Raw genomic sequence first — 57,671 nt, 5'->3', positions numbered from 1 at the left:
CGCTCCACCTCGGCCGGCGGCGGTCGTAGTCGCTGGTACCGATGGTGACGCGTCCCGAAGACGCGCTCCACCCTCCAGGGTCCGGCCACCGCGGTGGCCGGGCCCTGCGCTCGCGCGCGGGATGCCGGAACACCGCGTCCGGCGGATGAGGCCGGCCGGGGCTCCCGTCGTGTCATGAGCCGGCCACGTACCCGGCGCGGCGCCCCGTCCGGCGCTGCGCGCGGAGCACGGCGCAGGCCGCCGCGCGGATCCCCCCGCCGGTCTCCGTCCCGGAGGCCGGCCCGTCGTTCCCGGGCGGCTCCCGCGGCCCGTCCGGCCGCCGCGTCATGTGGTGAGCACCACCGCCGCGATGAACCCCGCGATCACGACGAGCAGGACGCACGCGCCCACGGTCACACAGCCCGGCTTGTTGATCAGGTCGGTGAGTCGGGCCACGGCGGTCGGCGGGTCCGGTGCGGGGGCCGGCGGCGGAGGCTCCGCGGTGCGGCGCGGCGCCGGAGGGACGGAGGGCGCTCTGTCGTTCCTGTTCATCGCGTCCCGCACGATCTGGCTCCACAGGACCGGCGGCAGGTCCGGGGGCCGGCCGTTCGCCGGTTCGACGATGCTCCGCCGGAGCCAGTTGCCCGTGAGGGGGTCGGGGTCCCGGCTCATCCGGTACAGCAGTTCCTGGAGATCGCGCAGGTGGCGTCCGTCCCGGGCCAGTGGGGCGACGGCCCAGGTGAAGAGCTCGGCCGCCCTGTCGACCAGGGCCTTCCTCGACGCGTGCTCCGTGCCCGGTCCCCGCGGCGTGAGGTACAGGCCGTTGCGGAGCACCTCGGCGCACAGCCTGTGCCGCGTCTCCGGGTCACGCGCCTCGACGCGGTCGGCTCTGCCCAGCTCGTCCAGCACCAGGTCCACCGAGTCCGGAGGCAGTTCGCCGGAGCACAGCTCGCGCAGGAGCAGTTCGTCGGACCGTGTGCGCAGGTCGGCCGTCAGGATGCCGCGCCGGCCGCCGTCGTCCTCCCTGTGCCGGTACGCGCGCAGTTCGCGGTGAAGGACGTCATACACGTCGTGCGCGTCGTGCGCGTCGTGATCGTTCGAGGTGGCCGGCACGGGCGTCGGGAAGCCGTCGTCGGACGCGGGGCCGTTCGGTTCACCGGGGCCGTGGACGCCGGACCGAAGGGCCTGGAGGGGGCGTGGTGGGGCGGCCGGGGAACGGCCCGCCGATGTCGAGTGCGGATGCGGCCGCCGGGACGCTTCCGGATACGCCTCATGGTGGGGATCCGGCTCCTGATACGGCTCACGGCGCGACTCCGGATGCGCCTCATGGTGGGGACCCGGCTCCGGGTACGCCTCACGGCCCGGCGCCGGATACGGCTCACGGTCCGGGCCCTGCCCCGGATACGCCTCACGGCGCGGCTCCGGCTCCGGATACGGCTCACGGGGCGGCTCCGGGGCGGTCGTGGTGCGGGCCTCCTCCTCCACCCGGCGGTCCACCCGGTGGTCCGGTTCCCGGTCCCGGTTCCGGTCCTCGTCCTGGTACCACTCCCGGTCCCCCCGGTCCTGTCTCACCTCCCGGCCCGGGTCCGCCGCGCGCGGTGCGGGCGCGGCGGACCTCGCGCCGGAGGGGCGGCTCGTGTCGAGGATCTCCTGGAGCCGGGCGCGGCGCCGCTCCCAGCTCCACGACGCCCCGTCGGCGAGTCCGTCGGCCAGCTGCGGCACGCCGGGCGGCGCCTGCCGATGGGCGAGGAGGTGTCCCACCAGCCGGGCCGCCGCCCGGTGTTCGAACCGGACCCGGTCCGGCACACGGCCCACGACCCGGGCCAGCGGGCCAAAGCCGCCGGAGTCCGGCTCCCAGCGCGGGACGGACATCAGCCGCAGGGGGTGCGTGTCCACCGCGTCGCAGGTGGCGAACGTCCACGGCCGGCCCAGCCAGGAGCCGAACAGCAGGAACAGGCCCAGGTAGACCAACGGCACCTCGTCCCGGCGCGGCCAACCGCGCGGCGCCTGTTCCTCCAGGAGCAGCGACACGCGCTGCGCCGGGTCGCGCAGCAACTCCGCGGTGGCGAGGATCAGCGCGCGCTCGACCCCGGGCAACAGCTCCAGCATGCCCGGCCGCCGGCCCTCCGCCAGCGCGTCGAGCTTCGCGCAGTCGATCCGGGGCCGGCGCCCGGACGCCTGCTCGACCGTCGCCTGCTCGCGCCAGCCGCCGTACGCGAGACCGAGGCACCGGCCGGGTCCCAGGGCCTGGCGGTCACCGATCAGGACGTGGCTGACCGTGCTGGGCCGGCCGCCGCGATCGGTGGTGGGCCAGCGCTGGACCAGCAGGACGTCGCCGTCGCGGGAGAGCGTGCGCACGACGCTCGGCCGGGCGGCCGCCGCGCCGGACACCCACAGCAACGGGCCCAGCTCCCGGCCCAGTTCCCCGGCGCGCCCGGGGTCGCAGGAGTGGGCCACGGCGTTCATGCCGGTGCCCTGGCGACCGTGGTTGCCGTCCCACCGGAAGACGACCTGGTGCACCGAGCCGCCGGTGGCGCCACCACCGCCCTCCGGTCCGCGCGGGCCCGCCGGGTCGTCGGGGAACGGGTTCCGGTCCTGGAAGTCGCTCACTGGGTCTCCCCTCTCTCGGCCGCGCCGGGCGCCCCGGCCCCACCGGACCGTCCGGCCCCTTCGGGGGCTCCGGTCCCCTCCGCCGGCGTCCACTCGAACGCGGGCGCCTCCCCCACGGCGGACGCCTCGGCACCGCCCGGGACCTGGATCAGTCCGTGCATCGCCAGCAGCGCCAGCAGCGGCTCCACCACCCGCCGGGGCCCCGCCCCCGCCGGGTAGCGGCCCCGGTCCTCCTGACCGCCGGTGGCGGACGCGACGTGCAGGGTGCACCGGCGGATCGCGTCGAAGGGACGCAGCCACGCCGGGCCGGCGTACCGGCGCAGCAGCGCGTACACGTCCCGGCTCTCCTCGCGCACCAGCCCGGGGTCCAGCGAGGTGGCCGGCGGCCGGTCCAGCCACCGGTCGACGGGCGGCTGGAACCTGAGGAGGTCCGCCTTGCCGAGCACCATCGCGGCCGGCACGTCCAGGTACCCGCCGTTCTTCGGGAGCCGGTCCAGGACCGTGCCGAAGGCGAGGTCGCCGTCCGGGTTCACCTCCACGCCCCAGCGCTCCCTGACGTGGTCCAGCTGCGGCAGCGGGAGGGCCAGCGCCGGGTCGACGACGAAGACCAGGGCGTCGACGCCGAGCAGGAACCGCAGCGCCGCGTCGGTCCGTACGAGGTCCTCGCCGCCGAGGTCGAAGAAGGCGACCGGGCGCACCCGCCCGCGGGCGTCGGTGATCAGGAGGGACTCCACGAAACGGGCGAAGTCCTCCAGGCCGAGTGCGGCGGTGTGGTCCAGGACCTCGCCGTTGCGCAGGGGCTGCACCCGGTCCCGTACGAACTTCGCGTGCTGTTCCGGATTGACGGACTGCCACTTCAGCCCGAACGGCTCCAGGCCGCCGTCGGTGATCGCCGCGATCATCTGGGTCAGCAGGTGGCTCTTGCCGGTGGAGGACTGGCCGACCATCGCGACGGTCAGCGGGCGGCCGTACATCAGGTAGGGCACCGGGATGAAGTGCTCGGGGAAGTCCGGGTCCGCCGTGCACTTCTGGACGGCGCCGCGCATGACGTCGTGCTGCCGCACGGGGTTGTTGACGCCCTTGAGGTCCAGCGGCTTGTACTGCATGCGGCTGTCGGTGACGAACAGTTTCGTCAGGTCGAGCCGGATGGCCTCCAGGCAGTACGGGCAGAGCACCTCGCCGTCTCCGAGTCCGTCCTCCGCCGCGGACTCCCGCCGGGGCCGGGTGACGGACGCGTGCTGCCGCTTGCGCCGCAGCGCCTCGTCGAAGGCCTCGTGGTCGGTGGCCGTCCCGTCGGCCGGCACCGTGAGCCGGGCGCGCCGGGCGGCGCCCGGCGCCACCACGTCGAGCACCTGGGCGGGCGTCGGCCGGTCGGCCGCCCGCGGGGCGAAGGCGTCGCGCAGCGTCTGGTCGAGCCTGCGGTGTTCGCCGAGGTCGGCGGGGGCCCGGTCGGCGGGTCCGGGCCGTCCGGTCACCAGCTGGTAGAGCACCTGGGCCGTGCTCCACACCGCGTCCCGGGAGTCGGCGAGCCCTTCGCCCCGGCGCTGTTCGGGCGGGCAGAAGGGCGACCGGCCCCACGGACGCCTCGGCTGCCCGGTCCGGGCCACCGACTCCAGCCCCCAGAGCTGGATCCCGGCGCCGTCCCAGCGCACGGTGGCGGGCGAGACGCCGCGCGGCACCAGGCCCTGGCCCTCCATCAGGTACACGGCCAGCAGCAGGTCCCGGGTGAAGTGCTCCTGGTCGGTCGCGGACATCACGTGGAGCCGCTCGACGGACGTGCCCCGCGGCGGGTCGTACAGCAGGAACGGCTCCGCCGTGTCCAGCTCGTAGCCGATGATCCGCGGGAAGAGCGCCGCGTACTCCGTGTCGCCGAGCGCCCGGTGCAGCCGCAGGGCGGCGCCCGCCTCGGTGTCCAGCAGGGCGCGCGCCGCCGGGTTCGCGGCGTCCTTGGCGTTCAGCCGCACCTGCACGCACTGCTGTCCCTCGTCGTCGAGCACGGCCTTGCGGATCAGCTGGGGCAGCAGCCGGTCGCGGCGGAACTCCGGGCCGACCCGGACCGGGGTGGTGCGCCGTCCTCCCGGGGGGACGGTGAACGTGAGCTCGTCCGGAGGCGTACCGCCCGGTCCCTCCGGCCGGGGAGGCGGGATGCTGGTCACCGGCGGTCCTTTCGTTCGTCCGTGGGCACCGGCCCGGCCATGGGCGCCGGGCCGGGATGCGGGGCAGGGCTCACCAGAGGTCGCCGTCCCCCCGGCGGTCGCCGCCCGGCCCGTCGTACGGGTCCGTCCGGTCGTAGGCATCCGTCCGGTCGTACGGGTCCGTCCGGTCGTAGGGGTTCCTCGGCCTGCCCGGGCGCCTCCGGTCGTACGGGTCCGGGGCGCCGTACGGGTCCGAGGTGCCGTACGGGTCCGAGGTGCCGTAAGGGTCCGGGGCGCCGTACGGGTCCGGCCCGTCGTCCGCGTCCGGCCCGTCGGGTGCGGAGCCGTGCCGGGAGCGGACGGTCTCCACCACGCCCATCCGCAGCGGCGTGAGGCGCACCAGGCCCGCGTACCGTCCCGACGACGTCCACAAAACGTCCTCGAGGCGGACCGAGCCGCTCGGCACCCAGGCCTTCTCGACCTCGTCGCGTACCGCCGCGGGGGCGAACCTGAGCCACACCGCGGCCGCCGGGTCGCGGCTGAGCAGCGTGCCCTGCTCGGGCGTGGACAGCTGCACCACGGTCTGCCGGTCGGCCTCCGCGCCCACCAGTTCGGCCAGCCCGTACGGGTCGGTGCCGAGCAGGTGCGCCGAGCCGGCGCGGACGCGGCGGGCGGCGGCGAACGGGGGCGGGGTCAGGACTCCGTTGTGGCGCAGGTGGCGGCGGGCCGTCGACAGCAGCTCGCGGACCCGTTCCTCGGTGCGCCGGACGGCGAGGGTGCCGGCCCGGCCGCGTTCGACGGCGCCCCAGTAGTGCTTCATCGCCTCCAGGGCGGCGTCCGTCAGGTCGGCGGAGAGGGTGGCGACCAGCTCGGGCCCGCCCTCGCCGTTCTCCCGTTGCAGCCAGCGCGGAGCCCCCTGGACGCGGTGCTCCCGGAGATCCCCGGCGCTCGTGTCCCGGCCCGGCTCCTCGGCGGGTTCGTCCCACGACGGCCCGTCCTCCCAGGTGTACACGCTCGCCCAGTCGCCGTCCCCGTCGTCGGGTCCGGCGGGGGCGTCGTCCGGCTCCAGGTCCGCGTAGTCGACGAGCCAGGGGTCGTCGGCCGGACCCCCGGCCCCGGCCGGACCGAAGCCGCCGGACGCCCCGGCGGGCGCGGGCCGCTCCGCGTCGGGCGCCGCCTCGGCCTCCGCGGCGGCCGCCGTCGCCCGCAGCATGCCGGCGACGGAAAGGGCGGCGTCGGCGCAGTACAGGCGCTCCTCGACGGCCCAGTGCTCCCGGACCGCCTCGGCCAGCAGGGCGTCGAGCTCGTCCAGGGTCAGACGCAGTACCGCGGTGGCGCGCCCCGGCGCCCAGGCCGCGGCCGCCGCCCGCCAGAGCCGGCGCACCGTCTCCACCGCGACGCCCAGACCGGCCAGCAGACCGGCGGCGCCCAGCCAGACCGGGGGCTCGGTCGCGTACGCCACCGCCGCCCCGAGCACGGCGCCGCCGAACGCCGCGGCCCCGGGGGCCACGGCCCGGCGGCCGGGACGTCCCGCGTCCCGGAGCCGGGCCGCCCCGAGCACCGCCGTGCCGGCGAACAGCAGCGGCACGACGACCGCCAGCGCCAGGAACGCCCCCCACCACAGCGCCCCGAGCAGTCCCGCCCCGGCCGCCGCCAGGGGGCCGGCCGCCGCGGCGCCCGCCGGCCGGGCCGTGCGCGCGGACCCGGCTCCGGGGACGTCCCCGTGCGCGTCGGTCCGGGCGTGGGGGAGCGCGGCGAGCCTCGGCAGCAGTGCCGAACCCGGCAGCGGCTCCACCCGCCCGGCCAGACCGGTGAAGCGCTGGGCCACCGACCGCAGGGCGATCCCCTGACCCAGCAGTTTCCAGGCGAACTCCTTCAGCCCTTCGCCGATCCGCTCCCCCAGCCCCTCGGCCGACGGCACCCGCAGCCCGAGCGCCGCGAGCCGGGCCGCCGACTCCGCGGCGGACCGTGCCTCACCGCCGCCGCGCAGGGCCGTGGCGACGAGGTCCCGGTAGTCGTCGACCGCCCGGCGCGCCCGGTCGACGTCCGCCTCGAACGCCTCCCGGCGCGAGGACCGGACCAGACCGGGCAGGGCCCGCAGCCCGGCCAGCGCGTCCTCGGCGTGGTCGAGGGCGTCCGCGCAGGCGCGGTGGGCGTCGTCCGCGACGCCGCCGGGCTCCCGGTGTCCCGGGTCCCGGCCGCCCCGGCCCTCCACCAGGCCGCGCAGCGGCTCCGGCAGGTCGGCCCCCGACGAGGCGGCCGACAGCACGTCCGGCGCGAGTTCGGCGTCCTCGCCGGCGAACCGCTTGAGCGCGTCGCGCCAGGCCCGGTCGCGCACCTCCGGCGGCAGGTCCTGCTCCAGCAGCCGTACTCCGGGCGCGGCGACGGCCTCGGGCAGCGACCGGACACCGTGCAGCACGCCGAGGTAGACGTCCGGGACCGACAGCACGTCCACCAGGACGGCCAGCGCGTCCGCGTCGTCGGGTGCGGGCTGTTCCCGCGCGGTGCGGGCGGAGCGCAGGTCGCCGGCCCACAGCAGCGCGGCGCCCGAGGAACGCAGCACCGCGGGGCGCAGCAGCCGCCGGTCGGGCTGGAACCCCCCTTCCTCACCGGCGAACGCGCCCGGCGCGCTGCCGACCAGCAGCACCAGGAGCCTGACCTCGCCCACCGCCCGGTAGCCGGCGAGCAGTTCGTACTGCGGCTGGTGGTCGGTGAGCCCGGCCGGGGTGTCGACCACCAGGAAGAGCGGGTCGTCCGGTTCCGGCAGCCCGGCCCGGCCCAGCTCCCGGGCGACCCGGTCCCGCACGGCGGACGGGCTGTGCAGCGCCGCCGCCCCGGCACGCAGGTCCAGGTGGACGACGGCGCTGGAGTCCTGGGACACGCTCACCGGTCGTCACCGCCCCAGGGGCCGCGCGGGTCGGTGTCGTCGTCCCAGGGCGCCCGGGGCAGGTCGTCGGGGTCCCCGGAGGGGAACCGGCGCCCTCCCCCGTCCTCCGTCCCGTACTCCTCGTCGCGCTCTCCCCGGCTCCCCGCTTCACCCGGACGGGGGAAGTCCCCTCCCCGGCCGTCCCGACGGTGGTCGCCGGGCTCCCCGTAGTCGTCGTAGTCGTCGTAGGCGTCATGGACGTCCCGGGCGGCACGAAGACGGCCGTCCTCCGCCCCGTCGCGGTCGCCGGTGCGGTCCCGGCCGTGCCGGTCGTCGCGGGCCTCCCAGCCTCCCCGGCCGCCCCGGTCCTGCCCGTTCCGACGGCTGTCGCCGGGCTCGCCGTAGCCGTCGTAGCCGTCGTGGGCGTCCCGGGCGGCACGGCGACGGCCGCCGTCGTCCCCGTCGCGGTCGCCGCGGTCGCCGGCGCGGGAGCCGCTCCCGTCGTCCCGGCCGGCGCCCCGTACGTCCCGTCCCTCCCTTTCCCCCGCGCCGCGCTCGTCGCCGTACGGCCGCTCGAAGGAGCCGAACGGCGCGGTGCCCCAGTCGTCGTCGGCCTCGGGGCGGCGCCGGGGTTCCGGGAGGTCGTCGCGGGTCCGCGGGCGGGCCGGTGCGCCGCCGCGGACGTGCTCCAGCAGGGTGCGCAGGGTCGGCTGGACGGCGCGCTGGTTGCCGAACTCCACGTCCAGGGCGGCCGGGAGGGTCTCCGCCCAGAACTCCCACAGCGGCCGCACCCAGCCCTCGACCCGCTCGCCGCCCCGCTCCCGGCGCTCGGCCAGCAGTTCCAGCTGGCGTGGGGCGACCTTCTCGACCAGGTCGGTGAAGAGGGGGTGGGGTTCGCTGCCGGCCCGGGAGAGGCCCAGTGGCTGGGCCTTCATCAGCTCACGGCAGTGGTCCTCGACGGCCCGGCTGTCGTCGAGGACCGTCCAGCGCTCGTACGACCGCAGCAGCTCCGCCCAGCTCGACACCCCGCCGGGGAAGTCGTCCAGCCTCAGCCGGACGCCGGGGACGTTCGCCCCCCGCTCGGGGAACAGCCTCAGCCGGATCCGCTCCGGCGACGACGGGTCGCCGTCCAGCACGTCCACCTGGCCGTTCCACATGCAGCACAGCAGCCGGTGCAGGATGACGCGCCGGTCCTCCTCGCTGCTCACCATCCAGCTGTCCCGGAATCCGGTCCGCTGCCGCCACCGCAGCACGTCCCGGGGCTCCTCGAACTTCTTCGCGCGGGCCCACTGGCGCAGCACCTTGCGGGCCTCGGGCACCTGGATGAGGCTCATCTCGCTGCGGAAGAGGACGACGGTGATCGAGTCGCTCTCCACCCCCCGGTACTCCACGGAGTTGTTCGCGTCCGTGGGCAGCCGCAGCGTCTTGCCGAGGTACTCCCGCACCTCCTCCACGGCCTGCACCCGCGGATGCGTGACCAGGATCCGCAGCGGCCCGGTGCCCTCCGGGGTGAAGCCGACCGGCAGCAGCACGGCCAGCTTGCGGACGAACAGGTCGAGGGTCTCCTTGCTGGTCTGTTCCCTGGCGTCCGCGTCACCCGCCGCGGCGGCCAGCAGCGTGCCCATGGCCGGCAGCAGCGGATGCTGCTCCAGACGCGCGCCCCGCTCGGCGAACAGTCGTGTGATCCGGGCCTCCAGCAGCCCCTTCGCCCGCGCCACGGAGCCCTCCGGGTCGCGGCGGCTGAGCGCGAGGACCTGGCGCCAGGTGTCCCCGTCGACCAGTTTGAGCAGGAGCGCGGACTCGTCGTCGGTCTCGCGCAGCCCTTCCCGGTAGACCAGCCGGCGGACCACGTCCTCGTAGAAGTAGTTGAGGCTGCGCTGCGGCGGCAGCAGGTACGAGATGCCGGTGCGGTCCTCGTACAGCTCGTGGGCCTTCTGCTCGGAGGTCCTGGGCTCCTGGTCGCAGTGCCGGCGGAAGGCGTTCACCAGGCGCACGACGTCGTCCCCGGCCGCGTCCGCCTGGGGCTGCCAGTGCTGGTGCTGCTCCCGCCAGGCCTCGTGCCAGATCGACCGGCAGCGCCACTGGTACCAGAGGTCCTGCTCCTGGATGGCCGCCTGCACCTCCTCGTCGCCCCAGCGGGCCGGCGCCAGACCGGCCAGCTGGCCCTTGATCCGGGGGATCTTGGGCGGTTGTTCGGTCACCCCGGGCGGGCGCTGCGGCGCGCGGGAGCGGTTGTCCAGCATGCCGAGGAAGCCGCGCCTGACGATCGGGTCCTCGTGGCCCGGCACGCCCCGGACGACCCGTTCGGCGAGGAAGGGGTCCACGCTCCGCAGCAGCTTGTCGACGGCGGGGCGCGGGGCGAACCGGTCGGCCATCGTGACGGCCGACCGGCCGACCTCGCTCCGCAGGTCGGCCAGCAGCCGCTGCATGTCCGCGATCCGCTCGCCCAGCGCCTGCTCGATGTTCTTGCCGCCGCGCGGCAGCGGATCGGGCTCCGGCACCGGCAACTGCCTGCGCTCCCACAGGTCTTCGAGGTGGGAGTCGGCGAACAGCTGCCGGATCATCGGCACCGCGTCGTCCTTGAACCCGGCGCGCGGCCGCTCCACGAGGTCGGTGACCGCCTCCCGCAGCAGCCGTCCGGCCACCAGGTCGGCCAACTGGTCCATCGGCGCGGTCATGGAGGCGACCAGACTGGTGGAGACGCCCTGCCGGCCGATCCCGGTGGGCGAGGGGGCGCTGCGGGCCACCCCCCGGTTGATGAAGCTCGCGGCGAAGGTCTGGTAGTCGTCGTCGGCCGCCGTCCTCCGGCCCCGGGCGCGGCCGTCGCCCAGCTCGGTGCCGATCAGCGACATCACCAGGGAGACGATGGAACGGCGCAGGTCGTCCGCGCGGATGCCGGCGGTCGGGCTGAACAGGAACGCCGTGGGCAGGACGCCGGTGCGCAGCCGGACCGGGGGCGTGCCCGGGTAGCGGACGGCGAAGCCGGCGTCGTGGTCGAGGTCGCCGATCTCCGCGCCCTCCCGCGGCGCGTTCTGCCGGTCCACCAGCCGGAACAGGTCGACCAGCGCGCGGGCGGCGTTGAGTTCCGCCTCCCAGCCGCCGCCGGTGGCGGCGGAGAACGACGACGGCATCACCACCAGCGGATAGATCCTCACCCCGTCGAAGCGGCGCAGCTGGAAGGCATGGCTGATGAGGTGCAGGTAGTCCAGGAAGATCCCGGCGCCGGTGCCGCCGGCCACCGAGAAGGAGACGAACACGTCACAGCCGTTGACCTTGCCGCCGCCGAACTCGCTCAGTTCGCCCGCCGCCTTGGCGATCGCGTCGATGGCCTGCAGCAGCGGCTCCAGGACCGGGGAGAGGCCGTGCCGGAGCGTGGCGAACAGGGCGGCGCGCCCGACGGTGGGCAGCTGGCCGGCGCCGCTGCGGAGCGGGGTGACCTCCGGCTCGCCGACCACCGGCGGCAGCCAGTCGGCCACCTCGCCGCGCATGCTCGCGCGGAGCATCTTGGTCACCGCCGGCGAACTGTCGAAGTTCGGCAGCAGGTTGTGGGTGGCCCGGGAGGTGCGGGCGTACGCGGGCCGCAGCGACGGGTCCACGGTGAACTGCGGCAGCCTCCTGAGGTCGCTCTCGCTGTAGTCCGCGTACACGAACTGGAGGCAGTCGGGCAGCTGGAAGGGGGCGCGGCCGCTCTGTCGGCTGAGCGCCATGCCGTCCGGGCCGCACAGCTCGGCGCGCAGCCTGCGTTCCAGCTCGGCGCCGACCAGGCCTCCGGTGCCGCCCAGGCCGACGAAGAGCATCGGCTGGAAGATCTTCATGTTTTCCTCCCCGCTTGACGGCCGGCGCGGCCGCCGGTTCGTGCTCGGTACGTCCGTGGTTGCGCGCGGTGTGCGGTCCGCGCCGCGGTGCGGTGCGCGTGGGGGCGGGCGGGTCGGTGGCGTGTCCGGCCCGCTCCCCTCGCGTCACAGGTACGGGTTGTCGTCGTATCCGCCCCTGGTCCCGCCTCCGGCCCCGCCGGTGGGGGAGCCGGATCCGGAGCCGGATCCGGCGGTGGCCGTCTGCGGCCGGCGCCTCGTGGTGCGGGTCTCCTCGCCGAGGGCGAGGCTCAGCGTGTCGGTCAGGGGGACCTGGCCGTGGGTGGGCACCGGGGTCCGGCTGCCGCCCTGCTTGCGGAGCACCGCTCCGCCCTCGCGGCGGCGCTGGACCGCGTAGGGACCGTGGGCGCGCCGCTCGATGCGCGGGCTGCGGTGGGCCTCGGCGACGGCGAACTCGTACCACTGCTTGCCGTTCCCGCGTCCCGCCGTGTGCTCGTTGAGGACGGTGCCGTCCTCCGAGACCAGCCGCAGCACCAGGCCGGACGGGTCCCGCCGGCGCCGGCGCAGCCGCCGCCGGGCGGCCACCGCCGCCGCGGCCAGCGCGATCAGGACGGCACCGGACGCGAACGCCCACCAGTACCTCTCCCCGATCCCGGGCTCGGGCGTGACGTGCACCGAGAGCGGGGAGCGGACCAGCGTCCGGTCGTCGTCGGTGGTGTCGACGACGGTGACGGTGCCGGCGAGCCTCAGCCCGTCGCCGAGGCGGTCCCCGAAGGCGCCCGCCGGGGCGACCGCGACCGTCACCTTCCGGGTGCCGCTCTCGCCGGGCCCGAGGGTGATCTCGGCGGGCTCGACGGAGAGCAGCCCGTCCTTCACGTCGGCGACGGACAGCCGCAGGGTGTGCGGGACGTCGGTGGTGTTGCTCACGTCCAGGTTCCCGGCGACCTCCGTGCCGGGGTGGGCGTTCGCGGCGCGCAGGTCGAGCACGGCCCTGACGGGCAGCTGGCCCGGTGCGACCTCGCCGCTCTCGCTGCGGGTGTCGGCGCTCAGCCCCGAGGCGGTGAGGGTCGCGCTCACCTTCAGCTCCCCGTCGGCGTCCCGCGGGATCGTCGCGGTGCCGGTGAAGGACCCGTCGCTCGCCCCGGGATCGGCCCCCTCGCCGTCGTCGGCGAGGTCCAGGGCCAGCGGGTCGAAGCCGTCCCCGGTCAGCTCGCTGCGGACGCGCAGCCCCGCGTAGTCGCGCGGGTCCTTGATCTCGTAGCCCTCGCGCGTCTGCAGCCGCATGGTCACCGTGACCTTCTCCCCGGCCTGCGGGGAGGGCGGGTCCATGGTGATGGCGCCGCGCAGCTCGCCCTGCCACAGCACGCTGACGGCGACCGGCAGCGAGCGGTGCCCCTCGGGGGCCTCGGCCCTCACCTTCCAGGTGCCGGGCAGCGGGTCGACGATCTTCAGCGCCTCGACGGCGCCGTTGCCGCCCGCCAGCTCGAAGCGGGACTTCTTGTACGTCCCGGACGTCGGGACCTCGTCACCGGACGGGTCGACGTAGGTGATCTCGACCGCGGGGTCGCCCTTGTCGACGACGATGCTGCCCACGGTCGCCAGCGGCGAGATCCCGATCTCCAGGGTGGCCGGCGGCCGCTTGGGGGCGGGCCCCTCCTCGTGGCGCAGGCAGTGGGCGGCGGCGAAGATCTTCTCCAGCGTGGTGCCGATGTCCTTCGCGCCGGAGACCTTGTGGGCCTTCGGGGTGGCGGAGGGCAGTTCGACGCAGCCCTTCCGATACCCGCCGGCGGCTATCCGGTCGAGCTGCTCTTGGTCCGGGTCGGCTCCGAAACCCAGCGGCCAGATCTGGACGTTCTGCGCGGCGGCGTCCTTCAGCGCCTCCGTCAACTGCCGTTCGCCCTCGGCCTCGCGGTGTGCGGGGTCGCCGTACTTGGGGCTGTCGGCGACGTCCATCCTCCCGTCGGTCAGCAGGAACAGCACCCGCGGCTCCGACGCGTCGGTGCCGCGGGTCAGGTCGTGCACGCCCTGCCGGATCGCGCTCGGGAAGTCGGTGCCGGTGCCCTCGCCCTCCTCGCGGCCGCGCAGCTTCCCGACGCAGTCGCCGATCGTCTCGCGGCCCGCGGCGTCCAGCGGGGTGCGCGGGCACACCGGGTCCACCGCGCGCTGGTCGTCGGACTCGGCGGCGGCGAAGCCGAAGACCGTGACGTGGGAGGACGAGGAGACGTCACCCAGCGCGATCCGTGCGGCGGCGGCCTTCTCGGCCCGCAGGTCCGCGGGCGTGAGGCTGGCCGACTCGTCCACGGCCACGGCGTAGTTGACGGACGGGAACGCCGGCGCGGAGTCCGCCGCCGGCACCGGGTCCCGGCCGGCCGGCGCCACCAGGGACACGAACACCGCGGTGCCGCCCACCAGCGAGACCGCGGCACGGCGCACCCGGCTCCTTCCCGACTGCCGTCCTCCCGTGACTCTTCCCACGGCGTCCCCCGCTCCTCGGTTCGTCTCTGTTCTGCGTTCGGATGTTCTGCGTTCGGGTGCTCCGCGTTCGGGTGCTCCGCCCCGGCTCGTGCGGTGGGGCCGGCCGCGCGTCAGCGCGCGGTCAGGCCCCAGAGCACGGCCAGCGCCGTCGACGGGGCGAGCGAGCCCACCCCCCAGCGGATGGCCCGGTACTTGGCGGACAGGATCGAGCTGACGTCCACGGCCTGGACGAGCAGCCACCCGGTGGGATCACGCCCGGCCTCGGCGATCCGGGCGGCCAGCCCCACGGGGTCCAGGGGCCCCACCAGATCGCCGAAGTACGTCACCCCGTCCCGCCCGCGGACCGTGCCGGTGCGCGGCATCAGCGCCCCGACCAGCGCGCTCACCGCGACGGCCCAGAGCACCCCGGCGAGGACCAGCGTCACGTCGGCGAACCCGTCCCAGCGGGGGCTGCCGTGCCACCCGACCAGGAACGCGGGCAGCGCCAGCGTGCCCGACAGCAGCACGGCCGCCTTGGAGTCCGCCCGGCCGACGTCCTCCCGGGCCGTGTCCAGCAGCCGCTCGGCGATGCGCTCCCCCGACCCGTCGTGGCAGTGCCGACCCCCGTCCGGCACAGGCCCGACCGGGCCGGGGGAGGTCCCACCCCCGCTTCCGGCGGTCATCGGTCCTCTTCCGTCCAGGGCCATCCCTCGCCCCCGGAACGTCCACGGCGACGCGGCGGCTCCTGATCGCGGTCCTCGTCCGGGTAGTACGGCTCGGGCCGGTGGGCATCGCGCCGGGCGGAGTGACGCGCCCCGTCGTACGCGGCGTCGTCACCCGGACCGTACGGCTCCGGCCGGAAGGTCCCGCGCCCGGTGCGGGAGCCCGACCCGCCGTACGCGTCGTCCGCTCCCGAGGAGAGCTCGGGCCGGTAGGGCCGCCGCCGGTCCCGGAAACCCGGCCCGCCGTCACCGGCGTCATCGCCCGGACCGTACGGCTCCGGCCGGTAGGTCCCGCGCCCGGTGCGAGGACGCGGCCCGCCGTCACCCGGATCGTACGGTTCAGGCCGGTAGGTCCCCCGCGCGGCGCGGGGACGCGGCCCGTCGTACGCGTCGTCCGCTCCCGAGGAGAGCTCGGGCCGGCGAGGCTGCCGCCGGTCCCGGAAGCGCGGCTCGTCGTCACCGGCGTCATCGCCCGGGTGAGGGCTCCTCCCGCCGGGCCCGCGCCGGTCGGGTTCCGTCCGGTGGGACGGCCGCCGGGGTGGTTCGTCCGACGCCCAGTCCGGGTTGAACGGACGGTCGGCGGACGGCTCCAGCTGCCGCGTTACCGGGCGGCGTACGGGCATCATGCCGATGGGCCCCACCACGGGCCGGCCGATGCCCTGGTTGAGGAGGTTCAGGACCTGTGCCTCCACGTCGGCGGTGGCGAGTTCACCACGGGCGGCCATGGCGAAGAGCCGGGCGACCCGGTCCTTCTCGTCCTGCCTGCCCTCCTGGCGGATCTTCTCCAGGAAGTCCTTGGCCTCGTCCGGATCGGCCGCCAGCATGAAGCTGAGCTGCTCCAGCTCACCGCCCTGCAGCATGCGCCGGAACTCGTCCTGCCGCAGCCGGGTCCACTTGGCCCGGGCGTGCACGTCCCGCTCCTCGTCGGCGTACTCGATGGTCCGGTCGTCCGCCCGGAGACGGACGTACAACCGCACCCGCAGGCCGAGTTCGGAGCCCAGGTCGGACCACCGTCCGCCGGCGCACTCCCGCGTGATGGCGCGGTTGGCCTGCTCGGCCTCGGTCACCCGGTAGGTCGTGGTGACCTCGCGCAGCCGCTCCAGGACCGGGGAGGTGAGCCGGCCGGCGACGTCGGTCACGACCTCGAGCGCGGCCAGATGGGGGTCGGTCACGGTCCACTGGATGTCCACCTCGGCCTTGAAGAAGGTGGTCCCGCCGGCGGCCGGCAACTCCATCTGCAGCGGCGTCACATAGGTGCCGAGCGCGATCTCGCAGATGCCGCGCGGCCTGGCCAGCGCCCTCTTGTCGACGTGCTCGACACCGGAGGCCCTGATCACGCTGTAGCCGCCGTTCCGGTAGAACCGCACCAGCGCCGACCGGGCGCTCACCCGGGGGACCCCGTCCGCCAGCGTGGCGTAGTCCTTCAGGTACGGACCCGCGGGGCCCGAGGAAGCGTATGCCGCCTCCTCCCCGGCCTCGTTCTCGTCGTCCCCCGCGCCCGCGGCCCGGTTCCCGTCCTCAGCCATGGATCCCCTCCTCGCGTGTCCTCTCCCGGCGCGCCCCCACCCGGCGCCGTCCCTCCTCCGGTGCGACGGCGAGCCACCACAGGTCTCGCGCCCTCGCGTCGGAAAGCGGCTTCTCCGGGTCGTTCATCATGCGGCGCAGCAGCCAGTCCAGCCGCCGGCGGTCGTGCTCCTCGGTCGTCAGCGCGGGCAGCAGCGCCGCCAGCCCCGGCCGGGTCCACTCGGCGCCGCTCTTGCGCACGGCCGAGCGCAACAATTGCTCCAGCGCGTCCATCGCCACGTCCTTCGACCGCGCCGTGTTCAGCGCGGTCCACAACAAGTCCGCCATGCGGGGGACCAGTTCGGGCCGGGTGGCGGCGAGGGCGAGCGCCATCGGCCAGTCACCGCGGTCCCCCAACGGGGAGTCGGGGTCGTCCATCAGCACCTCCTCCACCGTGTTCAGCGCGAGCCGGACGCTGGTCGCCAGGCCCAGCTCCTGGTACGGCTCGCGCTTGTGGTGGGTCCACTCCCCCACGCGCTCCAGCACCTCCGCGGCGTCCGGCAGCGTCAGCAGCCGGACGACGTTGAGGGAGGCGATGGCCGACTGCTCCCCGTCGTCCCGGACCCCGATCCGGGCCAGGGCGTCCAGCGTGTCGTCGGTCGTGGCCGCGGCGTTGCCGTAGCCCAGTGCCATCGCCGCGGTCCAGCGCAGCGGATCGCTGCCGTGCTTGCTCCAGTCGCCGACCAGCTTGTGCACCGTCCCGCGGTGCGAGTCGTGACCGGCGGCCTGGTCCATGGTGGTGGCCGCGAAGATCCGCCGGCGGAACGCGTCCGCCTCGGCGAGCGGCCGGACCAGCTCCGTGTAACCGTGGTCGAAGTCCCGTGCGCACAGTTCCCCGGCGGCCACCGCGGCGCGCATCCACACCTGTGGACGGGGATCGTCCGCCAGCAGCCGCAGCCAGCGGACCACCGGCGCCCGGACCGGGAAGTGCCGGTCCCACAGCTCGGTCAGCACCGCGGACGGCAGGGCGGAGCCCCGGTACCAGATCAGCCGGGCCGGGACGTCGTGCCCGTCCACCTCGACCTCGCCGTCGACCACCTCGGCGCGCGAGAGCGCCCGGTCCGCTTCCGGGTCGTCGCAGAACAGCGGGCGGGCCGGCGTGTGGTCCGGGTCGGACTGCACGGACAGTTCCCAGGTCAGCAGGTGGGCGGCGGTGGCCACGGCGCTGTACGAGGCCCCGCCCAGCACGGCCAGCGCGATGCGGAACGCCACCGGGTGGAACAGCGTCGCCGTGTCCGACCGTCCCGCCCCGCCGTCCGGCCGCTCCGTGCCGGCCGGGGACGCCGTCAGCGCCCGGTCCACCCCGGCGAACCACTCGTGGGCCTGCCCGGCGGCGAGGCTGCGGCAGCCGGAGAGCAGCTCCTCGTACGAGACGTCCCCCAGCACGTGCCCGGCCAGCAGCGACGCGAGCAACTCGGCCTCGGCGGGGCGCAGGTCCTTGAGCCCGACCGCGTCCCTGACCTCCTCCCGCTCCGCGAGCGCCTGTGCGCGGGCCGCCAGCTCGGCCGGCGTCGTCCCGTCCTCCCCGGCCCCTGCGGTGCGGTCCTCCAGCCGCTCGCGCAGCCGGGTGGCGAGCAGCTCCTCGGTGGGCACGGGCGGGCAGAGCATGCCGTACCGTCCGGCCAGCAACGGATTAGCCGCCGACCCCACCGCCACGACGATCACCGCGAAGGCCTCGCGGCGGTCCAGGGCCGCGGCGAGCTCGTCGAGGTCCATCTCGTCCGGGGGCAGCGCGCCGGGCCGGGCGAGGGACGGTTCCAGCAGGTATCCGGTACCGCGCCGGACCTCTTCCTCCCCGCCGTCCAGCGTCCGGGCCAGCTGCCTCGGTCCGCCCTCCGGATCGACCCGCAGCACCCGGGGGCCGACGGCGTCCGCTGCGTCCGCCGGGCGCTGGGTGACCTCGTCGAGGAGCGAGAGCGCCGTGCTCGTGCGTCCGGTGCCGGGCGCGGCGCCGAGCACCAGCAGGCGGCGGGCGCGGAGCGCGTTGCGCAGCCGCACGTACCCCTGCGGCTCCACGTGGACGCGGCGGAGCCTGCGCAGCTCCTCCTCGGGCACGGGGCCGCTGCGCATGCCCGCGCCGGGGTGCCGGGAGCCCAGCAGCAGGTTGATGTTGTCGCCGATGTGGGCGCTCTGGAGCCGCGAGTGGGCGAAACTGATCAGGTCCCGGCGGACGTCGAACAGCTGCCGGGTGGCGCGGCGCGTCCGCGCGGCGGCGGCGAGATCGGTGGACCCCTCCTCGCCCTGCTCGTCGGCGAGGGGGTCCCGGGTGCGCTCCTTGAACCGTCCGGCGGCGCGCTCCCGTTCCCTCTCCCGCTCCTTCTCCGCGGCCTCGTCGTCGTCCTCGTCCTCGGCGGACTTCTCGTCGTCGTCCTCGTCCCGGTCGTCGTCGCGGGACCGCTCGTCCCCGGTCCTCCTGTCGCCCCGGCCCCTCTTGCCGTCCCGGCCCTTCCCGTCTTCCCGGCCCCGCCCCCTGTCGTCCCCGGCCTTCTTGCCGTCGGAGTCGGACGACCGGCCCTCGTCCCGCCGCCCGGGGGCGTCGTCGGCCGCGCCGCCGGCCTGCTCGTCGTCGCTCACCCGGCTCAGCCCCTCCCCAGCTCCGCGTCGCGGCCGGTGTTCCGGCCGATGTGCACGGTCCCCCGGTACTCGTTGTGGTGGTGGTGGGACACGTCGCCGGCGACGTCGTAGCGCACGCCGGAGCGGTCGGGCCGGTCGCCGGGCGTGCCACCGCCGTCGTCCTCGGTCCCGCCGTCGTCCTCGGTCCCGCCGTCGTCCTCGGTCCCGTCGCCTTCGCCGGTCCCGTCGCCTTCGCCGTCGCCGTCGTCGGACCGGGCCGCGTCCGGCCCGGCGGCGGACGGGGGACCGGCGGCGGGGGCCGGCGACGGCGGTGCGGCCGGCACGGCGTCGGGCATCTCCGGAGCGGGCCGCCCGGGCAGGTGGAACCAGGCGGTGACCTCGCCCTCCTTGAGGGCCAGCCGGGCCGGGGAGTAGTGCGCGGGCTCGATGAACTTGCCGCCGCCGCCGACCACGTCCTCGTACAGGGAGGAGGAGACCACCAGCACGAGGTCGGCCTTCTCGGCGTCGAGCAGTCCACGGGCGACGGAGGAGTCCGCGAGCCGGCAGGCGAGGTCGACGGCGCGTCCGCTGATGCCCCGGCCGTCGTGCCGGACCGGGCCGACGTTCATGCCGATGCGCAGCCCGAGGGGGACGGCCAGACCGCGGTTCTCGTCCCGCAGCTTCTCGTGCGCCTCGACCAGCCACAGGCCGAGCAGCCGGCTCACCGCGATCCGGCTCGCGACCGACAGCAGGACGCCGTCACCGCGGTCCTCCATGTGCACGGCGTCCCGCGCCACCTTGGCGTGGGTGAACGCCGTCTCCACCACCCGGTAGACGCGTTCGCGCATCCGCGGCCTGTCGACGTCGTCGTACTCGCCGGAACGTCTGGCATCGACGCTGATCACCAACTCGTAGTGTGCTTCGGTGAGTTCCAGAGCGCCGTGGTTCACCCGTACCCCCCTGTGGGTCCTGTCCGCCTGCCGAAGAGATCGTTCGTCCTGCCGGAGTGGTGGTTCGTGAGGTGGTCCGCCCCTTCTCAGCATCGGGCCCGGGACGAGGGGGCGTCTGTAGCCGTTTACACACGGCGGGGCGGGGGTTACTCCTGATGCCCTTCCGCGAGGAGGGCGAGCAGGGCGGGGTCGAGGATCTCCACCATGCGGTTGCCGGTGCGCACGACGTTCTGGGTGCGCAGGAGCCGCAGCGCCTTGGCGACGGCTTCCCGGGTGGCCCCTATCGTGGCGGCCAGTTCGTCCTGGGCCAGCTGGACGACGACGGCCGGGGAGCCGTTCGAGAGGGTCGTCCCGGACGGGGTGTAGGGGCCGGCGGTCCGGGGGCCCGACAGTTCGGTGAGCCGGCCGGCCAGGCGTTGCAGCACGGTGAGCGAGGCGAGCGCGGAGCGTTCCTGGTCGGCGCTGCGGAGCCGGAAGGTGAGCTGACGCATCACCAGGCCGCTGACCCGGGGGTGCAGGGCGAGGAAACGACGGAACGCGTCCCCGGATATGACCTGGGCCTCCGTGACGCCCAGGGCGCGCACGGTGGCGCTCCGGGGATGCAGGTCCAACGCGGCCATCTCACCGAGGAGTTCACCCGGGCCGCGCAGCCCGAGTATCAGCCGGGTGGCCCCCCGGTCCGTCGCCACGGACACGGTCACCCACCCCCGGATCATGATCACGACATGACTGGACCGCTCGCCCTCCGTCAGGAGGTGGGCGTCGGCCGGGTAGCGCCTGCGGTTGCCGAGGGCCATCACGCTCTCGCGCTCCTGGGCGGTCAGCGCCTGCGCGAACGCCGTCTCGTTGCCGAGCAGCCCCATGGCCGGCCCCCCGCCGCAGTCCGGACGTCTCGATATCGGATCGGGTGTCGATGGTGACAGAACGCGGTTCCAGGCCGTACGGATTACGCCATATCGGCGATACCGGCCGGTAGTCGCGGAATGCCAGGCCGTACGCCCTTCCTCCCTCCGCCCCGTCACCCCTCGCGCACCGGCGCCCACCGCGGCCGGCGCCCTCCCCGCCCGCGTCCGGGAGGACGACCGCGAGGTCAGACGCGCCACTCGAACACAGGGCCGCCGCTACGCAGAGCACCGGCCCCCTGACGGGGAGTTGGCGCGAACTCGGGTTTGCGCTGTGGAAGTGGTGACACGGACGTGTGAGGACGAGGTGATGACGGGCCGGGGCGGCGCGTCGGCGCACGCGCGCCGGCCGACTCCCCCTCCACGGGAGCGGGTCCGGCTTCCGCCACCCGCTCCCCGGCGAACTCGCGGGCCGACGGCCCGGGGTTTTGCCGGTGCGCTCGTCGAGTTGTCCGCGAACTCCTCCGGCATTGTCCGCGATCGGTAACGGCCGCATCCCGGGGACACCGTCCCCCGTCCTGTCAGGTGGCCGGGGTGACCGGGGAACGACGGCGACTACGCGAGGGCGGGGCGGACATGGCACGGCACGGTGGCGGGCGCGGCTGGTACGGCAAGGTGGTCGGGGCGGCGCTCGGGGTGACGGTGCTGGCCGTCGGCGCCTCGGTGTGGACCGCGCAGGCCGGCGTGGTGGGCGACCCGTCGCCGAGGGCGACCGCGTCCGCCGCGCCGGGCGGTGCCGCCGAGCCGGTCGCGGCGACCATCGTGCACGCCTCGGACCAGGGGGCGCGCGGCGTCAACATCACCGTCGACGACGGCCCCGATCCCGCCTGGACCCCCCAAGTCCTCGACCTGCTGCGCGAGTACGGGGTGAAGGCCACGTTCTGCGTGACGGGGACGCAGGCGCAGGCCCACCCGGACCTCGTGAAGGAGGTGGTCGCGGCCGGGCACCGGCTGTGCGACCACACGGTCTCGCACGACACCACCATGGACAGGAAGTCCGAGGCCTACCAGAAGAAGGAGATCCTCGACGCCGAACGCATGATCACCGAGGCGTCCGGGGGCGTACGGCCGATGTACTACCGGGCGCCCGGCGGGGCCTTCACCCCCTACAGCCGCGAACTGGCCGCCTCCCGGGGCATGCGCCCGCTGGGCTGGAACGTGGACACCAAGGACTTCGAGCAGCCGGGCGCCGACGCCATCGTCGCCACCGTCGAACGGGAGATCGCCAACGGGCCGACCATCCTCTTCCACGACGCGGGAGGCGACCGCGCGCAGACCGTCGACGCCCTGCGCCGCGTCCTGCCCTGGCTCGAGGAACAGGGCTACTCCTTCGGCTTCCCGGTGCGCTGAGCCCTCCGGAACCGGTCCGTCACGGGCGGCCGGGCCGCGGTGCTCCCGCCCGGCGGTGAGCCGCCGGTCGGGAGCGAGGGCGTGGCGGCGGTGCGCGACGACGCCCCCGGCCCTCCTGCGGGGCGGTCCGGCGGAACCGGTCCCACCCGGTGAGCGGGACGGCGACGTCGGCTCCGGCGGCGGCCGCCGCACCGGTGCGGCGGATGTGACCTTCGTCGCGGCGGCGAGGGCCCGACGCGTTCGCCGCCGGGCGGTCCGCCGGCCGGGGTGGCGGTGGCGGATCCGCCGTCGGCTGAGGTCACAGGGGGTGCGGACGGAGGCGCGCGGCAGGAAGCCCGCGCTCCGCGGAGAGCAATATCTGTGCCCGCGACAGGAGAAACGGGTGCGGGGCGCGGCACGTATTCCCCGGCCGCCGACCGGCACGGAATTATCGGCCGTGCGGGGCCGATCCCCCCGTGCTACCGTCGTTACCAGTTGCAGGTGTGGTTGCCAGAGGGTTCATTTCCGACGGGTTAATCATCACGGCGACACGGAATTCACACAAGGTGAATTACCGATACCGCCTCCGAAGGAGAAATGACATGGCTACCGGCACCGTGAAGTGGTTCAACGCGGAAAAGGGCTTCGGCTTCATCGAGCAGGACGGCGGCGGCCCCGACGTCTTCGCCCACTACTCGAACATCGTCGCCCAGGGCTTCCGTGAGCTGCAGGAAGGCCAGAAGGTGTCGTTCGACATCGCGCAGGGCCAGAAGGGCCCGACGGCCGAGAACATCGTTCCCGCCTGACACCGGCGACGACGCATACTTCGCAGCTGGGGCCCGCACCTCTGGGGTGCGGGCCCCGGCTCGCGCGCATTTCAGGGCGCGCGGCGGAAAGGCTCCACCGCGTCATCGACCGGTGACGCCCTCTCCGTCGGCCCGACGCCGCCCCCATCGAATCCGGCTCGTCTCGAGATTCTCTGCGCCGCCCATGTGCTGCGGGAATTCCTTGGTACGCGCCCCATCAAGGAAGGTTCCGCATGAAGCGTGTCCGCACGTCCCGCACCCCTGACCGTTCCGGAGGAGGCTCCGGCGCCCCCCGCTCCGGCGCGCCCCGCTCCGGTGGCCCGCGCCGTTCCAGGGGCCAGGGGAGCCGGCAGGCCGGACGGCCCGCCCCGCAGGGCGAGTTCGCGCCGCCGAAGACGATCACCCCCGCGCTGCCCGCCGTCGAGTCGTTCGCCGACCTCGACATGCCCGCACGGCTGCTGGCCACGCTCGGCGCCGAGGGCGTGACCGTACCGTTCCCGATCCAGGCGGCGACGCTGCCGAACTCCCTGGCCGGCCGTGACGTACTCGGCCGCGGCCGCACGGGCTCGGGCAAGACCCTCGCCTTCGGCCTCGCCGTACTGGCCCGCACCGCGGGCCGGCGCGCCGAGCCGCGGCGGCCGCTCGCCCTCGTCCTCGTCCCCACCCGCGAGCTCGCCCAGCAGGTCACCGACGCGCTCACCCCGTACGCCCGCTCCGTGGGCCTGCGGCCGGTCACCGTCGTCGGCGGGATGTCCATCGGCAGGCAGGCCGGAGCGCTGCGCGCCGGGGCCGAGCTGGTCGTCGCGACGCCCGGACGGCTCAAGGACCTGATCGAGCGGGGCGACTGCGTGTTGGACGACGTCGGCATCACGGTCCTCGACGAGGCCGACCAGATGGCCGACATGGGCTTCATGCCCCAGGTCACCGCCCTGCTCGACCAGGTGCGCCCCGACGGGCAGCGGATGCTCTTCTCGGCCACCCTGGACCGCAACGTCGACCGGCTGGTGCGGAACTACCTGCACGACCCCGTCGTCCACTCGGTCGACCCCTCCGCCGGCGCCGTCACCACCATGGAGCACCACATACTCCACGTCCACGACGCCGACAAGCACCGGACGACCACCGAGATCGCCGCGCGGGACGGGCGGGTGATCATGTTCCTCGACACCAAGCACGCGGTGAACCGGCTGACCAAGCACCTCCTGAGCAGCGGTGTCCGCGCCGCGGCCCTGCACGGCGGCAAGTCCCAGCCGCAGCGCACGCGGACCCTGGCCCAGTTCAAGAGCGGGGAGGTGACGGTGCTGGTGGCGACCAACGTGGCGGCGCGCGGGATCCACGTCGACCACCTCGACCTGGTCGTCAACGTGGACCCGCCCACCGACCACACAACGTGGACCCGCCCACCGACCACAAGGACTACCTGCACCGCGGCGGCCGTACGGCCCGCGCCGGGGAGTCCGGCAGCGTCGTCACCCTGGTCACCCCCGACCAGCGCCGCGAAATGAACCGGCTGATGGCCTCGGCGGGCATCACCCCCCGGGTCACCCAGGTCCGGTCGGGCGAGGAGGAGCTGAGCCGCATCACCGGCGCCCAGGCCCCCTCCGGAGTCCCGGTCGTCATCGCCGCGCCGCCCGCGGAACGTCCCCGTGGCACGTCGTCCCCCTCCCGCAGCCGCCGGGGCCGCCGGGGCCGCGCCGGCCAGGGCCGGCCCGGCGGCGAAGGGGGCCGCAGGACCCAGCGGCGGCCCGACTTCGGCCCGGCCGCCTAGAACCGCCGCGCCCGCACGCCCATCCCCGTCGGCAGGAGGCACCCGTGACACCCGTGACACCCGTTCGGACGCAGCACCTCGGAGACGACCCCTCTCCCGAGGCCGTGTTCGGCGACGGGGACGCGTCCGGCCCCCGGGTCCGTGACGACATGACGGTCGAGGTGGCCCTGTCCCTCATGGCCGGCGCCCGTGTCGACCACCTCGTCCTCTGCGACGAGGACGACCGGGACACGGGCCTGGTGACCCTGGCCCGGCTCGCCGTCCTGCGCGGGAGCACCGCCTACACGGACCGGATCCGGCTGCGGGACGTCCTCGACGGGCCGTTCACCTCGTCCGCGCTCCGCTCCGGACGCACCGGCACCACCGGGGGCATCGCCTTCCGGGCGGTGTGAGGACCGGCGGAAGACCGCCGCCAAGAGACACGAGGGCCCTGCCGACGCGCGTCGGCAGGGCCCTCGTCGTGTCCGCGCCGCCGCCCCGCCGTCCCCGGCGAGCGCTCCCCGCCGCCACGGACCACAGGGTGTCTGCGGTGCCCGCACATCGAAATCTGTCTTTGTCAGAGTAGACATTGCGGCACGGTGTGGTTAGTCTTCTTCTCGTTGACACGGTCGAGCGAGACCCGGCAGACACGAACTGGCGGGTAGTAGTACCGCAGTACCCGTTCATCAAGTGGTCGGTTCAGAGGAAAGAACGGAGGAGCAGACGCCATCAGGATCGCCCGGCACCGGGAGACTTCCGGTCCGGGTACCGCAGGACCCCGGAACGGATGGTGGTCTTTGGTCACGCAACCGCGATCCCCGCACCCCCGCCCCCACCGGGCCGGGTAGCGGAAAAAGAAGGTCGGCACAGCATGAGGGCCGACCGATGGTGTTGAATTTCCTTCGGGGCCCTGGTGCCGTACGGCACCAGGGCCCCTCGACGCGTTGTACAACGAGGTGACATGCCAGCAGACACTCCACTCAGCAATCGTCTGGACGACGACGACTACCCCGCCTACACCATGGGCCGGGCCGCCGAGATGCTCGGCACCACCCCCGGCTTCCTCCGGGCCATCGGCGAGGCCCGCCTGATCACTCCGCTGCGCTCGGAGGGCGGACACCGCCGGTACTCCCGCTACCAGCTGCGGATAGCCGCCCGCGCCCGCGAGCTCGTCGACCGGGGGACCCCGATCGAGGCGGCCTGCCGCATCGTCATCCTCGAGGACCAGCTCGAAGAGGCCCAGCGCATCAACGCCGAGTACCGCCGCGCCGCGGACCGGGCGGCCCGCGGCGCCGACGCCGGTTCGGGCTGACCCCGCGGGCCCGGACCGGCCGGCGCACGACGGACGTCGTCCCCGGCCGCCGCCCGTCGCGCGCGGCCGGCTGCGCGTCAGGCCGCGGCCCCGACCGCCGGGTCCTGCGCGGCCGGCTCGCGGACCACGCCGCGTCGGCGGGTCGGGACGCCGAGGGTCGGGTGGGTCACGCCCCAGGCCGCGCCCTTGCAGACCAGTTCCTTGTAGAGGGCGGCGAGGCGTCCGGTCAGGGCCGCGTCGACGGCGCGGTCGTCGGCGGTGACGTACTGGATCAGGCCCTCCTTGCGGCCCAGCGAGATGCACTGGTTGACGTAGCGCAGCGGCGTCCTGGGGAGCTTGCCGCCGGTCAGGCGGGCCGCGATGGCGTCGGCGGCCTGCCAGGCGGTGGGGACGCCCGAGGCGCACGACATCCGCAGCGGCTTGCCGCCGGGGCCCGCCACCAGCGCCGCGTCGCCGACGGCGTACACGTCCGGGTGCGAGACCGAGCGCATGGTGCCGTCGACCACGATCCGGCCGTCGTCGCCGGTCTTCAGGGTGGTGGCCCCCGCGATCGGGTGGACGGCGAAGCCGGTGGTCCACAGGGTGACCGCGGCCGGGAGGGAACGGCCGTCGGCGAGGGTGACGCGGTCGGCCCCGACGGCGGTGACGGACGCCCGCTCGTGCACGGTGACGCCGAGCCTGCCGAAGACCTCGCGCAGGTGCCGGCGGCCCTTGGCGGAGAGCCAGTCGCCGAGGTCGCCGCGGGCGGCGAGGGAGACGTCGAGGTCCGGGCGGGACTCGGCGATCTCGGACGCGGCCTCCAGACCGGTGAGTCCGCCGCCGACCACGACCACGGACCGCCCCGCCTCCAGGCCGGCCAGGCGCTCGCGCAGCCGGAGGGCTCCGGGACGGCCGGCGATCTCGTGGGCGTGTTCGGCGGTACCGGGCACGCCCTGGGTGTTCCAGCCGCTGCCGAGGGCGTACACGAGGGTGTCGTATGTCAGCCGCCCGGTTCCCCCGGTGCCGTCGGTGACGGTGACCGTCCCGCGGTCGGCGTCCACGGCCGTCACCGTCGCCCGCCGCGGTTCCACGCCGGTGCCCGCGAACATCTCGCCGAAGGGCCGGGGCCTGAGCTCCCGGCCCACCGCGAGCTGGTGCATCCGGACGCGCTCGACGAAGTCGGGCTCGGCGTCGACGAGGGTGATGGCGACGTCCTCCCGGCGCAGCCGCCTGGCCAGACGGCCGGCCGCGACGGCTCCGGCGTATCCGGCTCCGAGGACGATGATGCGGTGCTGCATTTCCCTGCTCCTGTCGTCGGCTCTTCGCGGGTCGCCCCTTGAACCGGGCGGCCCGCCGTTTCCTGACAGGAGCGAAGTGTGATGTGGGTCACATGACGGTCAGAAGGCGGTGAACAGGGGGTCGCCGTGGTCGGTGGAGGCCCAGAGCCGGGTCGCGCGCTCCAGCTTGTCGGGGTTCGCCTGGCTGCGGATCGCGGTGATGCCCTCGGCGGTGACCGCGAGGCACATGATGCCGACGACCCGGCCGTCGAGGACCGCCACGAGGGCGGGGTCGCCGTTGGCGGTCGCGACGTGGATGCCGGGCGAGCCGCCCACGAGGGCGCGCTTGGCCTTGCCCGGCTTGAACAGGCCCCGCAGGAACGTCGCGACCGCGAGCGCGCCCTCGAACGCCTTGGCGCGGGCCGGGACCTTCCCGCCGCCGTCGCCGACCGCGACGGCGTCCTCGGTGAGCAGCCGCACCAGCGGCTCGGTCCGGCCGCTGGCGGCGGCGGCGAGGAACTCGTCGACGACCCGCCGGGCGGCGGCCCCGTCGATCTCGGTGCGCGCCTTGCCCTCCGTGACGTGCTTCTTGGCCCGGTGGAAGATCTGCTGGCTGGCGGCCTCGGTGAGGTCGAGGATCGCGGCGATCTCCCGGTGCGGGTAGTCGAACGCCTCCCGCAGCACGTACACCGCCCGCTCGTTGGGGGTGAGGCGCTCCAGCAGGGTGAGGACGGCGTACGAGACCGACTCGCGCTGTTCGGCGGTGTCGGCGGGGCCGAGCATCCGGTCGCCGGCGAGCAGTGGCTCGGGGAGCCACTCGCCCACGTAGGTCTCGCGCCGGGCGCGGGCCGAGGTGAGCTGGTTGAGGCACAGGTGGGTGAGCACCTTCGTCAGCCAGGCCTCGGGGACCTCGATGCGGCCCGTGTCGGCGGCCTGCCAGCGCAGGAAGGTCTCCTGCACCGCGTCCTCGGCCTCGCTCGCGGAGCCGAGGAGGCGGTAGCCGATGGCCTCCAGCCGCGGCCGGAGGGCCTCGAAGCGATCCACGTCCCGCACGCTCAGCGCCATGCCCGGATCGTAGCCCCCGCCGGGTGACCGGGCCGTCCGGACGGCCGCAGGCAGGCATGCGCGCGTGGTTTCGGGACAGACGCACCGGGTCACCCCAGTAGTCGGCAGACGGGAAGCGATCTCGTTCATGGCTCAGGAAGCGGGCTCGGCGACAGCGGAGGATTCCGGACTCGACACGGGAAGGGCGGAGCCCCGCGGCTCCGGCAGACCCGCCCCGCCGAAAGGGCGGGGCTTCCCGTCCGCGGTGGCGCGCAGCGGCCGGGTGGGCGGCCTGGACGGGCTGCGGACGGTGGCGGTCGCCCTGGTGCTCGTCTACCACGTGGCGCCGGACGTGCTGCCGGGCGGCTCGGTCGCCGTGGACGTCTTCTTCACCATCAGCGGCTTCGTCATCACCCGGCTGCTGCTCGCCGAGTACGCCCGCACCGGCGGCGTCGCCCTGCTCCCCTTCTACCGGCGGCGCTGGCTGCGGCTGGTCCCCGCGCTGCTGGCCGTGTGCGCGGTCTGCGCGATCCTGTCGGTGACCACCCCGCTGTGGGGCTTCGACGACTCCCTGCCGGCGGCGGGCCTGTCGGCGCTGTTCCTCGTCAACGTCGTCCGGGCCGCGGAGCCCGGGCCGTACGGCGACCTGACGGGACCGCTCGCGCACACCTGGTCGCTGGGGGTGGAGGAGCAGTTCTACCTGCTCTGGCCGCTCGCGCTGCTGGTGCTGCTGCGCCACGCCCGGGCGCGCACGGTGCTGCTCTGCACGGCGGCCCTGTGCGCGCTGCCCGTGCTGTGGCGCTGCCTCCTGTGGCAGCCGGACGCGGCCCACCGCATCTACAACGGCACCGACACCCGCGCCGACCAGCTGCTGGCCGGCGCCCTCGTCGCCGTGGTCCTGGCGCGGCTGCGCGCCGACGATCCCCGGCTGGCCGTGCTGCGGGCCTGGGCGGGCCGGCTGGCCTGGCCGGCGCTGGGCCTGCTGGCGCTGGCGGCCTGGCGGATGCCGGTGACCGCCGACGCCGGCCCGTGGACGGTCGCCTGGTACACCGTCGGGTTCCTGTGCGTGGCGGTGCTCTCCGCCGTCCTGGTCACGGCGCTCGAACTGCGCCCCGGGGGCGGGCTCTCCCGGCTGCTCTCGCTCACGCCGCTGACCTGGGTGGGCCGCAACCTGAGCTACGGCGTCTACCTGTGGCACTACCCCGTCGTACGGCTGCTGGCCTCCCTCGGCATGAAGGACGGACTCCTGCCGGCCACGGCCGTGCTGACCCTCCTGATGGCCCTGCTGTCGTACTACGTCATCGAGGCGCCGTTCCTGCGCCGGGCGCGGCGGCCCGCACCGGGAGCCGCGGCCCGGCAGCCCGCGGTTTGAGGGTCCTTTCACCAGGAGCGTCCTCGACGGGGGTCCCCCGCTCGAGCGAAGCCGGGCGGGAGGAGGAGCCGCGTGGGCGTTTCGGCGACGCGGCGAGGTGCGGCGCCGGGCCGCGCGCCCCGGACGGGCATGGTGAAAGGACCCCTTTAGGGTGGCGGCAGCCCGGGGACGTGGTCCCGGGGCGTGGCTTTCCAGGGGAGGGGTGCCGCATGGGGGCGCCGGGCCGGAAACGGCGACGGAGCGGCTCGAGGGGCCCCGCCTGGTCCCGACGGTGGCCAACGGCTCCCCCGCGTTCGGCCAGTACCGCCCCCGTGCGGACCGGGCCGGCTACGAGCCCTGGGCCCTCCAGGTCGTCGAGTTCTCCGGCGACCGCGTCACGGGCATCACGGCCTTCCGTGACACCGCGCGGCTCTTCCCGCTCTTCGGTCTGCCGGACCACGTGGACGAGGACGCCCGACCCGCCGCCCGCGCCCGGTCACCTGCCGCGGTCCTCGGCCAGCGTGTGGGCGACCAGGGCGTTGGCGTGGCCGTGGCCCAGTCCGTGCTCGGCCTTGAGCCAGCCGACGAGCTCCATGTGCCGGGTGAGCGGAGAGGAGCGGATGAGCTCCTTCCACTCGGCGACGGGCCGGCCGTACTTCTTCTCGATGGAGGGGAAGTAGCCGGCAGGGCCCTTCACCGCGTCGGTCATGAGGTGCTCCCGTCTCGTGATCGGTCAGGTCGTAGGGGTCAGGTCTTGAGGGGGCCGGGGCGCGGCGGCCGGTCAGTGGTTCGCCGGGGTGGTGGCCAGCCGGACCGTCAGGGCGGTCAGCCAGAGCAGGCCGAGGCCCGCGCCCGCGGTGAACGCCAGGACGGAGGCGGCGGAGCCGGCGAACCCGGCGAGCACGGCGACGGGCGCGAGGCGGGAGGCGACGGCCCAGCCGCGGTGACCGCGGTCGGCGAGCGGGCGGGCCAGGACGACGAACGCGGCGCACAGGGCGAGGTAGCCGGCCATCCCGGCGGCCATGTGGGCGGCTCCGTGCCCGCTCAGCGTGGCCGTGTCGGGGGAGCCGGCGGGGAAGCCCGCGCCGGCGTCCGCGGGGAAGGCCGCGGCGGCCCAGAACGAGACGCCGCACACCCCGACGAGGAGGGGGCCCCAGGCCGCGCCCGCGCCGCCGTCCAGCACCCGGCGCAGACCGGCCGCCCCGGCGACGAGGAGGGCCCCGGCGAGCAGGAAGTTCACCGTCTGGATCCAGCCCGCCCCGCCGAGGGCGAGCTGGCTGATCGCGTGCCGGGTGAAGTCGAAGCCCTCCCGTGCCGCGCCCTGGGCGAGGCCGGCCGCGAGGAACAGCGGGCCCGCCAGCACGCCGCCGGCCGCGGTCCACCGTGCCGCCGGACGCGACGTGGGCGGAGCGGGGGCGAGAGAGCGGGATGCGCCGAGCGTGTGGGTCATGGCCGGGCCTTCCTTGCGTCGATGGTGTCGGGTGTACGACCGACGGCAGGGGAAGGAGTCATCGCTCCACCCGGTGTGCGCTGCGTCACAGTGCGTCGGGGCGGCACCGGCCGGGTGGGGTGTGACGTGACGAACGACCATTCATGGATGTGAATCTGATTCATCGCCGAAACTATTGACGTGCCCACGGCAGGCCTCTACCGTCCCGGAAAGCGCTTTCTCCGTTCACGGACTCGAACTCACCGATGAGCTCGCCCCCCACCCGACCGAACCTGGAGACGAACGATGCATGTGAGACCCGCCCTCGCCTGTGCCGGCCTGCTGGCCGGCGCGCTCGTCACGCTGTCCGGCGCCCCCGCGCAGGCCGCGACCGTCCGCTACGAGGCCGAGGGGTCCTCGGCGGTCTGCACCGGCGCCGTCGAGACCGAGTGGTCCGGATACTCCGGCAGCGGCTTCTGCAACGGCACCAACGGCACCGGCGGCTACGTCCAGTTCACCGTGAACGCCCCCGCCGCCGAGACGGCGACGCTCCGGGTGCGCTTCGCCAACGGCAGCGGCGGCGCACGGGCCGCGAACATCGTGGTGAACGGCAGCACGGTCGCGTCCGCCTCCTTCGAGGCCACCGGCGCCTGGACGGGCTGGACGACGAAGACGTTCACCGTGCCGGTGCGGTCGGGCGGCAACACCGTGCGGCTCAGCCCGACGTCGTCCGCCGGACTGCCCAACGTCGACTACCTCGAGGTGGAGACGAGCGGCGGCACGACCACCCCGCCGCCCGCCTCCGCGCTCTACGTGGCGCCGGGCGGCAGCGCCGGCGCGTCCGGCACCCTGTCCGACCCGACGACACTCGTCTCCGCGATCGACCGCATCACCCCCGGCGGCACGATCTACCTGCGCGGTGGCACGTACCACCACTCCCAGACGGTCACCATCCCCGCGGGCAACAACGGCACCCCGGGCGACCGTACGGAGCTCGCCGCCTACCCGGGCGAGACGCCCGTACTGAACTTCTCCGCGCAGAGCGAGAGTTCATCGAACCGCGGGCTCGCCGTGAACGGGTCGTACTGGCACGTCAAGGGAATCGTCGTCGAACGCGCCGGGGACAACGGCATCTTCGTCGGCGGCAGCAACAACGTCTTCGAGCGCACGGTGACCCGCTACAACCGCGACACCGGGCTCCAGCTCTCGCGGATGGCCTCCGACACGCCCCGCGACCAGTGGCCCTCCAACAACCTCGTCCTGAGCGCGGAGTCGCACGACAACGCCGACTCCGACGGCGAGGACGCCGACGGCTTCGCCGCCAAGCTCACCTCCGGTCCCGGCAACGTCTTCCGCTACGCCGTCGCCCACAACAACATCGACGACGGCTGGGACCTCTACACCAAGGACGACACGGGCCCGATCGGCGCGGTCACCATCGAGGACTCCCTCGCCTACGAGAACGGCACCCTCAGCAACGGCGGCCAGGCCGGCAACGGCGACCGCAACGGCTACAAGCTCGGCGGCGAGGGCATCGAGGTCGACCACGTCATCCGGCGCAGCATCGCCTACGACAACGGCAAGCACGGGTTCACGTACAACAGCAACCCGGGCTCGATGACCGTCTCCGGCAACGTCAGCATCGACAACGCCGAGCGCAACTTCAACTTCGACGGCGGCAGTTCGGTGTTCCGCGACAACACCTCGTGCCGCAGCGGCAGCGGGTCCAACGACAGGACCATCGGCAGCGTCGACGGCTCGAACCAGTTCTGGTCCGGCTCCAACGGCTCCCGGTGCGCCGGCTACTCCGGCGCGCTGAACTGGTCGTTCGCCTCGGACGGCCGCCTGGTCGTCGGCTTCGGCGGCAACACGGTGACCCCGTAGGGGAGCCGGGCGGCGGCCGGCCCCCGGTTCCTCCGGGGGACCGGCCGCTTCCCGCTTCCCGCTTCCTGCTTCCTGCTTCCTGCTTCCTGCTTCCTACGACGTCAGGCCGATCTCCGCGCAGTCCGCCGCGTACGCCCCGGTGCAGATGTCCTTGACGGTGTAGACACCGTCCTGGACCACCGTGGCCCCGATGTTCTCCTTCGTGAGGGCGACCACCGGGACCAGCATCGCCGGGATGTCCTTGTGCGTCGGGCTGTCGACCACGTCCCGCGCCAGGGCGTCGAACTGGATCGACCTCTCCTGCACCTTGGCCACCGCCATGTCCGCGGCCCCCGTCGCCTCCAGCAGGAACGACTTGTACACCGTCATGTACTGCGTGCCGGCCACGATCCGCCGCACCGCCGCCAGGTCGGCGTCCTGACCGGTCACCGGCGGAAGGTCGGTGACGCCCGCCTCCTCCAGCACCTCGATGACGGCGCCGGCCATGCCGTCGTTCGCCGAGTAGACGGCGGCGATGTCCCCGGCGCCGACCTCCTTCACCGCCTCGCGCATGTTCTCCGCGGCGGCCTCGGGCAGCCACTGCCTGGTGTCGTACGACTTGGCGATGTCCACCTCGCCGTCCAGTTCGCCGAGCGCGCCCTTGCGGAAGAGCTTCGTGTTCGGGTCGGTGGGCGCGCCGTGCATCACGACGACCTTGCTGTTCTCGGCGTCCTCGCCGAGCGCGTTCACGAGGGCGCGGCCCTGCACCTGGCCGACGAGCTCGTTGTCGTGGGAGACGTACGCGTCGATCGGGCCCTCGGCGAGACGGTCGTAGGCGATGACGGGTATGCCCGCCTCCTTCGCCTTCTCCACGTCCGTCGCGACGGCCTCGGAGTCCACCGCGTCGACCACGATCACGTCGACCCGGTCGGCGATCATCTTCCGGAACTGCTCGCCCTGCTTGTCCTTGCTGCCCTCGGCGTTGGCGTAGACGACCTCGCCCTGCTCGTCGGTGAGGGACGAGACCCGGTCCTCGAAGAGCGGGCGGTCGAACTTCTCGAAGCGCGCCGTGTCCTTGTCCGGCAGCAGCAGGCCCACGGTGATGTCGTAGCTCCTGTCCCGCGACGCGGGCGCGTCGTCACCGCTCACCGCGCCGACGACGCCGCACGCGGTGAGCGACAGGGCCGACAGGCCGGCGGTCAGGAGCAGGACGGGACGACGTACGGAGGCGGCGCGGGTGTGGGGGGTGGTGCGGAGGTTCACGTGGGGGGTGCCTTCCGGGCGAGTGCAGCAGGGTGACCAGGCGACTGTGTCCGTTGCGCGGCGGTCCGGCGTGCGTGCTCACGGCACTCTCGCGGACTGCGCGGGAAATGTGCGCAGGAGCGGCACACGGACTGCACACAGTGGGCCGGAGGCGTCGTTAGCGTGGCTGTCACCTGCTCCGGACCGGTCGCCCCGGCGGGCATCGGCGTCGGTACGTCAACTCAGGAAGACAGCGGATGGACTACTGCTCCACGTGTCGCCGGCATCTGAACGGCGCCCTGGTCTGCCCGGGCTGCGGCGCCTACGCCCCCGACATCGCGCCCGCCGTCATCGGCGGCCGCACCGTCCCCGGAGCGGCGACGGCCGCCGCGCCCGGCGCCGTGCCCACTCCCCCGGCCCCACGGCCGGCCGCCTCCGTGCCCGCCTCCACGGGTACGGGCACCGGCCGGGCGGCGCGGCGGCGGCAGCTGGTCCGCTGGAAGAAGACCCAGCGGCGGGCCCTGGTCGCGACGGCCGTGGCCCTCGTCGGCGGCGGGCTGACCCTCGCCTCGACGGACCGGAGCGGCACGGACCGCACCCAGGCCGCCACGGCGCCCGACCTCAGGGGCATGGGCGGCGCGCAGGGGCCCGCGGCCCCGTACGACGACCCGGACGCCCCGGCCACCGCCTCCCCGGACCGTACGGACCGGTCGCCCTCGGCCGACGACGGGCGCGGACGGGCGGCCACCGAGGCCGCACCGGCGCCCACCACCCCGTCGGACACCCGCACGGACGACGGCGCCGCCGCCTCCGGCCCGGCGGCGCCGTCGCAGCCGCGCACGACCTCCCCGGACCCCGTCTCCCGCTCCGGTGCGCGCGCGGACACGGGAGCGGGCTCGGGAGCGGGCTCGGAATCCGCGTCGGCTTCCGGCTCCGGCTCCGGCTCCGGCTCCGGCACGGTCGCCCCGCCGGCGTCGTCGCCCCCGGCCGCCGGCAGCGGCGACGGAAACGGCGGCATCGACCAGGGTGACGGTTCCCAGGCCTCCCCCTCCGCTCCCTCCACACCGCCGGCGGCCGAGCCGGACTCCTCCCGGCTCTGCCTGCTGGTGATCTGCCTCGGCTGACCTCCCGCCGGGGTGACGCGCCCGCACGGGCCGGGCCCCGCCCCGCGTCCCGGGCCGGTCCTGCGGAACAATCGGGACATGAGCATCGTCAAGATCAACGTACTCACGGTCCCGGCGGAGCAGCGCGAGACGCTGGAGCGGCGGTTCGCGGCGCGGGCGGGAGCGGTGGAGGGTTCGGACGGGTTCGAGTGGTTCGAGCTGCTGCGTCCGGTGGAGGGAACCGACACCTACCTCGTCTACACCCGCTGGCGGAGCGAGGAGGACTTCCAGCGCTGGATGTCCGACCGTGCTCAGGCCGCCCACGGCGGGGCGCCGGGCGAGAAGCCCCGGCCGGCCGCCACGGACGCCACGTTGTGGTCCTTCGAGGTGGTCCAGCAGGCCGCGCCCCGGCAGGACTGACGCCAGGCGTCGGGCTTCCCGTCCGACGACGTGCGCGTCGCCGTTTTCACCCGGACCGCGCACACCGCGGCCACTCTTCCGGCGGACAGCGCGGTGATCGGCACGGTCGCGCGGATCGCGGTGGACGCGCTGCGGCGAATGGGGCGCGGTCGCACCGGCCCCGCGGAAAGCGCGGCGGAAAAGAGGTCGGAAAGCAAAGAGCAGGGGCCCGCACCGAAGTGCGGGCCCCTGCTCTTGAATCCCTGCGCCTGGATCAGGCGGGGACGATGTTCTCCGCCTGCGGGCCCTTCTGGCCCTGCGTGACGTCGAAGCTCACCTTCTGGCCTTCCTGGAGCTCACGGAAGCCGGAGGTGGCGATGTTCGAGTAGTGGGCGAACACGTCGGCGCCGCCGCCGTCCTGCTCGATGAAGCCGAAGCCCTTTTCCGAGTTGAACCACTTCACCGTACCGGTGGCCATATCAATTCTCCTGAGACAGTGCTGGGACTCGCACTTTACGAATCCCTTCATCGTCGCGATGATCACCTGCCCGGAGACCCGGTAGCAAACTGGCAACCACAACTGCAACTGGCGTCAGCCTAGCACGAAGGAAGTCGACGGCAAGCGAGGAAAATCACTGGAATAAAGCGCCGCCGGGTGTTTAGGGAAAGAGATTTTGTTCACGGGGGCGGAAATCCTGTTTCGGCGGGAACAGATTTTCACCGGCCTCCGTGGGCCGCCCCCGCGCCCCGTCGGCGGAGCTCCTCGTTGGCGTGTTCGGCCTGTCGCAGCTGGTCCTCGAGGCTGATGATGCGGCACGCGGCATCGACCGGTGTCCCCTGGTCGACCAGTTCGCGGGCCCTGGCGGCCAGCCTCAGCTGGTGGCGCGAGTAGCGGCGGTGACCGCCTCCCGAGCGCGTCGGGGTGATCAGCCGCGCCTCGTCCAGGGCGCGGAGGAAAGCGGGTGTGGCTCCGACCAGTTCGGCGGCCCTGCCCATGGTGTAGGCCGGGAAGTGGTCGTCGTCGAGCCGGTCGGCGACGGGGAGCCGGTCCTGGTCCGGCTGCCGGCCGTCGGCGTACGGCTGACTTTCCGAAGGCATACGCACCTTTCCGCGGACCACGGTGGACACGGTCCGCCACGGGGACGGGTTCCCCAAGGGGAACTCTAGTCGGCCCGGCGGAAAAACTGCCGTGGCGACGGCAGATGTCCTGTGCACGTTCCGCGGTGGACTCCGTACGGCGGTCATGCCCCGTCCGGGCGGACGCGGTACGAGCCGAGGACGCCGCCGGGCCCGGCGAGGGCGGTGCGGATGGGATCCGTTCCTCCGGCCGTCGTCGCGCCCGTCGCCCAGCCGCGGAGGACCGCGCCGACGAGGGTGGCGCAGGCGGGTGAAGCGCCGACGGAGCGTCGCGCCGACCTCCTGCCCGACGAAGACCATGTGAGCCACCTCCGCCACCCCGCCCCGGTCGCGGCGGAGCGCGGGGGCGGCGGGGAAGGCCGGGGGCGGGCCCCGAGCTGCACACGTGGGGACGCGACGGCCCGTCCCGGCCTTCCTCTGGCCGCAATCTGCCACGCCACGGGGCCGGCCGCCCGCTGGGGCGGGCCACGGGCGTGACAAGACCGGGCATTCCGTGCGCTTTATCTCATTTCCTCGTCCATACTCGAAAACATGAACACGGCAACGTATGTGGTTCTGGCCGCCGGTCCGTCCAGGTGGACCGTCTTCGTGGCCTTCATCGGCGGAATGATCGTGGCCGGCGCGCTGGTCTGGGCCGTACGGGTCGGCATGCGGTACATGGACCAGGAGGAGCCCCGCCCCACCTCGGAGGACCAGCCGAGGATGCCGGACGGTGGCGCGGTCCGCGAGATGCGGGAGATCCGGGAGCCGGACGAGATGCCGAACACGTCGAGGACCGGCTCACGGCTCATGCCCTACGAACTCCACCACTCCGCGACCAGAACGGGCAAGGACCAGCAGCGCAAGCGCTGGCTGCCCGGATCCAGCGGCGCCTTCGGCAGCGGAGGCCCCGGGCACGTGTGACCTCACCGTGCCGGGGCGGCGTCCCCCACGGTGATCCGGACCCGCTCGCTCGACGCGCTGACGCCGTTCGGGGTGGCGGCGGCCCGGAGCCGGTGCCGGCCCCCGCGGAGCCTTCCGGCTCTCCGCCTTGCGCCGCCCCGGCCGCGGCGGGCCGGGGCGGTATTCGGGTCAGTGGCCGAGCCAGGCCGTGGTGTCCGGGCCGAGCCGGCCGTCCTCCAGCGGTGCGCTGGTCAGCAGGACCTCGCCCGCCGGGAGGGAGACCGGGTCGGGGGACAGGTTGGTCACACAGCGCCAGCCGTCGCCGCGGTCGAACTGCAGGACCCCCGCCGGGGTCTCCTCCGACCAGTTCAGCGTCTCGCCGTCGATCAGCTTGCGGCGCAGCCGCAGGGCCGTGCGGTACAGCTCCAGGGTCGAGCCCTCGGCCCCGTCCTGCGCCTCGACGGCGTACGCGGCGAAGGACGGCGGCTGCGGCAGCCAGGCACCGGCCGCCCCGAAGCCGTACGACGGACCGGTCGTCGTCCACGGCAGCGGCACCCGGCATCCGTCGCGGCCCTTGCGGACGTGCCCCGTCTGCTCCCAGATCGGGTCCTGGAGGACCTCGGTGGGCAGGTCGGCGACCTCGGGCAGGCCGAGCTCCTCGCCCTGGTAGAGGTAGGCCGAGCCGGGGAGCGCCAGCATCAGCAGGGTGGCGGCGCGGGCCCGGCGCAGTCCGGCGTCCGGGTCGACGGCGGGGGCGTGGCCGCCGGACAGCAGCCAGGCGTTCTCGTCCGTGTCCGGCGGCAGCATCAGGCGGGAGGCGTGCCGGACGACGTCGTGGTTGGAGAGCACCCAGGTCGCCGAGGCGCCGGCGGCGTGCGCGGTCCGGAGCGATCCGGTGATGACCTGCCGCAGCTCCTCCGCGTTCCACGTGGCCTGCAGGTACTCGAAGTTGAAGGCCTGCCCCAGTTCGTCCGGACGGGCGTACAGGGCGCGCCGTTCGCCGGGGACCCAGGCCTCGGCGACGGCCATGCGGGGCGGGGAGTAGGCGTCGAGGATCTTGCGCCAGTCGCGGTAGATCTCGTGCACCTCGTCCCGGTCGTAGAAGGGGTGGGTGCCGGGCGGGAAGTCGGCGAGGGCGGCCTCGCCGCCCGAGGCGTGGTGGCCGAGGTCGCGCAGCGGCTCGTCGAGGTCCTTGGCGAGGGCGTGCGCCACGTCGATCCGGAAGCCGTCCACGCCCCGGTCGGCCCAGAACCGCAGGGTGGTGCGGACGTCGTCGCGGACCTCCTGGTGCCCCCAGTTGAGGTCGGGCTGCTCGGCGGCGAACAGGTGCAGGTACCACTGTCCGTCCGGCACCCGCTGCCAGGCGCTGCCGCCGAACACGGACTGCCAGTCGGTGGGCGGCAGCTCGCCCTGTTCCCCCTTGCCGTCGCGGAAGACGTAGCGGTCGCGGGCCGGGGAGCCGGGCCCGGCGCGCAGCGCCTCCTGGAACCAGACGTGCTGGTGGGAGGTGTGGTTGGGGACGACGTCGACGATCACCTTCAGGCCGAGCCGGTGGGCCTCGGCGACGAGCTCGGCGAAGTCGTCGAGGGTGCCGAGGCGGGGGTCGACGTCGCGCGGGTCGGCGACGTCGTAGCCGCCGTCGGCGAGCTCGGAGGGGTAGAAGGGGCTCATCCACAGGGCGTCGACGCCCAGCGTGGCGAGGTGGGTGAGGCGCCGGGTGATGCCGCGCAGGTCACCGAGTCCGTCGCCGTCGGCGTCGGCGAAGCTGCGGGGGTAGATCTGGTAGACGACGGCCTGCCGCCACCAGTCGGGGTCCCTGGAGGAGAGGTCGGGCGTGGTGTCGGGGGCGGGGTGCGGCGGCCTGGTGTCGGACGTGGAGGTGCGGTCGGTCACGCGGTCTCCTCTGGGTGCGTGCGGGTGCCTGCGGAGAATCTCTGCAGAACACCGTAAAAGCGAACGCACCGGCAGCGTGGAGCCATTCCCGACGGGTGTGGCGTACGGCACTTTCACCCCCGTTTGCCGCAATCGAACCGGCGACCGGGTGCCCCCGTGGAGCCCGCACCCGCCGACGCGGGACCGAGGGCCCCGGCCGGTGAACCGGACGGGGCCCCCTCCCCCGGGTGCGTGTCGTGCCCCTCCGCGGATTCCCGGAGCCCGGAGCCCGGAGCCCGGAGCAGCGCCGCGCGGTCCGCGATCCGCCGCGGCACCTCCTCCGCGGGCAGGACGACCTGGTCCGCCCCGGCTCCCTGGGCGAGAACATCTCCTCGCTGCGGTGGTCCCGGTGGCCGGGGATCTCGTGCGGCTCGCGTTCGCCGAGCAGCGGCGCGTACACGTGCCGGTGGCCGGCCGCGTGTTCCGCCTCGCGGACGCGCTCCTGCGGGGTGTGCCGGACGACGGCTCCGTCGGGCAGCCGGTGCGGCAGTCCCGCGCCCCTCGGCGGGTCGGCGCCGAACGGGCCCGGCTCACGGCCGAGACGTCGGTGGCCGTGTCGCACGGTGGGCTCCTCGTGGTCGTGAGGCGAGCACCACGCGCGCCGAAGCCCCGGGGCTTCGTCGGTGTCGACCGTCGGCGCGCCGGGACCCGGTCCGGCGGCGTCGTGCGGGACGAGTGGGCGCGCCGCATGCCGGCGACGCCGGCAGGGGGACGGGGCGGGCGAGCCGTTCTCCCCCCGGGCGGCTCACCCGGACGGCCCGCCTCGCTGGTGGGGCGACGGAGGGGATGGTGCCGTAGGAGCACGTCCGCTCGTGGACGGCCCGGTTCCCCCAGGAGGCACCTCGATGACCCATGCCCCGGCCGCCGCCCGCACCCTTCTCGTCTCCGCGCTGTCGGCGACGGCCCTGCTGACCGCGGCGGCGTGCGTGGCCGGCGACCGGGAGGCGCCGCGCGCGCTGCCCGCGGGCGTGTCCGAGCCCCCGGCCGCCCCCGCGTCCTCCGCCTCGCCCGCCGCGAAGCAGCCCTCGCCCGGCCCGTCGGAGCTGAGCGAGGAGCAGCTGCGGGCGGCGCTGATCACGGAGACGGACCTGGGGGAGCCGTGGACGGCGAGCCGGGGCGCGGCGACCTGGCGGGACGGGATGCTCAAGGCGAAGGCCGAGGACGCCGACTGCCACCGGCTGCTCGACGTCCTCTACACGGAGGAGCTGTTCGGCCCGTCGGCCGGACCGAGCGCCACCACCACGCTCGACGACGCCTCCGACGACTCCCAGCTGCGCTACCAGGTCGCCGCGCACCCGACCGCCGACGTGGACCGCGTCCTGGACTGGATGAGGACGCTGCCCAAGACGTGCGGGCGGTTCGAGGCGACGACCACCCGGGCCGGCGCCCAGCGCGTCGAGGTGGCGGAACTCCCGCTCCCGGAGGCCGGCGACGCGCGGGCGGGACTGCGGCTGACGATGATCGGGGAGGCGTCCGACGGAGTCCCGACGCGCCTCACCGTGAACCTCGCGGCGGTCCGCGTCGGCGAGGACACGATCACCCTCACCAACGGCGGACTCGGCGCGGTGCTCCCCGAGGTCATCCGGGCGATGAGCCGGCTCGGCGCGGACCGCCTGGCGGACGTCGGCCGACAGGCGCGGGTACGGGTCTGACGGCCGGGCCCCTCCGGGAAGCGGGCGATCAGGCCAGGCGGTCCACCGCCTGCTTGGCCTCGACCAGGTCCGCGCCCGTGGTCTCGCGGTACAGCTTGATCGCCTGGACCCTCTTCCCCCGACGCACGAGGGCGAGGATCTCGTCCCTCCCCGGGACCTCCTCGTGAATGTCCAAGTGCCGTATCACCGCGTCGAGTTTGCGCTCGACGCGGGCGGCACGGCGGTCGACTCGGGAGAGGTGGCCCTGGATCGTCATGACGCCGAGGATCACGACGCAGGTGAGGAAGAGGATGGCTGTGTCCATGACCGTCAAGGGTAGGCAACCGTGCGCTCAGGGCGTGTCGAAGCGGCGGCGGTGGGCGACCACGTCCAGGGCGACCTCCAGGGCCGTACGGTCGTGGGCGAAGGCGTCGGCGCGCAGGCGGGCCAGGGCCTCGTCGGCGCCGACGCCCAGCTGGGCCATGATCATGCCGACGGCCTGGTGGACGCGGTCGTGGTCGGCGGCCAGTCCGTCGAGCCAGGGTTCGTCGCCGCCCTGGAGGTCGTACGGCAGGTCCACCAGTGCCACCGTCATGACGCCGGCGACGAGCCGGGCCACCCGCAGCTGGCCGTCGGTGAGCCCGCCGGGGGTGTCGCGGTACAGGTCGAGGGTGCCGACGCAGACGGCGCCGCTGCCGAGCGGCAGGCCGTACACGGCACGTACGCCGGCGCCGAGCGCCTGCTGGGCGAAGACGGGCCAGCGGTCGGCGCAGCCGGCGGCGGCGAGGTCGCGGGCGAGGACCGGCGCGCCGGCCGCCAGGACGTGGTGGCAGGGGCCGTCGCCCAGGGTGGCCTGGAGCTGGGCGAGACGTGCGGCCCGTGGACCGGAGGCGCCGAGGTAGACGGGCATGCCGTCGCCGCGCAGCGACACGCTCGCACCGTCCACCGGCAGCAGCGCGACGGCCACCGCGCACAGCCGTCCCGGAACGGCGGCCGGCTCGGCGTCGCGCAGCCCGGCGGTGATCGCGTCCCTCACCTGGTCGTCCTCCCGGCCCGGGTCGCCCTCGGGGCCGTCCCTGGGCCACACGCCCACCGCCTCCTTCGGCCGTCCTCCCCGGAACCGAGCCCCGACTACCCGGCCCGTCCGCCCCGAAACGGTCAGACCGGGGGTTGCGCCGGGGCCGGCCCCAGGGTCGTGGTGCCCGGGGCCGTGCGGTGGCCCAGGCCGGTGCGGTAGGCGTCCAGGGCCGCTTCGACGCGGCCGGTGCGGCGCAGCAGGTCGCCGAGGAGGCGGCACAGGTCGGCCAGGTCGCCGGCCGCGCCCGCGCGTTCCAGCAGACTCATCGCGCGGACGTAGTGCTCCTCGGCCTGCTCCGCCCGGCGGGCGTCCTCGGCGATGATCCCGAGCAGCCGGTGCGCCGCCGCCGCGTGCACCGCCCCCCGCTCGGGGGAGAGCCCGCCGAGCACGTCCTCCAGCAGGGCCGCCGCCTCCCGGGAGTCGCCGCGCCGGTGCAGGACGTCGGCCAGCTCGACGGTCACCTGGCTGCTGTAGAGGGACGCCCGCTTGGCCGACAGCATCTCCAGCGCCTGGCGCATCTCCTTCTCGGCGCACTCCAGTTCGCCGTTCTGCGCGTACACGTAGCCGCGCATCCAGTGGCAGTTGGCCAGCTCGGTGCGGAGCTGCAGCCCGCGGTACAGCTCCGCCGCCTTGGCCAGCGAGGCGTCCGCCTCGGCGAGGCGGCCCTCGGCGAGCAGGGTGCGGGCCACCGACCGGTGCATGCGCGCCACCAGCGCCGGGTCTCCGGACTGCGGTGCGAGCGCCAGCGCGAACTCCGCCGCCTGCGCGGCCCGCGCGTGCGCGCCCATGTCCATGTACGGGCCGATCACGCTGGCGTAGAGCAGCAGCAGGGCGTCCGGGTCGTGCAGGCCGCCCCGGTTCAGCTCGTCGATCGTGGACTCCAGGAGGTAAACCGCGTACCGCAGTTCCCCCGCGAGGTAGTGGGCGACGGCCCGCCCGCGCAGCGCCGGCGCCCGGGCGGGCAGCGGCGCCTCGGCGAGCCGGTCCTCGGCCCGCTCGAAGTACTGGCGGCCCTCGACGAGTTCGCCGGTCTCCAGCGCGCACTCCCCGAGCCCGAGCAGTGCGGCGGCCTGCTCCTCGGCCAGGTCGTGCGCCTCCGCCTCGGCGAGCAGCCCGGCGTACTGCTCCACCGCGGCCTCCGTCTCGCCGACGGCGAGTGTGCGCCGTGCCTCGGTCAGCCGCAGGTGCAGCTCGGTCACCAGCCGGGCGGGACGTCCGGTGGCCAGTTCGTCGAACGCGACGCCGAGACGGCCGGCGAGGTGCCGTAACGCGTCGTCGGAGGGGCGCACCCGTCCCGCCTCCAGCGTGGAGATGTACGCGGGCGTGTACACCGGCTCCGCCAGCTGCCGCTGGGTCAGTCCGCGCTCCACCCGCAACTGCTGCACCCGCCGTCCGATGGTCGCCGGCTCGTCCCGCTCCCCCACGCCAACTCCCCCAGTGCCCCTTGCCGTTCGCGTCCGACAGCCCCTAGGTTAAACCGTGGATTAAACGTGCTTAACCCGTTGCTGTTGCGAGGTCGCCGTGCTGGAACGCACACGCACCACCGAGCGTTACGCCCGCGGTCTCGCCGCGGCCGTCGCCGCGGTCGCCGCGCTGGCCCTGGCTGCCAACGCGGGCCCGGCCAAGGACGTCGACCCCGAGCCGGACCGCCGGACCACGACACCGGTGGAGGCGGCGGTCCGGTAGGGCGGCCGGACGGCACGGCCCGGCGGGAACAGCCCGGGAGAAGCCCGGCGGCGACGGACCGGCACCGACCGGCGGTACGGCCTGGCGGGCGGCCGGGCGGCACCACCCCGGCAGGAAGTCCATGACGGCGGAACGGCAGCCGGTGACGACAGCCCGGCAGGGCCGCCGGACGGCACGGTCCGGCAGCGACGAACCGGCACCGACCGGCGGTACGGCCGGCCGGGCGGCCGGACGGCACGGCCCGGCGGACCGGCGGGGAGTCCATGAGGGCGTCCGGGGCGGCCGGGTTCGTCAGTCGGGCAGGGCCTTGCGCAGGGCCTCGTCCAGCTGCTCGGCCAGGGCCTCGTCCGTCGGCGGGGCGTCGCCGAAGAGGGGGCCGAGCCCGGCGGTGAACGTCTGGGTGAACGCCCCGTACAGCGGGGTCCTCGGCCGGTGCACCGCGTCGCGCAGGGCCGGGAGCAGGATGGTGCGGGCGTAGGCCGGACGGCCGCCCGCGTCGCGCGGGACCGGGTCGGCGCCCTCCCCCGTGGGGGACGCGGACGGCCCCGCGACGGCCGTGGCGCAGCGCACCCCGTCCCCGTACGCCGACTCCCGCGTGGCGGCGAACCCCGCGTCCAGCAGGCAGCGCTCGCTCTCCCGGCCGGTGAGGAACCGGATCAGCTCGGCCGCCTTCCCGGACCGCTGCGACGCGCTGGTCACCGCGAGGTTCTGCCCGCCGAGCACCGCCCGCCCGGGCAGCGGGGCCACCCCGAGCTGCTCCCGCGTGAACGTCCGGTACAACGCCGGATAGACGTACGGCCAGTGCCGCAGGAAGGCCGTACGGCCCTCGGCGAAGTCGCTCAGCGAGGCGGCCTCGTCGGAGTGGAAGGCGTCCTGGAGCGTGTACGGCGTCTCGGTGCGCCGGCGCAGCTCCGCGATCCCGGCGGCCAGCTCCTCGACGGTCCCCGTGTAGCGGCCCTCCTCGTCGACCAGCGCGAAGTCCCGCACGGCGGACGCGAACGCCTCCACCGCGTTGACCGTACGGCCCTCGTACGCGGCGAGCTGCGTGGTCCAGCCCTTGCGGTAGGCGCCCCGCGCGGGACGGCCGTCGAGGGTCTCGACGAGGTCCCGCAGCCGCTCCCAGGTGAGGCCGCCGCTCAGGTCGGGCCGCTCGACGCCCGCCCGCGCCAGGTGGTCGCGCCGGTAGTACAGCAGGCCGACGTCGCTGTTGAACGGCACCGCGTACACCTTCCCGCCCCACCGGGCCGTCCCGGCCACGGACCGGATGACGTCCTCGTCGACCAGCTCCTCCGGCAGCACCCGGACCAGCCCGGCCGCGGCGAACTCCGGCACCCAGGTGACGTCCAGATTGACCACGTCGTACTCGGCGCTGCGCGACTGCAGGGCGCCCAGCAGCTGGCTGCGCTGTTCGTCGGCGCTGCCCGGCAGCTCCACCAGCCGGGCGCGGAACTGCGTGCCGGCCCGCTGCTCGCGCTGGTTCCAGGCGTCGATGAGCCGCCGGCGCACACCGTTCTTGCCGGTGACGTCACGGCCGCTGGCCACGACGATGGTGCCGGGCACGTCCCGCGCGGTGGGCGCGGCCGGTGCGCCGCCGTCCCCGCCGCCGGTGCAGGCGGCGAGCACCAGCAGCAGCGCCAGCAGCGCGGCGAGCCGTCGGACCATCAGCCCTCCCCCGTTCCGGTGCGGGCGACCTCGTCGTGCAGGGCCGCGCCGAGGTCGTCGCCGAGGTCCAGGCAGCGCCCGCCGCTCACGTCGGCGATCCGCCGGTCCGGCCGGCCCGGGTCGCAGCCGCCGCTCTGCAGGGAGACCACGGTCACCGGGACGCCGGTCGCGCGCGCCCGGTCGAGGACGTCGTCCAGCCGTTCGCCGGTCAGCCGGCCGTTGTCCTCGCCGTCGGTGATGTGCACGATCAGCTGGGGCCGCCGGTCGTCCCCGCGCTCCCCCATCTCGTCGAGCGCGGCGAGCAGCGCCGCGTGCGGATCGGCCTCGGCGTCCCGGACCCGGGCGCCGGCGTCGAGGGCCCGCGCGGCGTCGGCGCGTCCGTGCGGACCGAGGCGCAGGAGCGTCCCGTACGGCCGGTCGCCGGTGCCGGCCACCGCCCACACGCCGTACTCGTCCCGTTCGCCCAGCCCGCCCAGCGACTGCCTGAGCAGACCGGGACCGCCGCTCGGCCCCTGCCACTGGCCGATCATCGAACCGGAGCTGTCCAGCAGGAACAGCACCCGCCCCGGACCGCCCGCGTCCCGGTAGGCGCGCAGCGCCCGCTCCATCGCGTCCCGGCCGGCCGACTCGACGAGCGGGGTGGGCGCGTGCAGCATGTGTTCGCCGTCCCGCGGGGCGTCCAGCAGTTCCCGGTCGTACGCGGAGCGGAAGCCGTCCCGGGCGAACACCGCGCGCCCCCGCTCGCCGGCCAGCCAGTCGCGGAACCCGTCCGCCGACGCGTCCCTCTCCCGCTCGTCGCGGTCGGCGCCCCGCCAGCGGACCCGCACGTACACCGGCTCCACGCCGGGGACGTCCTCGGGGTACTGGGCGTACCGCGTGCTGCGCGTGGTGGCGTCGCAGCCGACGCCGCTGCGCAACAGGAACTCCGGGACCAGGGCGGCGGTGCGGTGGTCGACGGCGTCGTCGTCGGGCAGCGTGCACAGCAGTTCGGCGGCCGTGGGGGAGGGCGGACCGGGCTGGGCGACCATGCGTTCACCGCGGGCGACGGCGCGCGCGTCCGCGCCGTACAGGCCGACCGTGGCGAGCAGGCCCGTGTCCGTGAACTCCGGGTCCGGGCGGCGCACCGCGGCGTTCCCGTCCCGCGCGGTCAGACGGTCGACCATCTCGCTCAGGGGGCGGCCGACGCGGTCGTCCAGCGCCTCGGAGGAGAGGGCGTCCGGGACGGCGAGCACGACCGGGGAGTAGGCGAGGGGCTCCTCCGCCGGCTCCAGGGCGGCCACGGCGTCCGTGTCCCGGCCGGCCTCGACCCGGTCGGCGTCGGCGCGGGAGGCGGGGATCCAGACGTCCGGCTGCGGGCCGATGTCCCGCTGCGGGTTGACGTCCTCGTTCCGGGGCTCCTGCCAGGCGCCGGTCTGCGCGCGCAGCGCGTCGACCACGTCCGAGGAGCCCGCGCTGTAGACGGTGACACCGGTGCGCCGGCAGCCGTCGCCGGTGGTGTTCTCCCCGGAGGTGAGATAGGCGTCGGCGGCGGCCCGGACCGTCGGTTCCAGGTCCGGGTCGGTCAGCACGCGCAGCTCGAGCGGCGGGGCGCAGGCCGCCTCGTCACCCCCGGTCCACCTCGGCAGACCGTAGAGGCCGAGGCCGAGGAGGCCGGCGGCGAGGACGATCCGGGTCACGGCCCGCCGGGACGGGCGCGGCGGACCGGGCGTGCGGAAGCGGTCGGTCAGGGCGGCGCGCAGGCCCCGCGCCAGGGCGAGGAGCACGGCCGGGAAGGCGCGGAAGGGGCCTTGAGGCGGGGTGGGCCCCGGAGGCGGGGCGGGCCCCGGAGGCGGGGTGGGTACCGACGGGCGGGGCGGGGGCGCCGGCGGGTCCTGCCCGCCGCCGGGCCTCAGCAGCACGTCCATGCCCCGTTCCGTACGGAGCTGCGGCTCCCACGGATCGTCGCGCAGGGTGCGCAGGCCCAGCGCGGTCATCCTCTCCCGCGACCGGTCGGCCAGGTCCGACAGCGTCGTGTCGCGGTCCTCGTCGAGGAGCGCCGCGAGGACGGCGGTGAACGGCGTCGGCTCCCTCGGATCCCCGGCGTCGGTACGGTGGTTGGCCTGCACGCTCATCAGCAGCATCACGCGCCGCTTGTCGTCGAAGTGCTCCCAGACCCGCGCCGCGTTGCCCGCGAAGCAGCAGTCGAGGATCACCACGATCCGCCGGGCCGGGCTGGTCGCCAGCACCGTCAGCACGGTGGTGAACATCTCCGCGCCGGGGAAGACCGCGTGTCCGCCCGCGACCACGCTGGCGTTGCGCATCTGCAGGAACAGCTCGTCGCCCGCGCTGGGAATGGCGCCGTGCCCGGCGAAGTAGAGCAGCAGCACCCCCTCGGCCTCCCCGGCCACCGCGCGCAGCGCCCGCCCGAAGTCGTCCAGGGACGGCGAACGGGCGACCTCGATCTCCCGCTCGCCGAAGACCCGCCCGCGCACCAGCGCCTCGCGCATCCGGTTCAGGTTGTGCTTGACCGCCGGGAGGTCACCGGGCACGCCGTGCGGCGGCTCCGTGAGGTCGTACTCGGACACGCCGACCAGCAACGCCCTGTTCACCAGCCCGCGCGGGTCGAGGGGAGTCACCGGCCTACCTGTCGTCGAGGTTCACCGGTTCGACTCTGTCCTCGGGCGGTGCGCCGTCCTCGACCTCGCGCCGGTTGGCCTGCCAGGCCGACACGGCGCGCTTGACCTGGTCCAGCAGTTCCTGGAAGAACACGGAGGCGGCCGCTCCGGTGACGACGAGGACGATGTCCATGCCGACGCCCATCGGGGTGCCGGTCCCGTCCGTCCGGGGCCGCTCCTGTATCCGTAACTCGCCCGCGCGCACCCGCTCGTCGAGCGGTTCCTCCCGCTCCAGCCACTTGCGCAGCGCCCCGATGTCGCGCTCGGTCGCCGTCCCGTCCAGCCGTACCCGGATGCCCTGGTTGGCCACGCCGTCCCCCTCAGCCATGACTCACCATCATGGCACCGCCGTCGCCCGCTGGGGAGGGTCCGGCCGGCACTCAGCCCTGCGTCTGCAACTGCCGCAACTGCCGCCGCACGTGGTCCAGGGCCCCCTCGCGCCGCCCCGGCACCCGGCCGCGCAACTCGGCGAGCACCGCGCCGAGTTCACGGGCCCTGGCCGGATCGCCGATCCGACCCCACTGGTGGTGCGCCCGGTCCACGGCCGTCTCGACGGCGGGCGCGTCCGCCGGCTGCCCGGCGGTCAGCCGGGCGCTCGCGACGGCCAGCCAGGTACGGCAGCTGCGCGCCGCGTCCCCGGCCAGCATCGCCAGGTCCGCCCGGACCTCCGTCCAGTGCAGCGCCTCCTCGGAGGCGGGCCCGTGCGCCAGGGCGGCCGCCTGCTCCAGCCGCGCGGCGAGCGCGTCGGCGTCCGCGTGCCGGCCGGAGCGCACGGCGGCGGTGACGGCCGCGTGCGGATCGCCCGGCGCCGGCCCGCTCCGCGCCAGCGGCAGATCGGCGCCCGCGTTCTCCGGGGCGATCCGCGTCAGCGCCTGCCGGTGCAGCTCCTCGTCCGGTGGACGCCATCCGCTGCGCAGGATCGTCGCGACCGCCTTCATGTACTCCGGCGCCGCGACCCCGCGGCGGGGCGGCGGGGGCGCGACCCGGCCGTAGACGGCGTTGTCGGGGCCGCAGTCGAGCGGGAGCGGGCCCGGCGGGCGCGCCGCGCCCAGCGCCTGCCAGGTCTCCGGGTCGGCGTGCAGATCGAGGAACAGCGTCGTGGCGCCCGCCGGGCGCAGCCGCAGTTCCTCCCGGAACCAGTGCCACGGCAGCCCGGTGTACCGCACGGTGGAGGCGGTCGTCCGGGCCAGCGCCAGATGCGGCAGCCGCTGACGGCGGTCGAGCTGGAGCTGCCCGGTGACGTACACGGTCAGCGGCCCCGGCGCCGCGGCGGCGGCACGCAGCCGGGTCAGCACGGCCTGCGGCTCCAGCGGGTCGGCGAGTTCGACGACGTTCGCGGTGTCCGCGCCGGACAGCACGGCGGGCGGTACCGCCGCGAGGACCGGGAGCACGGACGCCGCGTCCACCAGCCGCCCGCGGCCCAGCGGCGAGGCCGCCAGCAGCAGCACGGTTCCGGGCATGGTCCCTCCCCCTGTCGATCACCTACCGCAGCACGGTAACCGCTGCGGCCGCGCGGGGTGATGTCAGTGGGGTGAACGTCCCCCTTCGGGGCCTTCGCCCTCCGCCGCGCGGGGCGCGCGGATCCGTCGTACGGCGAAGGCGGTGGTGTCGTCGGCCAGGTGCCCCCGGCTGTGCCGCAGCGTCCCGTCCCGTACGACGGCGACCAGCCGGCCCGGTGCGACGACCCGCGGGTCCGCCGCCACCGCCCGGGTCAGGTCGTCGGCGAGCCGGTAGAAGTCGCCGGTGCGGTCGCGGGCCTCGGTCACGCCGTCGGTGACCAGCAGCAGCGTCTCGTCGGTGGCGACCGGCACCCGGCACACCGGCGGCGGGTCGGGGGCGAGGTCGCGGCAGCCGATCGGGAGCCCTCCGTCGGCCGGCAGGGGCCGTACGCCGCCGGGGCCGACGGCCAGCGGGGGCTCGTGGCCGAAGACGACGGCGTCCACCACGTCGGTGCGGTCCGCCGGGAAACCGAGCAGCACGGCGGTGGCGAAGCGGTCGCCGTCGTCCCGGCCGAGCGCCGTGGTGTACTCGCGGTGCCGCAGCATCCGGGCCTCCAGCCGGTCGGCGACCGCCGCCAGTTCCGTCTCGTGGTAGCCGGCCTCGCGGAACGCCCCGAGCAGCACCGCCGCCGTCTCCACCGCGCCCAGCCCCTTGCCCTGGACGTCGCCGACCAGCACCCGGGTGCCGTGGGGGCCCGGCTGGATGTCGTAGAAGTCGCCGCCGACACGGGCCTGGGTGTCCGCGGTGAGGTACACCCCGGCGTGCTCCAGGCCGCCCCAGTCCGGCGGCAGGGGGCGCAGCACGGTGCGCCGCACGGTGTCGGTGACGTCCCGCATGTGCAGCGCGCGGCGCTCGCCGCGCACCCGCACCACGCAGGCCAGCGTGGCGAGGACGCCGCCGGCGGAGACGAGGATGAAGTCGGGCAGCCCCGCCTGGAACTGGTGCGGCCAGGCGCTGTCCACGAGGGTGTAGGCGACGAGGGAGAGCACGCCGAACAGGGCCGTGCACCACACCCCGCAGATCGCGCTGGCGATGCCCGGCACCAGCACGATCCAGGAGATGGTCCGGAACTCGCCGGTGGTGTTGTAGTCGAGCGCCGTGATACCCACGAGCAGCAGCAACGGCGGCACCCAGGTGACGCTGCGGCCCCTCAGCCGCAGCATCTCGTGCCGGTGCACGACGTCACGCCGGCCGGCCGGGGGGTACCGGTCGGGCAGGCCGTATCCCCCGTTGCCCGGACTCACGGCCCCAGCGAAACACGGCGCCGTGCGGCCCGCATCCGGTCTCCACTTGCCGACGGGCCCGCAGGGGTGTGCATTGGTGGGGCGGGGGCGAGGAGAGAGGAGTGCTCTCATGACGCACGCGGCACCCCGGCCCCGGGGCATGATCGAGCCGGCCGGCACCACCGACGTCTTCGGCGCACGGACCCACCGGATGGCGAAGGTCGTCGTACCCGTCCTGCTCGGAGTCGTGTACGGCTACTGGGTGGCGGCCAACCGGCGCTACGGCGGGCCGATCACCGTGGAGAACTTCCTGTACGGCTTCTTCGCCGGCCTCGGGTTCTCCCTGGTGTTCATGGCGCTCCTCGCCCTGGGCCCGAAGGTGCGGCGCGAACTGCACGCGGTGCTCTGGGCCGCCTTCAGCGGCAGCGCGCTCGGCTTCCTGGTCATCCAGGCCCCCAGCCCCGGCGTCCTGCGCTCCACGATCCTGGGCCTGCTGGTCGCGGCGGCGGTGTTCCTGACGATGTTCTACCGCTTCTACACCCACGAGGACGCGACGGGCCACCGCCTGAAGTGAGCCTCCCGTACTCCGCGGCCGGTCGTCGTGCCTCCCCCAGTGCCTCGAAGCCCTGGGAGGCACCCCCGGGGCGGCACGGGTGGGCGCTGAGGGCGCCCCCTCCGGGGGAGGCGCCCCGCAGACGCCGGGCCGCGCGAACACCCCCGGCCGGCACCGGCACCGACCCACGCACGCCCCCCCGTTCGGGCAGTCCCGTACCCCCGTACGCGCCCCCGCGCTCGCGCACCGGCCGCCCCCCCGCCTTGCCTGGAGACGTGCCCCTCCACCACGACGACCGCCGTACGCGCCTGCGCACCGCCCTCTCCGCGACCCTCGTCGCCCTCGCCTGCCTCCTCGCCCCCTGCGGCACCCTCGCCGCCTGGGTGACGTTCGGCCTCGCCGACACCGGCCGGTACGTCGGCGCCATGGCCCCGCTGGCCGCCGACCCCGACGTACGCGACACCGTCGCCGACGCGGTGGGGGACGAGGTCGTACGGGAACTGGGCACGGGAACGGCCGGCACGGCCGACACCCCCCTCGGCCCGTTCGTACACGACGCGATCCGCTCCTTCACCCGCACCGAGGCGTTCCGCACCGCGTGGGAGGCGGGGAACAGGGCCGTCCACGACGCCGTCCTGCGCGCCCTGCGCGACGACGCGACCGCCCCCGGCCCGGTCACCGTCGACCTCGCCCTCGTCACCACGCCGGTACGGGCGCAGCTCGCCGCCGACCGCATGCCCTTCGCCCACCGCATCCCCGTCGAGCACACCGAGGTCGCGGTGGTGCCGGCCACTGAGGTGGCCGGGCTCCGGAAGGGGTACCGCCTGCTGGACGCCGCCGCCCTCTGGCTGCCGCTCGCGGCCGTCGCCCTCGCCGCCACCGGGATCGCCGTCGCCGCCCGCCGCCGGCGCGCGCTCACCGCGACCGGCCTGGGCACGGCCCTGGGCGGCGCCCTGCTCGTCCTCGCGATCGCCGTCGGCCGCCGGCTCACCCTGGCCGACCTGCCCGACCGCGTCCACCGCCTGGCGGCGGCCGCGGTCTACGACGCCCTCACCGCCACCCTGCGCACGGCGTCCTGGCTCCTCCTCGCCCTGGGCCTGACGGTGGCCCTGGCCTCCTGGCTGACCGGCCGCCCCGGAAACCGCCGCGCGTCCCCGTCCCGCGCGACCGCCCGGGACGGCCGTCCCCGGCGACCACCCGCCACGCTCCCCCCTCTGTGAGGGAGGATTCGGGCATCGCACCCGCGAGCGGAAGGCCACCACCTCGGACACGGGTGGTCGGCCTGGCCCTGCACGAGGCGACGTAGCCGCGGGCAGTCGTGCCGCGTGGCGGCACGGGTGGGCGCGGCGGCACGGGTGGGCGCCGCGAGCCGACACACCCCCCGGCCGCCACGGCACCGTGCGGCTACCGGCTACCGGCTACCGCGAGGACTTCTGCAACGCCTTCTCCGCCTTGTCCAGCGCCGCCGCGAACCCGTTCGCCCACAACTGGTTCACCCGCGACCGCTCCGCGGAGTTGGGGTACGCGTTGGTGCACGACGTCCCGGGACCGCCCCCGGACATCAGCTCGCTGCACGGCCCCGAGTAGTGGTCCGGCAGCCCGAGCACGTGCCCCGTCTCGTGCGCGGTCACCCGCGTCGAGTCGTACGTCTGGTTCTGCCGGTAGTCGAGGAAGATGTACCCCCGCCCGTGCCCGTCGGTGGACGCGTACGAGCCCCGCGAGTCGTTGCCCTCGTAGTACGAGAAGTCGGCGCCCGACGTGCCCGCCTGGAGTCTCACGTTGGACACCGAGCCGTTCCAGATCTGCGCGCTGCGGGCTATCTGCGTGGCGAACGACGGCGCCCGGGAGGCGTTGTAGACGACGGTGACGGCGGCCGCGCTCGTCGGGTTCGCGGCCCGCTTCTCGGCCGCCGACTTCAGTACGGCCTCGAAGAAGGCCCGGTTGGCCGCCGCTTCCTCCGGCGAACCGTCGTACGCGGCGTACGAGGCGGCGTCCACGGGGGCGGCGGTCGCCGGAGCCGTGCCCAGGCCGAGGGCCGTGAGGCTCAGGCCGGCGGCGGTGAGCACGGACAGGGGCATGCGCATGCGCATCGATGACTCCTCGTGGTGGGGGTTGAGTCACATGACACCGAGGAGTGTGTGCGCCTGTGCGGCGGCTGTGATGATGGCAACCGGTGATAGGACGTCCCTATCGACCGACTCCGGACACCCGGCCGCACACGCCCGACTCCGCCTGAACAGACGGGATTTGTGTGTCTGGTGAAACCTGGACTTCCGCCTTACCCTCCCAGGGCATGGAGCTTGAGGTCAGGCACCTCAGGGCGCTGTGCGCGATCGCCGACACCGGCAGTCTGCACCGTGCCGCACGCCAGCTCGGCGTGGCCCAGCCCTCGTTGAGCACGCAGTTGCGGCGCATCGAACAGGAGCTGGGCGGTGCCCTGTTCGTACGCGCACGCACCGGCTGCCGTCCCACCCCGCTGGGCCGGCTGGTGCTCAGCCGCGCCCGCCCGCTGGTGACCGAGCTGCGCTCCCTGGTCACCGAGGCCCGCGCCGCCGCCGTCGGCGGCCGGCAGCTGCGCATCGGCTCCACCGCCAGCCGGGCCCTGGCCGGCTGGCTGCGCCGACTGCGCCGGCACTGGCAGGAGCCCACCCTGCACATGGACGTCTCCGCCAACGCCCTGCTGCGCATGGTCGCCGACGGGCAGCTCGACGTGGCCTTCGTGCACGAGGTCGAGGGCTGTCCGTTGCGCATACCCGAGGGACTGCGCGTCCGGGTCCTCGTCGAGCGCGAGCCGCAGTGCGTCTCCCTGCCGGCCGACCATCCGGCCGCCGCGCGCCCGGTCGTCCACCTGTCCGACCTGGCCGGCGACCGCTGGATGGTCGACCCGGCGGTCGACGGCGAGTGGGACGCCGTACGCCGGATCCTGCACGCCGCCGGGATCAGCCCGCGCGTGCTGCACGGCGACTACCACACGGCCGCGTCCCTGGTCGCCCTCGGCGAGGTCGTCACCGTGTGCCAGCCGACCTCGCCCTCCCGCCCCGAGACGGCGGTCCGCCGGCTGCACGGCGACCCGCTGGGCGTACGGCTGCTGCTGGCGGCGCGTACGGAGACGGAGCTGGAGGGCGTCTACCCCGATCTGGCCGAGGCGTACCGGGAGGTGGCGCGGCAGGCGCCGGCGTACCGGGAGTGGCTGGATCAGGACCTGGTCCCCGGCCCCTGATCCGGCCGCTCCCGAACCCCCGCGTCGGACCCCGGTGTCCTCGGGCCCCGGTGTCCTCAGACCCCGATGTCCCGCCCGTCCGCGCGCCACACCGCGACCACGGCCGGGCGGACGTACGTGCCGGGCCCGTCGGGCCAGGTGCTGGCCGGCCGGTCGACCGTCGCCCCGTCCACCTCGCCCGGGTGCTGCACGGCGACCAGCACCCGCCGGTCCTGGATGACCGGACCGCAGGTCTCCGCACCGTTGGGCACGGTGAGGAACTGCTTCAGCTCACCGCGCCGGTCGCCGCGCGTGGCGACGCCGAAGAGGCCGTCGTGGGAGCCGAGGGCGCTGCCGTCGGTGGAGATCCACAGGTTGCCGTGGTCGTCGAAGGCGACGTTGTCCGGGCAGGAGATCGGGCTGACGGAGTCCTTCGGGAACCCGGCGAAGTACGTCGCCGGGTCCTCCGGGTCGCCCGCGACCAGGAACAGCGACCAGGCGAACGTCGTGCTCTCCGGCCGGTTCCAGCGCTCGGTCAGCTCCAGGACGTGGCCGTGCTTGTTGGAGTTGCGCGGGTTGGCCTCGTCGGCGGCGGCGTAGCCGGTCTTGCCGCGGTTGGAGTTGTTGGTGAGGGCCATGTAGACCTTGCCGGTGACCGGGTTGGGCTCGATGTCCTCGGGCCGGTCCATCTTGGTGGCGCCGACCTTGTCGCCGGCGAGGCGCGTGAAGACGAAGACCTCCTCGGCGGTCATGCCCTCGACGTGCGAGACGGCCCCGTCGGCGGTGGCGGTGGCCAGCGGGATCCACCGGCCGCCGCCGTCGAACTCGCCGTCCTTCGGGAGCCTGCCGGTGCCGTCGATCTCGATGGCCGGGGAGTCGCCGGTGAGCTCGGCGACGTACAGCGTGCCCTCGTCGAGCAGCGAGAGGTTGTGCTCGCGGGCGGAGCGGCTGTTGCCGTGCCGCATCTTCTTGCTGCCGACGAACTTGTAGAAGTAGTCGAAGCGCTCGTCGTCGCCCGAGTAGACGACCGGGCGCCCGTCGTGCGTCAGCCGCACGGTCGCGCCCTCGTGCTTGAACCGGCCGAGCGCGGTGTGCTTGCGGGGCGTGGAGTGGGGGTCGTACGGGTCCAGCTCGACGACGTACCCGAACCGGTGCACCTCGTTGGGCTCCTGGGAGACGTCGAACCGCTTGTCGAAACGCTCCCACTTGCGCTCGGTGGCGCCGGTCCCGATGCCGTACCGCTTGTCGGTCGCGCGGCTGCCGTGGGCGAAGTACTGGTTGAAGTTCTCCTCGCCGTGCAGGGTCGTGCCCCACGGGGTGGTGCCGCCGGCGCAGTTGTTGAGGGTGCCGCGCACCTTGGTGCCGCTCGGGTCGGCGGAGGTCTTCACCAGGTCGGACCCGGCGACGGGCCCGGTGAGCCGGAACTCGGAGGTGGCCGTGAGGCGCCGGTTCAGCTGGTGCCGGGTGACGGGCGTCAGCTTGCCGCTCCGCCGTTCCTCCTCCACCGCGACCACGGCGAGGCCGTGCGCGGCCCAGGCGATCTCCACCTGCTCGCGGGTGGGGTTGTCGGCGTCGTAGTCCCGGAACATGAGGACTTCGTCGGTGTACTCGTGGTTGGCCACGAGCAGCTGCCGGTCGCGCTCGCCGCGCAGCGGCAGGAGGGCGAGGAAGTCGCAGTTGTACCCGAACTGCCCGGCCTGCGCCTTGGCGCTCTGCTTCTCCGGGTCGAAGGCGGGCGCGCCGCGCAGGATGGGCTCGCCCCAGCGGATGACGACGTTCTGCCGGTAGCCCTCCGGCACGGTCACGGCGTCGTCGGTGTTCGGGGCGACGGGCGTGAACCGCAGACCGCGGGCGCCCTTGGGCTTGTGGCTGCCGTGGCCGCCCTTGGCGGCGGGGACCGCCTGCGCCTCGGGCGCGGTGGCGACGCCGACCGCGCCGGCGCCGGCCGCGGCGACGGTCACGACGGCGGCGGCCCGCATCATGGAGCGGCGGCTGAGGGCGCCGGCGATGACGTCGCCGACGTACTCGTTGGAGCTGGTGTTGGGCACCTCGTGGAAGCAGGCGTCACCACACCGGAAACGGCAGGTCATGGCGGACCGGCCGCCGGGGTGGGAACCGGACGGCGTTCCGATCAACGGCAGCAGCTTTCGCACGTTCTCTCCTTGGGTGCCCGTGGTGTCAGCGTGACCGTAGGAGCACATACGTGCGGTAGCCGGGCATCGGGGTGAACGGTGAGTGAACCCGCGGCAGCGTCTGGGACGTCACGCCGGGCCGAATCGCACCCTTGACATATACGATTCCGCAAACCCCACCCTGCCCAAGATCGCCCTTGCAGGCCGCTAACCTTACGTGTCCGTCCTGGCCAGGGATTGACGGGCATCAACTCACGCGAAGGGTTGCGCACATGGGCATTCTCACTCTCCTGCGGAACGCGTTCGGCCGGTCACGCAAAGCGAAGTCCGCCGAAGCGGGGGGTGCGGTGGACGCCGCCGAGACGGCGAGCACGTCCCCGGCGGAGCCGGCGGAGCCGGTGGCCCCGAAGGTCCCGTCCCCGTCCCCCGAGCCCACCCCGCCGACCTCCACGGTCTCGGTACCGGAGCCTCGCGAGGAGCACGACCTGGTCTCCGCGGCCTTCGACAACATCACGGTCCCCGGCCCCACCCGCTCGGACGCCTCCTCGCCTTCCGCCCGGGAAACCGAGTCGACCCCCGCAGCCGAGCCCGCGGCAGACGCCAAGACGGAGCCCGAGGCCGAGGCGGAACCGGTGACCGACGTCGAGCCGGAAGCGAAGCCCAAGACCACCACCGAGGCCGAGCCGGAACCGGAAACCGAACCGGGCACAGACCCCGAGCCCGAAGCGAAGCCCAAGGCCGCCACCGAGGCCGAGGCCGCGCCCGAGGCCGCCACCGAGCCGGAAGCCAAGGCCGAAGCGGAAGCAGAGCCGGAGGCCAAGGCCGAGGTCGAACCGGAGCCCGAGACCAAGGTCGAGGTCGAACCGGAGCCCGAGCCCGAGCCTGAAACAAAGCCGGAGCCCGAGGCCGCCTCCGCGCCGGAGACCGAGCCGGAGCCGGAAACCACGGCCGAGCCGGAGGCCAAGGCCGAACCGG

43 protein-coding genes and 4 pseudogenes (1 of these 47 running past the window's edge) are annotated in these 57,671 nt (G+C 74.8%); 19 read left to right on the top strand and 28 right to left on the bottom strand.

From position 1 onward, the window contains the following. A protein-coding gene (locus tag ADK41_RS31700) for a hypothetical protein (RefSeq protein ID WP_030819827.1) crosses the window boundary here: on the top strand, positions 1-48 show its 3' portion. The gene continues 123 nt to the left of window position 1, outside the view; the window shows 48 of its 171 coding nt (coding positions 124-171); the start codon falls outside the window, past its left edge; its stop codon occupies positions 46-48. Between the two features lie 276 nt (positions 49-324). Here the strand turns inward: ADK41_RS31700 and ADK41_RS31695 are convergent, their stop codons facing one another. The 10 genes from ADK41_RS31695 to ADK41_RS31650 all read right to left on the bottom strand — a co-directional run bounded on the left by ADK41_RS31695 (position 325) and on the right by ADK41_RS31650 (position 20,507). Continuing rightward, positions 325-2,589: a hypothetical protein gene (locus ADK41_RS31695; protein ID WP_051842934.1), complete on the bottom strand. Its 2,265-nt coding sequence runs from the start codon at positions 2,587-2,589 to the stop codon at positions 325-327. Then, positions 2,586-4,745, bottom strand: a complete 2,160-nt coding sequence (locus ADK41_RS31690) for a hypothetical protein (protein WP_051842935.1) — start codon at positions 4,743-4,745, stop codon at positions 2,586-2,588. Before ADK41_RS31690 ends, ADK41_RS31695 begins: the two co-directional genes overlap by 4 nt. A 70-nt stretch (positions 4,746-4,815) precedes the next feature. Continuing rightward, positions 4,816-7,611 (bottom strand): hypothetical protein, encoded by a 2,796-nt coding sequence (locus tag ADK41_RS31685; protein WP_158717634.1) that lies wholly within the window; start codon positions 7,609-7,611, stop codon positions 4,816-4,818. Beyond that, positions 7,608-11,405 (bottom strand): tubulin-like doman-containing protein, encoded by a 3,798-nt coding sequence (locus ADK41_RS31680; RefSeq protein WP_078661794.1) that lies wholly within the window; start codon positions 11,403-11,405, stop codon positions 7,608-7,610. Before ADK41_RS31680 ends, ADK41_RS31685 begins: the two co-directional genes overlap by 4 nt. Before the next feature lie 144 nt (positions 11,406-11,549). Further along, on the bottom strand, positions 11,550-13,835 hold the full coding sequence (locus tag ADK41_RS31675) for a VWA domain-containing protein (protein WP_106979365.1): 2,286 nt from the start codon (positions 13,833-13,835) through the stop codon (positions 11,550-11,552). 152 nt (positions 13,836-13,987) lie between these two features. Beyond that, entirely contained in the window at positions 13,988-14,491 is a 504-nt protein-coding gene (locus tag ADK41_RS42610; RefSeq protein WP_380957152.1) for a Pycsar system effector family protein, read from the bottom strand. 44 nt (positions 14,492-14,535) lie between these two features. Further along, entirely contained in the window at positions 14,536-16,104 is a 1,569-nt protein-coding gene (locus ADK41_RS42605; RefSeq protein WP_053670331.1) for a hypothetical protein, read from the bottom strand. Further along, on the bottom strand, positions 16,097-18,715 hold the full coding sequence (locus ADK41_RS31660) for a hypothetical protein (protein ID WP_030819843.1): 2,619 nt from the start codon (positions 18,713-18,715) through the stop codon (positions 16,097-16,099). The genes ADK41_RS42605 and ADK41_RS31660 overlap by 8 nt, the downstream gene beginning before the upstream one ends. 5 nt (positions 18,716-18,720) lie before the next feature. After that, a complete protein-coding gene (locus ADK41_RS31655; RefSeq protein ID WP_037803469.1) occupies positions 18,721-19,644 on the bottom strand; it encodes a hypothetical protein in 924 nt (307 codons plus the stop codon). A gap of 146 nt (positions 19,645-19,790) precedes the next feature. Next, positions 19,791-20,507 carry a Crp/Fnr family transcriptional regulator gene (locus ADK41_RS31650; RefSeq protein WP_030819847.1) on the bottom strand — a complete coding sequence of 239 codons (717 nt, stop codon included), beginning with the start codon at positions 20,505-20,507 and terminating at the stop codon, positions 19,791-19,793. 615 nt (positions 20,508-21,122) lie between these two features. Here ADK41_RS31650 and ADK41_RS31645 point away from each other — a divergent pair. From ADK41_RS31645 to ADK41_RS31625, 5 genes and pseudogenes are all read left to right on the top strand, one after another. Beyond that, positions 21,123-21,896: a polysaccharide deacetylase family protein gene (locus ADK41_RS31645; RefSeq protein WP_030819849.1), complete on the top strand. Its 774-nt coding sequence runs from the start codon at positions 21,123-21,125 to the stop codon at positions 21,894-21,896. 581 nt (positions 21,897-22,477) lie between these two features. After that, entirely contained in the window at positions 22,478-22,681 is a 204-nt protein-coding gene (locus ADK41_RS31640) for a cold-shock protein (RefSeq protein WP_030819851.1), read from the top strand. A gap of 233 nt (positions 22,682-22,914) precedes the next feature. Continuing rightward, positions 22,915-24,449: pseudogene (locus tag ADK41_RS31635) on the top strand (DEAD/DEAH box helicase). Positions 24,450-24,502: 53 nt separating this feature from the next. Next, positions 24,503-24,841, top strand: coding sequence for a CBS domain-containing protein (locus tag ADK41_RS31630; protein WP_051842977.1), 339 nt, complete (start codon positions 24,503-24,505; stop codon positions 24,839-24,841). A gap of 548 nt (positions 24,842-25,389) precedes the next feature. Beyond that, a complete protein-coding gene (locus ADK41_RS31625) occupies positions 25,390-25,740 on the top strand; it encodes a MerR family transcriptional regulator (RefSeq protein ID WP_030819856.1) in 351 nt (116 codons plus the stop codon). A 77-nt stretch (positions 25,741-25,817) separates the two neighbouring features. On the opposite strand, the gene ADK41_RS31620 is transcribed toward ADK41_RS31625, so the two are convergent. Both ADK41_RS31620 and sigJ read right to left on the bottom strand, forming a co-directional pair. Continuing rightward, positions 25,818-27,017: an NAD(P)/FAD-dependent oxidoreductase gene (locus ADK41_RS31620; RefSeq protein ID WP_030819858.1), complete on the bottom strand. Its 1,200-nt coding sequence runs from the start codon at positions 27,015-27,017 to the stop codon at positions 25,818-25,820. 99 nt (positions 27,018-27,116) lie between these two features. Beyond that, complete coding sequence (gene sigJ / locus ADK41_RS31615) at positions 27,117-28,061, bottom strand: RNA polymerase sigma factor SigJ (protein ID WP_030819860.1); 945 nt, start codon at positions 28,059-28,061, stop codon at positions 27,117-27,119. Positions 28,062-28,188: 127 nt separating this feature from the next. Between sigJ and ADK41_RS31610 the strand changes: the two genes are divergently transcribed. Both ADK41_RS31610 and ADK41_RS43625 read left to right on the top strand, forming a co-directional pair. Then, complete coding sequence (locus tag ADK41_RS31610; RefSeq protein WP_030819862.1) at positions 28,189-29,412, top strand: acyltransferase family protein; 1,224 nt, start codon at positions 28,189-28,191, stop codon at positions 29,410-29,412. A 250-nt stretch (positions 29,413-29,662) separates the two neighbouring features. Continuing rightward, positions 29,663-29,869, top strand: a pseudogene (locus tag ADK41_RS43625) (RNA polymerase subunit sigma-70); the annotation flags it as partial. Between the two features lie 18 nt (positions 29,870-29,887). Here the strand turns inward: ADK41_RS43625 and ADK41_RS31605 are convergent. Beyond that, on the bottom strand, positions 29,888-30,100 hold the full coding sequence (locus ADK41_RS31605; RefSeq protein WP_030819864.1) for a DUF4287 domain-containing protein: 213 nt from the start codon (positions 30,098-30,100) through the stop codon (positions 29,888-29,890). A 72-nt stretch (positions 30,101-30,172) separates the two neighbouring features. After that, the gene (locus ADK41_RS31600; protein ID WP_030819866.1) at positions 30,173-30,841 is read right to left on the bottom strand and encodes a DUF998 domain-containing protein; all 669 of its coding nucleotides are present in this window, start codon (positions 30,839-30,841) and stop codon (positions 30,173-30,175) included. Positions 30,842-31,126: 285 nt separating this feature from the next. Between ADK41_RS31600 and ADK41_RS31595 the strand changes: the two genes are divergently transcribed. Further along, the gene (locus ADK41_RS31595) at positions 31,127-32,704 is read left to right on the top strand and encodes a carbohydrate-binding protein (RefSeq protein WP_030819869.1); all 1,578 of its coding nucleotides are present in this window, start codon (positions 31,127-31,129) and stop codon (positions 32,702-32,704) included. Between the two features lie 93 nt (positions 32,705-32,797). On the opposite strand, the gene ADK41_RS31590 is transcribed toward ADK41_RS31595, so the two are convergent. Next, on the bottom strand, positions 32,798-33,946 hold the full coding sequence (locus ADK41_RS31590) for a sugar ABC transporter substrate-binding protein (protein WP_030819871.1): 1,149 nt from the start codon (positions 33,944-33,946) through the stop codon (positions 32,798-32,800). A 236-nt stretch (positions 33,947-34,182) separates the two neighbouring features. On the opposite strand from ADK41_RS31590, the gene ADK41_RS31585 reads away from it, so the two are divergent. From ADK41_RS31585 to ADK41_RS44385, 3 genes and pseudogenes are all read left to right on the top strand, one after another. Continuing rightward, positions 34,183-35,049, top strand: a complete 867-nt coding sequence (locus ADK41_RS31585; RefSeq protein WP_030819873.1) for an SCO2400 family protein — start codon at positions 34,183-34,185, stop codon at positions 35,047-35,049. A 78-nt stretch (positions 35,050-35,127) separates the two neighbouring features. Then, the gene (locus ADK41_RS31580; RefSeq protein ID WP_030819875.1) at positions 35,128-35,448 is read left to right on the top strand and encodes an antibiotic biosynthesis monooxygenase family protein; all 321 of its coding nucleotides are present in this window, start codon (positions 35,128-35,130) and stop codon (positions 35,446-35,448) included. Beyond that, positions 35,449-35,583 (top strand): annotated as a pseudogene (locus ADK41_RS44385) (serine hydrolase); the annotation flags it as partial. 118 nt (positions 35,584-35,701) lie between these two features. Here the strand turns inward: ADK41_RS44385 and ADK41_RS31575 are convergent. Then, complete coding sequence (locus ADK41_RS31575; RefSeq protein WP_003969786.1) at positions 35,702-35,905, bottom strand: cold-shock protein; 204 nt, start codon at positions 35,903-35,905, stop codon at positions 35,702-35,704. 239 nt (positions 35,906-36,144) lie between these two features. Beyond that, positions 36,145-36,525 carry a MerR family transcriptional regulator gene (locus ADK41_RS31570; protein WP_030819877.1) on the bottom strand — a complete coding sequence of 127 codons (381 nt, stop codon included), beginning with the start codon at positions 36,523-36,525 and terminating at the stop codon, positions 36,145-36,147. A gap of 570 nt (positions 36,526-37,095) precedes the next feature. Here ADK41_RS31570 and ADK41_RS31565 point away from each other — a divergent pair. After that, positions 37,096-37,467, top strand: coding sequence for a DUF6479 family protein (locus ADK41_RS31565; RefSeq protein WP_030819879.1), 372 nt, complete (start codon positions 37,096-37,098; stop codon positions 37,465-37,467). Between the two features lie 168 nt (positions 37,468-37,635). On the opposite strand, the gene ADK41_RS31560 is transcribed toward ADK41_RS31565, so the two are convergent. Further along, complete coding sequence (locus tag ADK41_RS31560; protein ID WP_030819881.1) at positions 37,636-39,339, bottom strand: glycoside hydrolase family 13 protein; 1,704 nt, start codon at positions 39,337-39,339, stop codon at positions 37,636-37,638. 884 nt (positions 39,340-40,223) lie between these two features. Between ADK41_RS31560 and ADK41_RS31555 the strand changes: the two genes are divergently transcribed. After that, complete coding sequence (locus tag ADK41_RS31555; protein WP_030819883.1) at positions 40,224-41,030, top strand: hypothetical protein; 807 nt, start codon at positions 40,224-40,226, stop codon at positions 41,028-41,030. Positions 41,031-41,058: 28 nt separating this feature from the next. Here ADK41_RS31555 and ADK41_RS31550 read toward each other — a convergent pair whose 3' ends face one another. From ADK41_RS31550 to ADK41_RS31540, 3 genes are all read right to left on the bottom strand, one after another. Then, the gene (locus tag ADK41_RS31550; protein ID WP_030819885.1) at positions 41,059-41,334 is read right to left on the bottom strand and encodes a hypothetical protein; all 276 of its coding nucleotides are present in this window, start codon (positions 41,332-41,334) and stop codon (positions 41,059-41,061) included. Positions 41,335-41,361: 27 nt separating this feature from the next. Further along, positions 41,362-42,102 carry a GAF and ANTAR domain-containing protein gene (locus ADK41_RS31545; protein ID WP_030819887.1) on the bottom strand — a complete coding sequence of 247 codons (741 nt, stop codon included), beginning with the start codon at positions 42,100-42,102 and terminating at the stop codon, positions 41,362-41,364. Positions 42,103-42,167: 65 nt separating this feature from the next. Beyond that, positions 42,168-43,511: a helix-turn-helix domain-containing protein gene (locus tag ADK41_RS31540; RefSeq protein WP_030819889.1), complete on the bottom strand. Its 1,344-nt coding sequence runs from the start codon at positions 43,509-43,511 to the stop codon at positions 42,168-42,170. Positions 43,512-43,608: 97 nt separating this feature from the next. Here ADK41_RS31540 and ADK41_RS42300 point away from each other — a divergent pair, with 97 nt between their 5' ends. Then, positions 43,609-43,773, top strand: a complete 165-nt coding sequence (locus ADK41_RS42300) for a hypothetical protein (RefSeq protein WP_167353501.1) — start codon at positions 43,609-43,611, stop codon at positions 43,771-43,773. A gap of 291 nt (positions 43,774-44,064) precedes the next feature. Here ADK41_RS42300 and ADK41_RS31535 read toward each other — a convergent pair whose 3' ends face one another. From ADK41_RS31535 to ADK41_RS31515, 5 genes are all read right to left on the bottom strand, one after another. After that, entirely contained in the window at positions 44,065-45,435 is a 1,371-nt protein-coding gene (locus ADK41_RS31535) for an extracellular solute-binding protein (protein ID WP_030819891.1), read from the bottom strand. Beyond that, entirely contained in the window at positions 45,435-48,050 is a 2,616-nt protein-coding gene (locus ADK41_RS31530; protein ID WP_030819896.1) for a VWA domain-containing protein, read from the bottom strand. The genes ADK41_RS31535 and ADK41_RS31530 overlap by 1 nt, the downstream gene beginning before the upstream one ends. 4 nt (positions 48,051-48,054) lie before the next feature. Then, a complete protein-coding gene (locus ADK41_RS31525) occupies positions 48,055-48,417 on the bottom strand; it encodes an effector-associated constant component EACC1 (protein WP_030819898.1) in 363 nt (120 codons plus the stop codon). Positions 48,418-48,469: 52 nt separating this feature from the next. After that, entirely contained in the window at positions 48,470-49,549 is a 1,080-nt protein-coding gene (locus ADK41_RS31520) for a hypothetical protein (protein WP_030819900.1), read from the bottom strand. 63 nt (positions 49,550-49,612) lie between these two features. After that, positions 49,613-50,752, bottom strand: a complete 1,140-nt coding sequence (locus tag ADK41_RS31515; RefSeq protein WP_106979374.1) for a PP2C family protein-serine/threonine phosphatase — start codon at positions 50,750-50,752, stop codon at positions 49,613-49,615. A gap of 190 nt (positions 50,753-50,942) precedes the next feature. Between ADK41_RS31515 and ADK41_RS31510 the strand changes: the two genes are divergently transcribed. Both ADK41_RS31510 and ADK41_RS31505 read left to right on the top strand, forming a co-directional pair. Then, positions 50,943-51,386, top strand: a complete 444-nt coding sequence (locus ADK41_RS31510) for a hypothetical protein (protein ID WP_030819903.1) — start codon at positions 50,943-50,945, stop codon at positions 51,384-51,386. A gap of 254 nt (positions 51,387-51,640) precedes the next feature. Beyond that, a complete protein-coding gene (locus ADK41_RS31505; protein WP_037803472.1) occupies positions 51,641-52,585 on the top strand; it encodes a hypothetical protein in 945 nt (314 codons plus the stop codon). Between the two features lie 198 nt (positions 52,586-52,783). On the opposite strand, the gene snpA is transcribed toward ADK41_RS31505, so the two are convergent. Continuing rightward, positions 52,784-53,455 (bottom strand): snapalysin, encoded by a 672-nt coding sequence (gene snpA, locus ADK41_RS31500; protein WP_030819907.1) that lies wholly within the window; start codon positions 53,453-53,455, stop codon positions 52,784-52,786. A 203-nt stretch (positions 53,456-53,658) separates the two neighbouring features. Between snpA and ADK41_RS31495 the strand changes: the two genes are divergently transcribed. Further along, positions 53,659-54,585: a LysR family transcriptional regulator gene (locus tag ADK41_RS31495; protein WP_030819909.1), complete on the top strand. Its 927-nt coding sequence runs from the start codon at positions 53,659-53,661 to the stop codon at positions 54,583-54,585. A 56-nt stretch (positions 54,586-54,641) separates the two neighbouring features. Here ADK41_RS31495 and ADK41_RS31490 read toward each other — a convergent pair whose 3' ends face one another. Further along, the gene (locus tag ADK41_RS31490; protein ID WP_030819912.1) at positions 54,642-56,717 is read right to left on the bottom strand and encodes a PhoX family protein; all 2,076 of its coding nucleotides are present in this window, start codon (positions 56,715-56,717) and stop codon (positions 54,642-54,644) included. A gap of 251 nt (positions 56,718-56,968) precedes the next feature. Here ADK41_RS31490 and ADK41_RS41280 point away from each other — a divergent pair. Beyond that, positions 56,969-57,671 (top strand): annotated as a pseudogene (locus tag ADK41_RS41280) (VWA domain-containing protein); the annotation flags it as partial.

The sequence above is a fragment of the Streptomyces caelestis genome (genome assembly GCF_001279005.1).
Classification (GTDB): domain Bacteria; phylum Actinomycetota; class Actinomycetes; order Streptomycetales; family Streptomycetaceae; genus Streptomyces; species Streptomyces heliomycini.
Note: the sequence above shows the minus strand (reverse complement) of the source record. Positions and strands in the feature narration are given on the sequence as shown.

What these genes read in the sequence shown, in the direction of transcription:
- ADK41_RS31585 (WP_030819873.1), top strand. Translation starts at nt 34,183, where the DNA reads ATGGACTACTGCTCCACGTGTCGCCGGCATCTGAACGGCGCCCTGGTC.
- ADK41_RS31525 (WP_030819898.1), bottom strand. Translation starts at nt 48,417, where the DNA reads ATGGCTGAGGGGGACGGCGTGGCCAACCAGGGCATCCGGGTACGGCTG.
- ADK41_RS31550 (WP_030819885.1), bottom strand. Translation starts at nt 41,334, where the DNA reads ATGGACACAGCCATCCTCTTCCTCACCTGCGTCGTGATCCTCGGCGTC.
- ADK41_RS31495 (WP_030819909.1), top strand. Translation starts at nt 53,659, where the DNA reads ATGGAGCTTGAGGTCAGGCACCTCAGGGCGCTGTGCGCGATCGCCGAC.
- ADK41_RS31640 (WP_030819851.1), top strand. Translation starts at nt 22,478, where the DNA reads ATGGCTACCGGCACCGTGAAGTGGTTCAACGCGGAAAAGGGCTTCGGC.
- ADK41_RS31565 (WP_030819879.1), top strand. Translation starts at nt 37,096, where the DNA reads ATGAACACGGCAACGTATGTGGTTCTGGCCGCCGGTCCGTCCAGGTGG.
- ADK41_RS31515 (WP_106979374.1), bottom strand. Translation starts at nt 50,752, where the DNA reads ATGCTGCGGCTGAGGGGCCGCAGCGTCACCTGGGTGCCGCCGTTGCTG.
- ADK41_RS31600 (WP_030819866.1), bottom strand. Translation starts at nt 30,841, where the DNA reads ATGACCCACACGCTCGGCGCATCCCGCTCTCTCGCCCCCGCTCCGCCC.
- ADK41_RS31625 (WP_030819856.1), top strand. Translation starts at nt 25,390, where the DNA reads ATGCCAGCAGACACTCCACTCAGCAATCGTCTGGACGACGACGACTAC.
- ADK41_RS31555 (WP_030819883.1), top strand. Translation starts at nt 40,224, where the DNA reads ATGACCCATGCCCCGGCCGCCGCCCGCACCCTTCTCGTCTCCGCGCTG.
- ADK41_RS31575 (WP_003969786.1), bottom strand. Translation starts at nt 35,905, where the DNA reads ATGGCCACCGGTACGGTGAAGTGGTTCAACTCGGAAAAGGGCTTCGGC.
- ADK41_RS31645 (WP_030819849.1), top strand. Translation starts at nt 21,123, where the DNA reads ATGGCACGGCACGGTGGCGGGCGCGGCTGGTACGGCAAGGTGGTCGGG.
- ADK41_RS31520 (WP_030819900.1), bottom strand. Translation starts at nt 49,549, where the DNA reads ATGCCCGGAACCGTGCTGCTGCTGGCGGCCTCGCCGCTGGGCCGCGGG.
- ADK41_RS31510 (WP_030819903.1), top strand. Translation starts at nt 50,943, where the DNA reads ATGACGCACGCGGCACCCCGGCCCCGGGGCATGATCGAGCCGGCCGGC.
- sigJ (WP_030819860.1), bottom strand. Translation starts at nt 28,061, where the DNA reads ATGGCGCTGAGCGTGCGGGACGTGGATCGCTTCGAGGCCCTCCGGCCG.
- ADK41_RS31680 (WP_078661794.1), bottom strand. Translation starts at nt 11,405, where the DNA reads ATGAAGATCTTCCAGCCGATGCTCTTCGTCGGCCTGGGCGGCACCGGA.
- ADK41_RS31570 (WP_030819877.1), bottom strand. Translation starts at nt 36,525, where the DNA reads ATGCCTTCGGAAAGTCAGCCGTACGCCGACGGCCGGCAGCCGGACCAG.
- ADK41_RS31620 (WP_030819858.1), bottom strand. Translation starts at nt 27,017, where the DNA reads ATGCAGCACCGCATCATCGTCCTCGGAGCCGGATACGCCGGAGCCGTC.
- ADK41_RS31535 (WP_030819891.1), bottom strand. Translation starts at nt 45,435, where the DNA reads ATGGTCCGACGGCTCGCCGCGCTGCTGGCGCTGCTGCTGGTGCTCGCC.
- ADK41_RS31595 (WP_030819869.1), top strand. Translation starts at nt 31,127, where the DNA reads ATGCATGTGAGACCCGCCCTCGCCTGTGCCGGCCTGCTGGCCGGCGCG.
- ADK41_RS31580 (WP_030819875.1), top strand. Translation starts at nt 35,128, where the DNA reads ATGAGCATCGTCAAGATCAACGTACTCACGGTCCCGGCGGAGCAGCGC.
- ADK41_RS42605 (WP_053670331.1), bottom strand. Translation starts at nt 16,104, where the DNA reads ATGGCTGAGGACGGGAACCGGGCCGCGGGCGCGGGGGACGACGAGAAC.
- ADK41_RS31605 (WP_030819864.1), bottom strand. Translation starts at nt 30,100, where the DNA reads ATGACCGACGCGGTGAAGGGCCCTGCCGGCTACTTCCCCTCCATCGAG.
- ADK41_RS31610 (WP_030819862.1), top strand. Translation starts at nt 28,189, where the DNA reads ATGGCTCAGGAAGCGGGCTCGGCGACAGCGGAGGATTCCGGACTCGAC.
- ADK41_RS31650 (WP_030819847.1), bottom strand. Translation starts at nt 20,507, where the DNA reads ATGGGGCTGCTCGGCAACGAGACGGCGTTCGCGCAGGCGCTGACCGCC.
- snpA (WP_030819907.1), bottom strand. Translation starts at nt 53,455, where the DNA reads ATGCGCATGCGCATGCCCCTGTCCGTGCTCACCGCCGCCGGCCTGAGC.